The following is a 57,671-nucleotide window of genomic DNA, read 5'->3' on the forward strand; positions in this document are numbered from 1 at the left end:
CGGACCGCAGGAATTTCTTGCCGCCGGGGCCAGTTTCAACCAGATGATCACCGCTCTTGAGCGCATGATGACCACGCAGCAGCGGCTGCTGTCGGATATCTCGCACGAACTGCGTACGCCGCTCACGCGGCTCCAACTGGGCACCGCACTGCTGCGTCGCCGCAGCGGTGAGAGCAAAGAGCTGGAACGTATCGAAACCGAAGCCCAGCGTCTGGACAGCATGATCAACGATCTGCTGGTGATGTCGCGCAATCAGCAGAAAAACGCGCTGGTGAGCGAAACGGTGAAAGCTAATCAGCTGTGGCATGAAGTGTTAGACAACGCGGCGTTCGAAGCGGAACAGATGGGTAAATCGTTCACCGTCAACTTCCCGCCGGGGCCATGGCCGCTATACGGTAACCCCAACACGCTGGAGAGCGCGCTGGAGAATATCGTGCGTAACGCCCTGCGCTACTCGCATACGAAGATTGAGGTGGCCTTCTCGGTGGATAAAGACGGTATCACCATCATTGTGGATGACGATGGTCCAGGCGTAAGCCCGGAAGATCGCGAGCAGATTTTCCGTCCGTTCTACCGCACCGACGAGGCGCGGGACCGTGAATCTGGCGGTACCGGGCTGGGTCTGGCGATTGTTGAAACCGCTATGCAGCAGCATCGCGGCTGGGTGAAAGCCGACGACAGTCCGTTGGGCGGGCTGCGGTTAACGCTGTGGCTGCCGTTGTATAAGCGCGCGTAATCCCCTCACCCTAACCCTCTCCCCAAAGGGGAGAGGGGACTGCTCGGTGCGGTTTTTTCACCCTCGCCCCTTTGGGGAGAGGGCCGGGGTGAGGGGCACTATTTCCCCCACAATCTCCGCGAATTATCCTCAATCTGCCGACTAGTGCGGCGTTTCTGCATCGTTCTTGTCCAGCTGGTGGATAACCCTGCCGCCGACAACAGCCGATGATATTGCTCGTCATCAAACGGCATATGCCAGGCAATGGCACAAGCGTCATACACCGACACATCGCTCAGGCGCGACACCAGCTCCAGCGGCGCATCCGCAGACACCTGCCCCGCCAGCACCACCCGGTACAACCAGCCGGTTTTACCCGCACTCTGCAGCCGTGCGGACATGTCGTTAATGCCGAAATGGAAGTTAAGCTTGAAGCATGGCGAGCGCGGTTGCGTTACCTGAATCAGGGCATCACCCCAGCGGAAAATATCACCAATGAAGACGTTCTTCTCCGTCAGCCCTTCGGTGGAGAGATTCTCACCGAACGCGGGGGCGACGAACAGGTCCGCCTGTTCAGGGAATTCGGTTATCCAGTATTGATAATGCTCGCGCGGATAGTGGCACAGCGCGCGTTCGGGCCCGCCGTGGATTTTCTTCTCGGCCTGCTCGTCGCCCGCAAGCCCGAGCTCGGTTAACGTCAGCTCTCCGTCGACCTGCACTTTGGCGATGGCGCTCGGGCGGCTGCCGTCGTATTCCCTTACCTTGCCTGTAAACACATTCACCGGGTAATGCATCTCTACTCCTTCAGATACAAAAAAAGCGAGTCAACAGACTCGCTTCTCACAGGCGTCAATGCAACCTTATTTTTTCGCGGCGAAACGCGCTGCAGCTTCGTCCCAGTTCACCACATCCCAGAAGGCTTTGATGTAGTCCGGGCGACGGTTCTGGAACTTCAGGTAGTAAGCGTGTTCCCACACGTCCAGACCCAGAATTGGGAAACCAGATGCGCCAGAGATCGCTTCACCCATCAGCGGGGAGTCCTGGTTTGCGGTAGAAACGACCGCCAGTTTGTCACCTTTCAGAACCAGCCACGCCCAGCCGGAGCCGAAACGGGTTGCAGCCGCTTTTTCGAATTCCGCTTTGAAGTTATCAACAGAACCGAAGTCGCGCTCGATAGCCGCTTTCAGGTCGCCCTGCAGGGTGGTACCGGTTTTCAGGCCTTTCCAGAACAGGCTGTGGTTTGCGTGGCCGCCCGCGTTGTTACGCAGTACGGTTTTCTTGTCCGCTGGCAGCTGGTCCAGTTTAGTGATCAGCTCTTCAACAGGCAGGTTAGCGAACTCTGGCAGGCTTTCCAGCGCAGCATTCGCGTTGTTCACATAGGTCTGGTGGTGTTTAGTGTGATGGATTTCCATCGTCTGCTTGTCGAAATGCGGTTCCAGTGCGTCATAGGCATACGGCAGGGATGGCAGTGTATAACTCATAATCCTCTCCATTAGTGTCGGGCGGCACAGCTGTTAATGCCGCGTAAGCAGTTGGTTCATTATAGTTAATTAAATGATATTGAAAATGATTATCAATGCCGTAGTTTTTATAAGGTTATTCGGGTTTTGCCAAATGACAAAATTGTGAGTCTGCTCACCCGGTTAACGTGCTGATTGCCATCCAGAACCAAAGTGCGGCAACCTTCTGAAGGTTCCTGAACCGCCTAATTTTTACACTCATCAAGTCGGGGGGAAGCCACCGGCTATAAAAACGATGAGGACGTAAAAATGAATCATGCGATTACGATGGGTATCTTCTGGCATTTGATAGGCGCAGCCAGTGCAGCCTGTTTCTATGCCCCGTTCAAAAAGGTGAAAGGGTGGTCGTGGGAAACCATGTGGTCGGTTGGCGGTACCGTCTCCTGGCTGATTTTGCCGTGGACCATTAGCGCCATGCTGCTCCCGGATTTTTGGGGCTACTTCACCTCCTTCAGTGCCTCCACCCTGCTGCCGGTGTTTCTGTTCGGTGCGATGTGGGGCATCGGCAACATCAACTATGGCCTGACCATGCGCTACCTCGGGATGTCGATGGGTATCGGCATCGCAATTGGCATTACCCTGATCGTCGGCACGCTGATGACGCCCATTCTTAACGGCAATGTCGATGTGTTGCTCAACACCAAAGGCGGGCAGATGACGCTGCTGGGCGTGCTTGTCGCGGTGATCGGCGTGGGTATCGTCACCCGTGCGGGTCAGCTGAAAGAGCGCAAGATGGGCATCAAAGCCGAGGACTTTAACCTGAAGAAAGGGCTGCTGCTGGCAGTGATGTGTGGCATCTTCTCGGCGGGCATGTCGTTCGCCATGAACGCCGCAAAACCTATGCACGAAGCGGCCGCTGCGCTGGGCGTCGACCCGCTGTACGTGGCGCTGCCAAGCTACGTGGTGATCATGGGCGGCGGCGCGCTGGTAAACCTCGGCTTCTGCTTCATTCGTCTGGCAAAAGTGAAGGATCTGTCGGTAAAAGCCGATTTCTCACTGGCAAAATCCTTAATCCTCACCAATGTGCTGCTGTCGATGCTGGGTGGCCTCATGTGGTATCTGCAGTTCTTTTTCTACGCCTGGGGTCACGCCAGCATTCCACCGCAGTACGACTACATAAGCTGGATGCTGCACATGAGCTTCTACGTACTGTGCGGCGGACTGGTTGGGCTGGTACTGAAGGAGTGGAATAACGCCGGGCGTCGTCCGGTGGGCGTCCTGAGCCTGGGCTGCGTGGTGATCATCATTGCCGCTAACATTGTCGGCCTCGGCATGGCGAACTGACTACGCTGCCTTTCGACTGCGATGACGCCACTGAACCGGCGTCATCCCCACCTCGCGGTTAAACACCACCGAAAAGTAATTACTGTCCTCAAACCCGCAGCGCATCGCCACCTCACTGACCATCAGCTCCGTATGCTGCAACAGATACTGGGCGTGGCAGATGCGCAACTGGCGCAGGTAGTGGTTCACCGTCATCCCCGTCTGGGTGCGGAACTGCTGGCGCAGCGCGCGCTCGCTGCACTGCTCCTGCTCGCAGAATTTTTCCAGCACAAAACTTTTGTTCAGGCTGCCCGCAAGCCGGGCGATCAGCTTGTCCAGCAGCGCTTCCTGAACGGTCGCGGAGGGGTTATCGGTAGCGTAACGATGGCGTTTGAGGGTCATGACCAACTGGGCGAACAGCAGTTCCGCCATCGGGTTTGCCACCGGATCGTGCTTCTGGCTCTCCTGCTCCAGCTGGGAGATTGTCTGGCGCACCTGCGCCATACCGCTGCTGCTCAAGCGCCAGTGGGGTTCGCCTCTGGCATTGAGAAAACCGGGGATATGGGCCGCCCAGTCGACGTTCAGTTTGAGCCTGTCCGGGCAGTAGATCACGTTCTGCAACACCAGATCGTTAACCGAGGCGTAGGCGTGTTTGTCTTCGGCGCGGATATAAAACAGATCGCCACGCGTAATGCGGTAGGGCCTGTCATTGAGGATGTGTAAGCCGTTGCCGCGCCACACCAGCACCAGCTCACAAAATTCGTGGGTATGCTCGGCAAAGACATTTTGCGGGTAGCGGTCGGCCACCGCGACGGCCTGACTCGCGGAGGCAAAAAAATCATCTTTGCGAAGAATTAACTGAGCGGCCACACCACAACCTCTACGGTGAATAACCGGACATTATTAGCCTTTTTGCGGCAATAAAACGGTGATTGCCTTCGCGTTACTGGAGTGAAGCATCCTTCCCCTGACGGATATCGCGCGGCGACCAGCTAAACTCGCGGCGAAAAAGGGTCGAAAAGTGATTACTGTCGCCGAAACCGCAGCGATAGGCGATATCCGTGACGCTTTCATCGGTATGACGTAAAAGATGACGCGCTTTAATCAGGCGCAGACGATTGAGGTAGCGCTGGGGCGTCAGCCCGGTGTGTTGCTTGAGCTGACGATGAAGCGTGCGTAACGACAGCGAAAAATCATCCGCCAGCGTTTCCCAGCACACATCCTCGGCGAAATGGTCCTCCAGCCAGGCCATCAGCTGGTTCAGCCGCGCGTCGTTATTTGCCAGCCCTTCCACCAGAGAGCTGCGACGCAGCAGCACCAGCAGCTGCATAAACAGCAGCTCGCGGGTGGCAATGGCATGGGTCTCCTGCCCGTCCTCGCTCTGCTCCAGTTGATTCACCAGCTGGCGCACCTGCTGCAACGTGGACTGATTCACCCGCCAGTGAGACGGGTAGTGCCCATCCTGCTCCTGAGGCAGGAGCTTATTCAACCCCGACAGAAACTGGAACGCGTCCGGCGAACGATAGAGCACGTTGGTCAGACACAGGTTGTCGGTGTGTTCATACAAATGCCTGTCGTGATCGCGCACGAAGCACACCATACCGCCGCTGATGGTGTACGGCTGGCCGTTAAAGACGTGAATGCCTGTCCCATGCTCGACAATCACAATTTCATGAAAATCATGATGATGTTCAGGAAACGCAGCCTGCGGGAGCCGTGGCTCAATCGCGACCGGAGACGTTCCCGACGGGAAAAAATCGACGCTGTGCAGTACGGTCATAACGGCCCCCACCAATGAGAAAAGTTCTCAAAATAGTAATTAAGGCCTTCCGCACTCACCTTAAATTTTTGACAGCAAACGTCGCAAAAGCTGTCCATTTTTCAAGAAACAGACGGAAAAATCGGGAAATGCGGTCAGCGTCACATTGACCGTAAACCCCGCCCTGACTGGAAATTGTGAACTCCCTCACGTTCATCTTTGCTTTCTTGCCAGCGCGAGATTCCGGCTGTCAGTGACGAGAAGGTGGTCTTTTCTTCCCTTTTTTACACTCAGCACCAATGACTTAAGAAGGGACCTGACCATGACTTTTCGCCATTGTGTGGCTGTCGATTTAGGCGCATCCAGCGGCCGCGTAATGCTCGCCACCTGGGACTGCGGCAAGCGCACACTTACGCTTCGCGAAATGCACCGTTTCGCCAACTGCCTGCAAAAACTGGACGGTTTTGATACCTGGGATATTGATGCCCTGGAAGCGGAGATCCGCACCGGGCTGAACAACGTCTGCAACGACGGCATTCGCATCGACAGCATTGGCATTGATACCTGGGGGGTGGACTACGTTCTGCTCGACAGCCACGGCGACCGCGTCGGCCTGCCCGTCTCGTATCGCGACAGCCGCACCGACGGGCTGATGGCACAGGCCATCGCGCAGCTTGGCAAGGACAACATCTATGGCCGCAGCGGCATTCAGTTTCTGCCCTTTAACACGCTGTATCAGCTGCGCGCGCTGGTTGAGCAGCAGCCGGAGCTGGTCAAAAAGGTGGCGCACGCGCTGCTGATCCCGGACTACTTAAGCTACCGGCTGACCGGCAACATGAACTGGGAATACACCAACGCCACCACCACGCAGTTGGTCAACATTAACACCGACAGCTGGGATGAAATCCTGCTGGCCTGGACCGGCGCTTCGCCTTCCTGGTTCGGCACGCCGACCCATCCGGGTAACGTAATCGGTTACTGGATTTGCCCGCAGGGGAATGAAATCCCGGTGGTCGCCGTCGCCAGTCACGACACCGCCAGCGCGGTGATTGCATCTCCGTTGGCCGGTAAAGACGCGGCCTATCTCTCTTCCGGCACCTGGTCGCTGATGGGCTTTGAGAGCAAAACGCCGTACACCAGCGACGCCGCGATGGCAGCAAACATCACTAACGAAGGCGGTGCCGAAGGCCGCTACCGCGTGCTGAAGAACATCATGGGGCTCTGGCTGCTCCAGAGGATGCTGAAAGAGCAACACATTGCCGACCTGCCTGCGCTTATCGCAGAGACCGAAAAGCTGAAGGCCTGTACGTTCCTGATCAACCCGAACGACGACCGCTTTATTAACCCGGTGCATATGAGCGCCGAAATCCAGGCCGCCTGTTTCGAAGCCGGTCAGCCGGTGCCTTCCCGTCCTGCCGAGCTGGCGCGCTGCATTTTTGACAGCCTGGCCCTGCTCTACGCGGATGTTCTGAGCGAGCTGGCGAGCCTTCGCGGCAAACCGTTCAGCCAGCTGCATATCGTGGGCGGCGGCTGCCAGAACCAGCTGCTGAACCAGCTCTGCGCCGATGCCTGCGGCATCACCGTGGTGGCGGGTCCGGTGGAGGCCTCAACGCTCGGCAACATCGGTATTCAACTGATGACTCTGGACGAACTTTCAGACGTCGACGAATTCCGTTCGGTGGTCACCGCGAATACCCGCCTGACCACCTTCACCCCTAATCCCTGCCATGAAATTGCCCGCTACCGGGCGCAGTTTCAGCAAAAACGACTGACTAAGGAGCTTTGCGCATGACCACTCAACTTGAACAAGCCTGGGACCTGGCTAAACAGCGTTTCGCCGCCGTCGGCGTGGATGTCGACGCGGCGCTGCGCCAGCTCGACCGTCTGCCTGTCTCCATGCACTGCTGGCAGGGCGATGACGTCGCCGGCTTCGAGAACCCGGGCGGTTCTCTGACGGGTGGCATTCAGGCGACGGGTAACTACCCGGGCAAAGCGCGCAACGCCACCGAACTGCGTGCGGATCTGGAACTGGCGCTGAGCCTGATCCCGGGGCCAAAACGCCTGAACCTGCACGCGATCTATCTGGAGTCCGACGAGCCGGTGGCGCGTAACGCAATCAAACCGGAGCACTTTAAAAACTGGGTGGAATGGGCCAAAGCCAACAAACTGGGTCTGGACTTTAACCCGTCCTGCTTCTCGCACCCGCTGAGCGCAGAGGGGTTTACCCTTGCGCATGCCAACGACGAGATCCGTCAGTTCTGGATCGACCACGTTAAAGCCTGCCGGCGCGTCTCGGCCTGGTTTGGCGAGCAGCTTGGCACGCCGTCGGTGATGAACATCTGGATCCCGGACGGCATGAAAGACATCACCGTCGACCGTCTCGCCCCGCGCCAGCGCCTGCTGGCCGCGCTGGATGAGGCCATCAGCGAAAAACTCAACCCGGCGCACCACATCGACGCGGTGGAGAGCAAGCTGTTCGGCATTGGCGCGGAGAGCTATACCGTCGGCTCGAACGAGTTCTACATGGGTTACGCCACCAGCCGCCAGACCGCGTTGTGCCTGGACGCCGGTCACTTCCACCCCACAGAAGTGATCTCCGACAAAATCTCCGCCGCCATGCTCTTCGTGCCGCGCCTGCTGCTGCACGTCAGCCGTCCGGTGCGCTGGGACAGCGACCACGTGGTGCTGCTGGATGACGAAACCCAGGCGATTGCCAGCGAAATCATCCGTCATGACCTGTTTGACCGCGTGCACATTGGCCTCGACTTCTTTGACGCCTCTATCAACCGCATCGCGGCATGGGTGATCGGCACCCGCAATATGAAAAAAGCCCTGCTGCGCGCGCTGCTGGAGCCAACCGCAGCGCTGAAACAGCTGGAAGCAAACGGCGACTACACCGCGCGCCTGGCGCTGCTGGAAGAGCAGAAATCCCTGCCGTGGCAGGCCGTGTGGGAGATGTACTGCCAGCGTAACGACACGCCGGCAGGCAGCCAGTGGCTGGAAAACGTGCGGGCGTATGAGAAAGACGTGTTAAGTCAGCGCGGGTAATTTTGCCCTCACCCTAACCCTCTCCCAAAGGGAGAGGGAACTTTTACCCCCTCTCCCTGTGGGAGAGGGCTGGGGTGAGGGATTTCACCTCACCGCGATAACTGGAAAAATAACTATGCAGACCATCACCACCTCCTGGTTCGTCCAGGGCATGATCAAAGCCACCTCCGATGCCTGGCTGAAGGGCTGGGACGAGCGTAACGGCGGCAACCTGACGCTGCGCCTGGACGACGCGGATATCGAACCCTACACCGCCGATTTCCACCAGAAGCCGCGCTATATTGCCCTGAGCCAGCCCATGCCGCTGCTCGCCAATACGCCGTTTATCGTCACTGGATCCGGCAAGTTCTTCCGTAACGTCCAGCTCGATCCAGAGGCCAACCTTGGCGTGGTGAAAGTGGACAGCGACGGCGCGGGCTACCACATCCTGTGGGGCCTGACCGATGAGGCGGTACCCACGTCTGAACTGCCGGCACACTTCCTCTCCCACTGCGAGCGCATCAGGGCGACTGACGGCAAAGACCGCGTGATCATGCACTGCCACGCCACCAACCTGATCGCCCTGACCTATGTGCTGGAAAACAACCCGGATTTCATCACCCGCAAGCTGTGGGAAGGCAGCACCGAGTGTCTGGTGGTCTTCCCGGACGGGGTCGGCATTCTGCCGTGGATGGTACCGGGCACCGACGAAATCGGCCAGGCGACCGCCAGAGATATGCAAAAACATTCGCTGGTGCTGTGGCCGTTCCACGGCGTCTTCGGCAGCGGCCCTACGCTTGATGAAACCTTCGGCCTGATCGACACCGCCGAGAAATCCGCTGAAGTGCTGGTAAAGGTTTATTCCATGGGCGGTATGAAGCAAACCATTACCCGCGAAGAACTTATTGCGCTCGGCAAGCGCTTCGGCGTAACCCCGCTCCGTTCAGCGCTGGAAATATATGCATAAACCCTCGCTGACCGGACAGTCCGGGCGATAGTTAAGGAGAATTATCATGAGCTTTATGTTGGCACTTCCAAAAATCAGCCTGCACGGCGCGGGCGCTATTGGCGACATGGTCAAGCTGGTGGCGAACAAACGGTGGGGCAAAGCGCTGATTGTCACCGACGGCCAGCTGGTGAAGCTGGGCCTGCTGGACAGTCTGTTTACCGCGCTGGATGCGCACCAGATGTCATATCAGCTGTTTGACGGAGTCTTTCCCAACCCGACGGAGGCGCTGGTGCAAAAAGGCTATGCAGCATACCGGGACGCGGAATGTGATTATCTTATCGCCTTCGGCGGCGGCAGCCCGATTGATACCGCCAAAGCGATTAAAATCCTCACCGCCAATCCGGGTCCGTCCACCGATTATTCCGGCGTCGGCAAGGTGAAAAACCCGGGTGTGCCGCTGGTGGCGATCAACACCACCGCAGGCACGGCGGCGGAGATGACCAGCAACGCGGTGATTATTGACTCCGCGCGTCAGGTGAAAGAGGTGATCATCGACCCGAACATCATTCCGGATATTGCCGTGGATGATGCCAGCGTGATGCTGGATATTCCTGCGTCCGTCACTGCCGCAACGGGAATGGATGCGTTAACGCACGCCATTGAAGCCTATGTGTCCGTTGGCGCGCACCCGCTGACCGATGCCAACGCGCTGGAGGCGATTCGCCTGATAAACTTCTGGCTGCCCAAAGCGGTCGACGACGGTCATAACCTGGAAGCACGCGAGCAGATGGCGTTTGGTCAGTATCTGGCGGGCATGGCGTTTAACAGTGCTGGCCTCGGCCTCGTGCATGCCCTGGCGCACCAGCCGGGCGCGACGCACAATCTGCCGCACGGCGTGTGTAACGCCATCCTGCTGCCGATCATCGAAAACTTTAACCGCCCGAACGCCGTAGCACGGTTTGCTCGCGTGGCGCAGGCGATGGGCGTCGACACGCGCGGCATGAGCGACGAGGCGGCCAGTCTGTCAGCGATTCAGGCGATTCGCGACCTGAGCGCCCGCGTCGGCATTCCGTCCGGCTTCAGCCAGCTTGGTGTCACCAAAGCCGATATCGAAGGCTGGCTGGATAAAGCCCTCGCCGACCCGTGCGCGCCATGCAACCCGCGCACCGCCAGTCGCGACGAGGTGCGCGAGCTGTATCTGGAGGCATTATGATCCGCAAAGCCTTTGTGATGCAGGTAAACCCGGACGCGCACGAGGAGTACGCGCGTCGCCACAACCCCATCTGGCCCGAGCTGGAAGCGGTGCTGAAGGACCACGGCGCGCACCACTACGCCATTTATCTCGACCGGGAACGTAACCTGCTGTTTGCCACCGTAGAGATTGAATCGGAGGAGCGCTGGAACGCGGTCGCGAATACCGACGTCTGCCAGCGCTGGTGGAAACACATGCGTGATGTAATGCCGTCGAACCCGGACAACAGCCCGGTGAGTACCGGGCTGGAAGAGGTGTTTTATCTGGACTGACTGGTTAACGCTGCCGCGCCCGCGGCAGCGGCTATCTCCTGCCTGCTGCTCAGCGTAAACGCCGACACCACCGTAATTGCCAGCACGAAGCAGCCCAGCATCAGATACGTCTCCTGGAAGCCGATCCGGTCATACATATTTCCGGCAAAGGCGGAGAGGAAAATGGCCGCTGACTGTTTGGCAAACTGAAAGCCAATCAGATAGATAGTGGCCGAGAGTCGCGTATCAAACACGCCGGTGATGTACTTGAAGGCTCCCACCAGCAGGAACGGGACCTCCAGCGCGTGCAGCATTTTCAGGGCGATGACCTCCACGGCGGTGGTGGCAAACGACGAGCCGATGATGCGCGTCGCCATAATCAACCCGGCGATCAGCAGCGTATTTTTCGCCCCAATGCGGTTAATGATCCACGGCGAGCAGAACATGATGATGGCGTTACAGACCTCCCCCGCCGTCGTCGCGAAACCAAAGGCGCGAGTGCCCTCCTGCGGCGTGGCGAAGAAGGTTTTGAAGAAGGTGGCGAACTGCTGATCAAAAACGTCATAGACGCAGGCTACGCCAATCACGTACAGAATAAACATCCACATTCTGCGCTGACGGAACAGGTTAAAGACCGTTTTCGCGGTGATCTGCGGCTGGTTGGCCCCCAGGGCATTCATCACCTGTGCCGTCTGATTGGGCTTCGGCTTTGCGACCACCAGCAGCAGCATCAGCAACAGCGCCGCCGCCGATCCCATCCAGAAAACGTATGACGGATCGATACCAAACAGGATGCCCCCCGTTGAGGCGCACAGCCCCCAGCCAAGGCAGCCGAACATGCGCGCCTTGCCGTATTCAAAGGCGCTGTTGCGGCTCACGCGTTCGATATAGGCCTCAATCGCCCCGGACCCGGCCGAGAAAACAAAGCCGATATACAGCCCGCCGCTCAGTGCGCCCAGCCAGATGTTGGTTTTCAGCAGCGGCGCGAATACGTACAGGAAGAAAGGCGCGAACAGAAACAGCAATACAGAGATAATCCACAGCAGATGCTTTTTCAGCCCCAGCTTGTCCGAAATCACCCCCAGCACCGGCTGGAAGGCGATAGCCGACAGCGAAATGCAGGAGAAAACAATGCCGGTATGGGTTTTGTTCAGGCCGATGATGTCCGACAGCCAGATAGGCAGGAACGGAAAGCAGGTGGCCATGATGAAGAAGTAGAGAAAGAAGAACAGCCCGAAGATCCAGAAGTTAGGGTTGTCTTTGTGGGTACAGGTTGTTGTGTTCATTATTTTTATCCTCAACGGAGGGCCAGTTTCCCGGCCCGTCACCCTTACACGCGTTCCACACCAATCAAAATGGCGGTTTCCGGATCGAGAATCGGCAGCGCAATACCCGCCTGCATCAGCCACTCACCGTTCACCGTTTGCGGTGTCTCCATCCATGCCGGCAGCTTGCGCATGGTGTGCCCGCCCTCTCCCGTAATCTGAATATTCGGGTGATCGAGCAGCGAGATACGGTACTGCGCGCTGGCCTCCAGCCCCGGCATGCGCAGCGGCATCATCAGGGTATAATCCGGCATCGCGAGCTGGCTGACGATAAACAGTCCCTGCGACTTGTCTTCGCTCACGATCCCCTGCGCCAGCGTGGTGGCGTCCGGCATATCCACGCGCCACTGGGTGCCGTGGTGGATCACCTCGCGCCACTGCTTGTGCAGCGCAGCGTAATGGCGATAGCCTTCGCGCTCTTTCTCATCGACGGTGAGCGGATCCAGCTCCAGCCCCATATGGCCAAACAGCGCCGTCAGGCCGCGGAAGGCAATGCTGTGCTGGCGGAACGTCGCGTGGCATTTATGATGACCGATATGCGCGCCCATCACCTCCGGCGGGAAAAAGTAGCTCATGCCGCGCTGAATAGCGTTGCGCTCCAGCGCGTCGTTGTTGTCGGACGCCCAGAAGCGATGGCAGCGGGTCAGCACCTCGTAATCGATTCGTCCGCCACCTGAGGAGCAGGATTCAAATTCAATATGCGGGAAACGCTCGCCCAGCACATCTAAAAGTCGATAAAACTGGCGGGTCTGCGCGTCGGCGGCGGCTCTGCCGTTATGGCCAGGCTGCACCAGCTCGCGGTTCATATCCCATTTCACATAATCAACCGCATGCTCACCCAGCAGCCAGCTCATGCGCTCCACCAGGTAATCAAACGCTTGCGGAATGTTCAGGTTGAGCACCAGCTGGTGTCGTCCGGTCGCCTGCGCGTATCCCGGCAGCGCCAGAACCCAGTCAGGATGCGCGCGGTAGAGATCGGAATCCGGGTTGATCATCTCCGGTTCAATCCAGATGCCGAACTCCATCCCGAGGTTTTTGACATGGTCGATCACTGGCCGCAGGCCGTTCGGGTATTTTTTCTCATCCAGATACCAGTCGCCCAGCGCAGCATGGTCGTCATTGCGCCCTTTAAACCAGCCGTCGTCGATGATAAAGCGTTCCACACCCAGCGCGGCCGCCTCGTCAGCCATACGCATGATGTAGTTCGGATCATGGTTGAAGTAGATCCCCTCCCAGGTGTTGAGGTGGACCGGACGCGGTTTGTTTTCCGGGAAACGGATGATGTTGTCGCGCAGGTAGCGGTGAAACTGCTGGCTCATGCCGTTGAGCCCGTGCGCGGAGTAGCTCGCATAAAGGCGTGGCGTCCAGAGCGTTTGTCCCTCTTCCAGCGTCATCTCCCCTGGCAGGTAGAGCGCTTCCGCTTGCAGATAGCGACGGCCATCGGTTTTGGCTTCAGCGCGAAGGCGATGGTTGCCGCTCCAGCCCAGATGCACACCCCAGACATCGCCGTGCATTTCGCTGAACGACGGCGTGCCTGAAATGAGCGCCGGGAAGTGTTCGTGAGACGTTCTACCCCGGCGGTTCTCAATCACAAAGCTGTCATGCTCCAGCATGACGCGGTGCGGCTGGAATTCACGGATCCAGCGGCCATGAAACGCCATCACCTCCCGGGCGCGCTCCGCCACGGGCAGCGTGACGGCAAAACGGTCCACCTGCCACGCCTGCGATTTCAGGTTGGTTACGCCGTGCCGCACGACCAGCACGCCGCTGGCGTCCAGCGCCAGCTCGCTGGTCAGGCGCAGGCCCGCGTGTTCATCTTCTGCCGTTATCGTCAGGGTTTGTCCCTGCTGCTGCACGTCGGTGGTGCTGAAAACCGGGGAACCATCCAGCCCCTGCCGGTGCCCCTCAATGCCGGGTGAACCAAACAGGCCGTGTCCAGGTTCAGCCATCAGCGTAACCGGGGAATCCACATCGAGCCTGCCGTTAGCCACCGGGCGTTCGAGCGTAGCGGCATCCTGCGGTGAAAAGTGCTGAAGGTGCGGCCCCCAGTAGAGAATTTCGGCAAACGGGTGCGTTTTTATCACCACGTCCACCGTGTTGCTTACGAGTCGAAAAACGTAATCTTGCATCAGACATCTCCAGTCATCGGGATGTCCTGAGTGTTGATCCGAAACGTTTCGGATACAAACCAAAACGTTTCGGATCTGTGATCGGCTTTGGAATTTTGCGTGGTTTACGCCGTCTGGCCTGGGGAGAATTCCGGCTGCCAGAGCACCTGAAGAGTGTCGATGTCGTCACCGTTAATCAGCTGGCGCACCATATCGGCAATCTGTTTCCCGACGCCCTGACGGGTAGACTGGATCACCGCCGCCACGTCGATATCGACGATGCTGTCCTGGGGCAAACCGTCGTAGACCACCAGCGATACGGCATTTTCGCCGGTTAGACGGCCAAGCTGTGCCAGCGCCATTGCCGCGCCGTCGCCGTGGGTGTTGCAGTCGGTGATGATGGCCGTGGGGGGTTGCGGCAGAGAGAGCAGCTCTTTTGTTGTGGCGTAGCCGACCCGGCGGGAGGGGGGCATGGCGCGCAGCCACTCGCTGGACAGCCCGGCTTCACGCAGCGCATCCAGATACCCCTGGCGACGCTGGGTGATGAACGCCTGGTTGTTACTTTCGCCGAGCAAAGCAATACGCTGATGGCCTTTTTCGATCAGCCAGCGGGTGGCCTGATACGTACCGGCGTAGTTGTCAAAATCAAACCACGCGTAGGGCTGCGGCAGCTGACTGCGTCCGAGAGCCAGAAAGGGGAATCCGGCAGCCTGAAGCTGCTCCAGGCGCGGATCGTGATCCAGCGTGTGCGCCACAATCAGCGCATCCACGCGACGGCTTTGCACCATGCGCATATAGCTGTGTTTATCGGCCAGATCGTCATCGGCAATCAGCAGGAGATCGATTTCATGTCGCGCCAGTTCGTGGCTAATTTCGCCGACCATGTCCATAAATACGCTGTTATTGAGCGGAACAGGATGTACCGGGAAAACCAGCCCCACCGCGTCGATCTTGCCCATCTTCAGACGACGGGCAAAGGTATTGGGCCGATAGCCGCGTCGCTGGGCTTCCGCTTCCACGCGGGCGCGCGTCTCGCTGGAGACGTCGTCATATCCGTTGAGGGCACGACTGACGGTGGTAACCGAAAGCCCCAGTTCTTTGGCGATAGCTTTAAGCGACATGCGTTTCCGTTTCCTGGTTAATTTTGTTCCGCCACCAGTAGCGCGTAGGTGTCTGGCTCCAGGGCCTTGAAGATATGCGGCTCGTCGGCGGGATAGCAAATGTAATCCCCTGCCTCCAGCACCTCCGCGGCATCAAGCAGACCGACCAGCGCCCGGCCCTGGGTCACAATAATATGCTCAACCGACCCCGGTGAATGGGGCTGGGAAATACGATCGGCACCTGGCTGGGTGATGAGCAGGTAGACATCGCGCCGTGCGCCCGGGGGGCATGCCGCCAGCAGAATGGCTTCGTAATTGGCCTGCCCGGCGACCACTTTTGTGCCTTCACCGCGGCGGATCACCTGCGTGGTCGGCTGCTGCGGCTCCAGCAACCGTGCAAAGGGAATATCCAGCGCCACACATAGCGACCACAGCGTCTCAAGGCTGGGATTGCCATTGCCGGACTCCAGCTGCGAAAGTGTGGATTTGGCGATACCGGCACGGCGGGCAATTTCCGCCAGTGAAAGTCCGGTTCGCAGGCGTTCTCGCACCAGACTTTTGGCGATCACGCTGATTGGCTGCGTCATAAACGGCCTCTTGTTCTATAAATCGAACGATTCGTTCATCTTGTAAACCGAATCTGATCCGTTCATTATAATGGATACACGTTCGATATGGCTAAAATTGTATGAAACGTTCTCTCTCTTGCCTGAAAGGCGACACCATCAAAGCAATTATCCTCGTTTGCCTCGCCGTTGGCGTGGTGGGGATGTCATACGGCTCGCTGGCGATGGCCTACGGTTTCCCGCTATGGGTACCGTTTGTACTGTCTATTACCGTGCTGGCGGGGGCCTCGGAGTTTATGTTTATCGGTATCGTGGCGAGCGGGGGTAACCCACTGGCGGCGGCCGCGGCCGGGCTGCTGGTGAACGCCCGCCATGTGCCGTTTGGCGTTACGGTGCGCGAGCTGGTGGGTAAACGCGGTTTAAGCTTTTTGGGCTGCCACATCATGAACGACGAAAGCGTGGTGTTTGGGCTGTCGCAAAAAACCCCGGAGCAGCGCAAAACGGCCTACTGGCTGTGCGGCCTGGGCGTTGCCATTCTCTGGCCGCTGGGTACCCTGCTGGGTGCCATGGTCGGAAAACTGTTGCCGGCCCCGGAAACCATCGGGCTGGACGTGGTATTTCCGGCCATTTTGCTGGCCTTAGTGGTTCCGGCGTTTAAAAACCGCACCACGCTTATCCGCGCCTGCAGCGGCGCCGCCCTGTCGCTGGTCGCCGTACCGTTCGCTCCGGTGGGCTTACCGGTACTGCTCTCTTTACTCGGTCTCGCCGCGAGGAAAAAATAATGGAAAACATGACCCTCTTTATCCTCGGTATCGCCATTCTGTCAGCAGGGACCTATCTGATGCGTCTTGGCGGGGCGAAACTGGGTAGCCGACTGGCGCTGTCCGAGCGATCTCAGGCACTGCTGTCGGATGCGGCAACGGTGTTGCTGTTTTCCGTTGCGCTGGCGACCACCTTCTATGAAGGGGAACACTTCGCCGGGATGGCGCGGGTGCTGGGCGTGGCGTTTGCGGTGTTTCTGGCCTGGCGAAAAATGCCGTTAATTGTGGTGATCGTGGCGGCGGCGGTCGTTACGGCGCTGCTGCGTCTGGCGGGCATGGCATAAAAAAGCCCGACAGCACGCGTCCGTCGGGCAAGGCGGCGTTTACTGCGCCGCGAGGGTAACGTAATTCACCGTCAGCATTTCTTCGAGTTCCGCCGTGTTGCCGGTCCTGAACGCGTTATCGTTGAGATAAGTGACCACCGAGAGCGTAACAACCAGCTGTTTGCCCGCCACCTCGCTGCCGTTCACCGCCACAAGCGACGTATCCGGCGGCAGCGTAACCTCCGCTGCACCCGCGGTGACCTGCGCCGCGCCGCGCGGCACGGCCGCCAGCTGCACGGCACCATTATCCATGCGGGCCTCTTTCGCCGTGATTTTCAGCACCCCGTTGTCGCTAAAGCGATACGCTTTATTTCCACGGGCCGGGCCGTCCACCTGCAGACGGATCTTGCGCGCGTCCGGGCAGATCACCGACACCTGGATCTCACGCTCTGACGAGGCATAACCCCGGTACGTTTTTCCGGCAATATCCGTGCTGACCTCGCGCATCGCCTCCCGACGCAGCAGACCATTATTGATACTCTTTACTGACGAAACCACCTGACACTCTTCTTCTGCCAGGACGAAGGGAGCATGGCTGAGGGCGACGCAGGCCAGCAGCAGTAAACACGTGCGATGAATAATCAGAGACATTTTCCGTTTATCTCCTCGTAGAATTGAGTGGGATCCGCTTCCGGCAGGGTGAAACTCAGCGTGCAACGGCCAGCATCCTGCTTCGCATACAGCGTCTGGCTGGCGGAAATATCATTCAGGAAAATGATGCCGTCTTCCGGTGCAGAGGTGATGTACTCCCCTTTCCCGTTCACGACAGAGACGCCTTTCGGTAACGGCGTGCCGTCCGCGCGCGTAATGTTCAGCAGCACGCGGCGCTGGCTCAGCGTGGTGAACTTCCAGTGAGCAAATGCTCCGTGGGAGGCCTTCAGCGACGCATGACCGTTGCTGACGTCAACATTGCCCGGCAGGCTTTGGGTATCTATTTCAACCGTACTTTCGCTGAACGGTGTCAGGGCGGGCACAACCGCTCTGCCCCATTTGTCCGTCCAGACGTTACCGCGCGGGGTACCTATCGCCACCCCGGCAACGGGCTTGTCCAGCGCCACTACCGCATAGGTATCTGTTACCGGATAAGGTGAGAAGGTGACGCCATCACCGTGCGCGACAATGCCGCCGCTCAGTGCGATCGAGGAGTTACGGTTACTTTCATTGTCACCGCCAATACCCAACGCGAGCGTGGTGTAGTGCAGGTTGCTGTTCAGCGAACCATCCCAGTTGGTTACGCTGTCATCGTGATCCTGAGAGACGCCCACCGTGTAGGTGTTTTCATCGTTAAATGACCCCATGGCGCGGGTCCCGTAAGAGGCTTTGCCCTCGTTTTCACGGTACCAGCTGTTGGTGGAAACGCCGGTGCGGCCCAGCGGCACAGAGACGTTCACATAAAACATATCGCTGTCGCTGGTGTACTTATCACCGTGGCTGATGTCTGATTCCCAGTTTACGCTGACGTTAAAATAGCGGAACGACCGCGACCATGACGAAATGATGCGGCGGCTGTCGTATTCGCTGTTCCAGGTCTGGTTGTTGTAATAGCTCAGAGAGAAACGGCCCAGCGTCGGGTTCGACCAGCTCACGCCAACGTTGGTGTCGTATTTTGTGGTCGAGTAGTCATCGTCATCGCTGTATAACTCCTGCATTTCACGATACTTCGGCGTACCGTAGCTCCCGCCAAGGGACAGGCCGAGCCCCCACGGTAAGGCGTAGCCGAGATCCAGCGTGGTTTTATTACCGTCGGTTTGCGAGAGGTTATCAATGGAGCCGAGAAAACCCAGCGAGGCATACATATGCTGCATCGGCACGGTGTCAATGTTGGCGGAGAAACCGTAATAGTGGTTATCTGCCATCACCATGCCGGCGAGAAAGTTCATCCGGTTGTTAATGGACCAGCCGTTTGATGCGGCGACAATCCACGGCTGCGTAAAGTTTGTCTCCATGTCCTCTGCACGCCCAACGGCCAGTGAAAACCCCGGCGCGCGGCCCACGTGGTTGCTACGGAAGGTGCTGGCGGAAACCGTAAAATGGCTTTCGCTGCCGTCGGTTTCTGTCACCGTGACCTTTAAATCCGTGTTCAGGTTAGCAACCGGCACATCGCTTAAGGTGAACGGCCCGGCAGGCACCAGCGTGGAGAAGATCAGCTGTCCACCCTGGCGAATGTCCACGCGCGCCTGGGCGTTGCGGGCAATACCGCTTACCTCAATACCGCTGCTGTAGCCCGGCAGGAGAGCGTTATCCGGCATCATCTGTACGCCATAGATCCCGGGGATACTGAAGCGGCTGTTGGCGATGTTAATTTGCCCGCCCTGCACCATCACGCCGTAGTCGGTAAAGGTGCGTTGTGCGTAGGTGTAGAGCGATTCGCTCTCGAACGACATGTCGCTGCCGTCGCTGATAAACTGCGAACTGCGCACAATCCAGTCGCCTGCGTTAAAGCCAAATTCAAACGAAGACTGAAAACGATCGGACTTATCATCGTCAAAGTCGTAATGGGTGCCAAACATGGAGTAGTTCAGCATAGCCGCGCGTCCGCCACGCACGTCAGCCACCTGGCGGCCACTTTCCGGGTTAATGGCCTCCGGCGGAACAACCAGTGAAATTTCGTCTACGTCTGGAGATGTGACGACCGTTGCGTTTTTCCAGTACTGGTGAATTGAAGGGCACGTTTCACGCTTGAGTTTTTTATATAACCCGGCGGCGTCCAGAAATTCCCCATCAATACACGGAAGACCTTCATCATTAAATTTCACGGGCATAATGCCGCGCTTTTTGCCGTTAATAAGCACGGTGACATTATGGTAACCCGGCATGAATCGCGGGGCGACGGCATAATAGTCAGCAATAGCCGGATCGAGGCCATTCTCTTTTAACGCCTGGGTATCGAAAAACGCTCTTGCCAGCTCCATAGTGGGCGCTGCCGTTGGCAGAATCTCTGCACGAATTCCGAATGCCACCGCGCTCAGGCAAAATGCCAGCACGCCTGTTTTACAGGGGGAAATTTTCATGGCCACTCCGTCGGGTATTATTATTTTACTTCAGCAACGTAAGAACTGGCTTTATAGCCAAAGCGGGTAGCAGGGTACATTTCTACTTTGTTATTCTGCCCGGATATTTTGTTTTCTGACGTCGCTATCATCGTCTGGCCGGGAAGAATATAGCTTTTATCGAATTTGACCTTAATTCGTGACGGTAATAACGTGGCGTTTTGCTCCATACGCACCACATAAGGTGTATCGTTTACCACCGTCAGGTTGCCGTTTTTAATCTGCCAGCGCAGATCTTTCCACGGCTCCATATTCACGTCGAGACCCGCCGGGTGAATAATGACCGGGAGATTCTGGCTGAACACCATTTTCACTTTATTCTGCTCTCGTTGCGGAATAGTGGAAAAAATGACGCGTTTTAAGTGTTCTGTTTTTAATTTTTCCGCGCTGTCTTTTAAGACAAAGCGGACACGCTGCGTTTTACCGGCATTTACACGTACCACCGGTTGAGTGACAATAACACCGGGTGTGGGATCGTCCGGTAAATCGACAATACGGGTATAAAGAAGCTGGGCGGTATCGTCGCTATTTTTCACATCCATGCTCGCTCCCCGCTCGTCTTCGTTAATCAACAGCAGGGAAGTATCTGGCACCATACCGGCGGCAAATGTCTGCAACGACGAAAGCAGGCAAACGCAGAGCAACGTTTTTTTAGAGAGAATCATAATATTAGTCCGTTAATATTGATGGAAACTGCTCCCCTAATCAGAGGAGCAGTGAATTATCAGCACTGTGATAATCAGAGGTAAACCAGCTCAACGTTGGTTAAACCGTCCAGCGTCACTTCATCCGTGACGTTTAAATCGTTGGTTGGGTTGATTGTGGCGCTCACAGCAACCTTAAAGTTGATCTTGCTTTCTGCAGAAGGCGCGCCACTCGTTTTATCTGAAGCAAAGGCATAAATTTCAGAATTGTCACTGTAAATTTGCATATAGTCGGCGCCTCTAACAACCCAGCCTTTTCCACCATCTATACTCGCCAATGGATAAAGCGGGTCCCCATTACTGTTAGTGTTTGCACCTTGAGTACGGAATAACGCTAATGCATAGGCACCAATTTTTTTATCGTTATACATTCCCAGACCAAACACAGTAGATGGCGAACCGGTAAAGCCATTACCCATTACGACTTTTTCAGTGGGTGAAGAGTCATCACGCGAATCGGTAAACTTCACAGCAACACGCGTGGCTTCTTCACAGGTAATGGCAACAGGAATTTCTTTCATTTCCGTCAGCGGGGTCATGCTGGTCGAGTTGAGTGAGGCAACCTTCATGGTACCAAAGTCAGCCACACCGCCACCGCTTGGGAAGGCTGGAGTGCATGAGGATGGAAGGATTTTACCTGTTACTTTAATATCAATGCTTTGTGCAGCCATAGCTGTATTAACCGACATGGCTAACGCTGTAACCAGCATTCCTTTTTTGATCAATGCGTTCATTCAATTTCCTTATTAAGGTGAAATACAAAAGAAAGCCAAATGCCAACATTTGGCCGAGGGTATCGATAAGCAATATTAATTGCCGGAAAATACCAGCATCAATAACCGCTATCAATTGTCTGACCCATCTTTAGGATTTAGACCTGAGGAATTCCTTAACAATTAAGATCAATTATTTGGAATATGAATGTAAATAGCGCCAGCGGCTTAAAAGCATTGAAGGGAATTATGTTATCGACAGTCTTATCAGACAAATTATTTAAGAGGGTTATTTAACGATGAGCGTTAAACAGGAATAACAATTGAGAAGAGGGGGGAAGTATCGCCTTTGCAAGCGAGAAGCGGGATGAGTTTTTACACCTGTCCCCGCTCCGAAGAGCAAGGGACAGTGGCAACACAACTTATTTGTTCAGTTCCGCGGTCATATGTACGCGGTTACCAGAGAATGCCTGAGTAATTTTGTAAGAGGACGCGCCCGCTTCCTGAGCCTGAGCGGCGATTTTCGCTTCTGCGCCATCCAGCGTGGAGGCAGAGGCGGTAACAGTTTGTGCAGCAAAAGAACCGAATGAAGCAGCCAGAGCGATTACAGCGACAAAAGTTTTGATGCTTTTCATGATATAAATCCTTTCGTTAAGTTGTTTAGGTAAGGCACCGTGCCTTGATGAGATAAATACTAGACCTCATAGCCGACAACGAAAAGCGGAAGGATTTGCTATTATCATTCAAAATTACTGATCAACAATTAATCGCTGCGGATGGGTATAAATTGTCGCCCTTCCCGGCTTGCAGAACCCGACCAGCGTCAGGTTACAACGCTCTGCCACCTCTACCGCCAGCGTCGTCGCCGCCGAGACCGCAAACAGGATTTCGACACCGCACATTGCAGATTTTTGCACCATCTCGTAGCTGGCGCGGCTGGAAACCAGCGCTGCGCCCTGCTGCCAGAGATCGCTCTCCCGCGCCCGACGCCCCATCAGTTTATCCAGTGCCACGTGACGTCCCACGTCTTCATGCCCACCGGCGATCTCGCCTGATGGCAGAACCCATGCCGCCGCATGCGTACAGCCGCTCAACTGGCCGATGGGCTGCACGTCGTTGAGGTGGGCAAGCGCGTGGTCGAGGTTGGCCAGATTGAAGGTCTGCGTAAATGGCAGCGGCGCGACAGGTTTGCCGATATCGTTCAGTTGCTCAACGCCACAGACGCCGCACCCTGTTCGCCCGGCCAACGCGCGACGACGCTCCTTCAGCCCCATAAAGCGACGACTGGAGAGTTCGATCTGCACTTCCAGACCGTTGCAGGCCTGAACCACATCCATGCCGTAAATGTCCTGCGGATGCGCAATGATGCCTTCCGAGAGCGAAAACCCGATGGCGAACAGTTCAAGATCTTTTGGCGACGCCATCATCACAACGTGCGAGATGCCGTTGTACACCAGAGCGACGGGGACTTCTTCCGCCAGAAAATCGGGCGTGGCGTGGGTAATGTGAGGGGGTCGATGTACCGACAGCTCCACAATGCCTGCTGGCAGCGGTGACGAGTGGGTAGCACGGTTTTGTTTAGACACAACGGTTTTCCTGAACAACCACGGAGGTGAGCCTGCTATTGCAGCATAAACCACAGGCCTTACGCATAGTATGGATCAACTTTTCAGCACCCAACCGCCTCAAGTTTACCTACTCATTCTGGAGAGGTGCAACCGGCGCCATGCTACACCCCTGTAACATGCGGGGTTAATAGTGTGATTGATATCACACTTTATAATCAACACAGTGATAATACGTTCACTTTGTATTAACGCCATTGGAACAGGCGTACCGACATTGTGGTATTCTGGTGATATCCCCCGGAGAAATGAGGGATTAACGCAAATTTTTCTCCTTTGCGGTCATTATTCAACCGCGAAGTCAAAACTACATATGTAAGCAATGTCGAAACAAGGAGTGACCCATGCAGGTCAGCAGAAGGCAGTTCTTTAAGATCTGCGCTGGCGGTATGGCAGGCACCACGGCAGCGGCACTGGGCTTTGCGCCTGGCGTAGCGCTGGCGGAAACGCGGCAGTATAAACTGCTGCGCACCCGTGAAACCCGTAATACCTGTACGTACTGCTCTGTCGGTTGCGGGCTGTTAATGTATAGCCTCGGCGACGGTGCTAAAAACGCCAAAGCGTCTATCTTCCACATCGAAGGCGACCCGGACCACCCGGTCAACCGCGGCGCGCTGTGCCCGAAAGGGGCCGGTCTGGTGGACTTTATCCACTCCGAAAGCCGTCTGAAATTCCCGGAATATCGCGCGCCTGGCTCTGATAAATGGCAGCAAATCAGCTGGGAAGAAGCATTTGACCGCATCGCTAAACTGATTAAAGAAGACCGCGATGCCAACTTTATTGCGAAGAACGCCGACGGCGTGACGGTCAACCGCTGGCTCTCCACCGGGATGCTCTGTGCATCGGCTTCCAGTAACGAAACCGGCTATTTAACCCAGAAATTCACGCGCGCACTCGGTATGCTCGCGGTCGACAACCAGGCGCGTGTCTGACACGGACCAACGGTAGCAAGTCTTGCTCCAACATTTGGTCGCGGTGCGATGACCAACCACTGGGTCGACATCAAGAACGCCAACCTCATTGTGGTGATGGGCGGTAACGCCGCTGAAGCGCACCCTGTCGGGTTCCGCTGGGCGATGGAAGCCAAAATCCACAACGGTGCGAAACTGATTGTGATCGATCCCCGCTTTACGCGTACAGCGTCAGTGGCGGATTTCTACACCCCTATTCGTTCAGGTACTGACATCACTTTCCTGTCAGGCGTATTGCTGTACCTGATGACTAACGAAAAATACAACCGCGAATACACCGAAGCCTATACCAACGCCAGCCTGATCGTGCGTGAGGATTACCACTTCGAAGATGGCCTGTTCAGCGGTTACGACGCCGAAAAACGCAAGTACGACAAAACCAGCTGGAACTACGAGCTGGACGAGAACGGCTTTGCGAAGCGCGACACCACCCTGCAACACCCGCGCTGCGTGTGGAACCTGCTGAAAGAGCACGTTTCTCGCTATACGCCGGATGTTGTTGAGAACATCTGTGGTACGCCAAAGGCTGACTTCCTGAAGGTCTGCGAGCTTATCGCCGAAACCAGCGCGAAAGACAAAACCGCGTCGTTCCTGTATGCCCTCGGCTGGACGCAACACTCCATTGGTGCGCAGAACATCCGTACCATGGCGATGGTTCAGCTGCTGCTCGGCAACATGGGGATGGCAGGCGGTGGCGTGAACGCCCTGCGCGGTCACTCCAACATTCAGGGTCTGACCGACCTCGGCCTGCTGTCACAAAGCCTGACAGGTTATATGAACCTGCCAAGCGAGAAACAACCGGACCTGCAAACCTACCTTACAGCCAGCACGCCAAAACCGCTGCTTGAAGGCCAGGTGAACTACTGGGGCAACTATCCGAAGTTCTTCGTCTCGCTGATGAAAGCCTTCTACGGCGACAAAGCGACGGCGGAAAATAGCTGGGGCTTTGACTGGCTGCCGAAGTGGGACAAAGGTTACGACGTGCTGCAGTACTTCGAGATGATGCACCAGGGTCAGGTCAACGGCTATATTTGCCAGGGCTTTAACCCGGTCGCCTCGTTCCCGAACAAGAACAAGGTTGTCGAGTCGCTGTCGAAACTGAAGTTCCTGATTACCATCGACCCGCTCAACACCGAGACCTCGACCTTCTGGCAGAACCACGGTGAATCGAACGACGTCGATCCGTCAAAAATTCAGACCGAAGTGTTCCGTCTGCCATCAACCTGCTTCGCGGAAGAGAACGGTTCTATCGTCAACTCTGGCCGCTGGCTGCAGTGGCACTGGAAAGGTGCGGACGCCCCGGGCATCGCCATGAACGACGGCGAGATCCTGGCCGGTATCTTCTTACGCCTGCGTAAGATGTACGCGGCAGAAGGCGGCGCGAACCCGGAACCGGTTCTGAACATGACCTGGAACTACTCGACGCCGGAGAATCCATCCCCGGAAGAAGTGGCGATGGAGAGCAACGGTAAGGCGCTGGCGGACGTTATCGACCCGGCCACCGGTACCGTGCTGGCGAAGAAAGGCGATCAGCTCAGCACCTTCGCGCACCTGCGTGATGACGGCACCACCTCAAGCGGTTGCTGGATCTTTACCGGTAGCTGGACGCCGAAAGGCAACCAGATGGCCAACCGCGATAACGCTGACCCATCGGGCCTTGGCAATACGCTGGGCTGGGCTTGGGCATGGCCGCTGAACCGCCGCATTCTCTATAACCGTGCCTCCGCTGACCCGCAGGGCAACCCGTGGGATCCGAAGCGTCAGCTTCTGAAATGGGACGGCGCGAAATGGGGCGGCGTGGATATTCCGGACTACAGCACTGCCGCACCGGGCAGCGATGTCGGGCCGTTTATCATGCAGCCTGAAGGGATGGGACGCCTGTTTGCCATTGATAAAATGGCGGAAGGGCCGTTCCCGGAACACTACGAGCCGTTTGAAACGCCGCTGGGTACTAACCCGCTGCACCCGAACGTGGTCTCTAACCCGGCTGCCCGTATCTTTAAGGGCGACTTTGAAGCGCTGGGTAAAAAAGACAAGTTCCCGTATGTGGGCACCACTTACCGTCTGACCGAGCACTTCCACTACTGGACCAAGCACGCGCTGCTTAACGCCATCGCGCAGCCGGAACAGTTTGTGGAGATCGGCGAGAAGCTGGCGAACAAGCTCGGCATTGCCCATGGCGATACCGTGAAGGTCTCCTCCAACCGTGGCTATATCAAGGCCAAGGCGGTAGTGACCAAGCGTATTCGCACGCTGAACGTACACGGTCAGCAGGTGGATACCATCGGTATTCCGATTCACTGGGGTTATGAGGGCGTGGCGAAGAAAGGGTTCATTGCGAACACCCTGACGCCATTCGTCGGTGATGCGAACACGCAGACGCCGGAGTTTAAGGCCTTCCTCGTGAACGTGGAAAAGGTGTAACGGAGACGACTTATGGCTTATCAATCTCAGGACATTATTCGTCGTTCCGCGACTAACGGTTTCACGCCCGCGCCTCAGGCGCGGGACCACCAGCAGGAAGTGGCGAAGCTTATCGACGTTACCACCTGTATCGGCTGTAAAGCCTGTCAGGTGGCCTGTTCAGAGTGGAACGACCTCCGTGACGAAGTGGGTCATAACGTCGGGGTGTACGACAACCCGGCCGACCTGACCGCCAAGTCCTGGACGGTAATGCGTTTCTCTGAAGTGGAGCAGAACGACAAACTGGAATGGCTTATCCGCAAAGATGGCTGTATGCACTGTGCGGATCCGGGCTGCCTGAAGGCGTGTCCGTCAGAAGGGGCTATCATTCAGTATGCCAACGGCATTGTCGACTTCCAGTCCGAGCAGTGCATCGGCTGCGGCTACTGCATCGCGGGCTGCCCGTTTGACGTGCCGCGACTGAACCCGGAAGACAACCGCGTCTACAAATGTACGCTGTGCGTTGACCGCGTGAACGTTGGCCAGGAGCCAGCCTGCGTGAAAACCTGTCCAACCGGCGCCATCCACTTTGGCTCCAAAGAGGATATGAAAACGCTGGCGGCCGAACGCGTGGGTGAACTGAAAACCCGTGGTTACGATAACGCTGGCCTGTACGATCCGGCCGGTGTGGGCGGTACGCACGTGATGTACGTGTTGCACCATGCCGACAAGCCGAATCTGTATCACGGCCTGCCGGAGAACCCGGAAATCAGCGCCACCGTGAAGTTCTGGAAAGGCATCTGGAAACCGCTGGCAGCGGTAGGCTTTGCTGCCACCTTCGCAGCGAGCATCTTCCACTACGTCGGCGTCGGTCCGAACCGCGCGGAAGAGGAAGACGATAACCTGCATGAAGAGAAAGACGAGGTGCGCAAATGAAAAAACGTGACACCATCGTGCGCTACACCGCGCCGGAACGCATCAACCACTGGGTCACCGCCTTCTGCTTCATGCTGGCGGCGATAAGCGGGCTGGGGTTCTTCTTCCCGTCCTTCAACTGGCTGATGCAGATACTGGGTACGCCACAGCTGGCGCGCATCCTTCACCCGTTCGTGGGTGTGGTGATGTTTGCCTCGTTTATCATCATGTTTTTCCGTTACTGGCACCATAACCTAATCAATCGGGATGATATCTTTTGGGCGAAGAATATTCGTAAGATCGTCGTCAACGAGGAAGTGGGTGACACCGGGCGTTATAACTTCGGCCAGAAGTGCGTATTCTGGGCGGCGATTATCTTTCTGGTCCTGTTGCTGGTGAGCGGCGTGATCATCTGGCGTCCGTACTTTGCGCCTGCTTTCTCAATCCCGGTGATCCGATTCGCGCTGATGCTGCATTCATTTGCCGCAGTGGCGTTAATTGTGGTTATCATGGTGCATATTTACGCCGCCCTCTGGGTGAAAGGCACCATTACCGCGATGGTGGAAGGATGGGTAACCAAAACGTGGGCAAAGAAACATCACCCGCGTTGGTACCGTGAAGTCCGCCAGAAACAGGAAAAGTCATCTGAATGAGTATTCGCATAATCCCGCAAGATGAGCTGGGGTCGAGCGAGAAACGCACGGCGGAATATATTCCGCCGTTGTTATTCCCCAGACTCAAGAACCTCTACAACCGCCGTGCAGAGCGCCTGCGCGAGCTGGCAGAGAACAACCCGCTGGGCGATTTTCTGCGTTTTGCCGCGCTGGTTGCCCATGCGCAGGAAGTGGTGCTGTACGACCACCCGCTGCAAATGGATCTGACTGCGCGCATCAAAGAAGCCAGTGAGCAGGGCAAGCCGCCGCTGGATATTCACGTCCTGCCGCGTGACAAGCACTGGCATAAGCTGCTGCATTCTCTGATTGCCGAGCTGAAGCCCGAGATGAGCGGCACCGCGCTGGCGGTCATTGAGAACCTGGAAAAAGCCTCCGATCAGGAGCTGGAAGAGATGGCGAGCGCGCTGTTTGCCTCTGACTTCTCGCTGGTCAGCAGCGATAAAGCGCCGTTTATCTGGGCTGCGCTGTCGCTCTACTGGGCACAAATGGCCAGTCTGATCCCCGGTAAAGCGCGCGCCGAATACGGCGAAGCGCGCCAGTTCTGTCCGGTGTGTGGCTCAATGCCAGTCTCCAGCATGGTACAGATCGGCACCACCCAGGGGCTGCGCTACCTGCATTGCAACCTGTGTGAAACCGAGTGGCATGTGGTGCGCGTGAAGTGTAGCAACTGCGAGCAGACCCGCGATCTGAACTACTGGTCGCTGGAAAATGAAGACGCGGCGGTAAAAGCCGAAAGTTGCGGCGATTGCGGAACGTATCTGAAGATTCTGTATCAGGAAAAAGACCCGAAAGTTGAAGCGGTGGCCGACGATCTCGCCTCGCTGATTCTGGACGCCAAAATGGAGCAGGAGGGCTTTGCCCGTAGCTCTATCAACCCGTTCCTGTTCCCGGGTGAAGGGGAGTAATCTCCCTCATTAGCCCGGCAAGCTACTTTGCTGTCGGGCTAATTAATCTGATAAAGCCGAAATAACGTGCTGTGGATCATTCGCAATTGCACGCAACAATGCCTTTGCGGGACCGGTAGGCGAACGCCGTCCTTGTTCCCAGTTACGCAACGTATCAACGCTGACTGAGATTAAGTTCGCGAATTTACTTTGGGACAACCCAGACGCCTGACGAATTTCTTTGATTTTCATCGCATCGATTTGAAAGGTGCGCGACGGCTCGCGTTTCCCCCCGACAATGTCATCCATCTGAGCTATGCTTTGTGTTAATCGCTCAAACAGTGCCTTATCCATTTACCACCTCTCAATCATCTTTTTCAGAATGGCTTTTTCTCTCGCGGACAGGTCATCTTTGATCCCTTTGCGATAGATGAGCAGCAATCTGATTTCAAACTCGTGGGTACGATGAAAATAAATAACCCTTACTCCACCGCGCTTTCCCCTGCCTCCTGAAAGCCAACGAATCTTTCGCAGCCCCCCGGTATTCTGGATCAGATCGCCATAATCAGGTTGTGTTGCCAGGAACACCTGGAGCTTATGGTATTCGTCGTCATCCAGTAACGTTTTGACGTCTTCTGTGAAGATATCCGTTTCAATGAATAGCATAAATTATACGCCATTGGCTTAGAGTAACACATCTCCAATGTACGTCAATGACGTACCCCTATGTGAGGTACGTTATTGATTTTTCAGTAACATATCCATTTATTTCATTAAGTGAAGTTGGTTTCTGCGAGCCTTTTTCCAAATCTCTGGTTCTACTTAATTTGATTGTTTTCATCTGCTTTCATACAGGTTATAAGACTGTGCATACATACAGCAAAAGGACATCACCATGGCACTGGAAAAGGGTATTGATAGGCTTGTGCAGGATTTTATCGCTGCAGGCCGACCTGGCGCGCGTAAGCAGAGTATTGATGACCGGAGAGCCGGATATGTAGCCAGCACTGTACTTGCCGGCGAAACCGAAACCCGCGTGCAGGTTGAAACGCTTGTCATTGATGGCCTTACCCTTCGGGTATTCTCGCCTCTCAATGTCGCTGAAACGTTACCTTGTGCCCTCTACTACCATGGCGGTTGTTTTGTCAGCGGTGGGTTTGCAACCCATGACAATCAGCTCCGCCAGCTGGCGTTTTACGGTCAGTGTCGGGTGATTGCGGTTCAGTACAGGCTGGCACCGGAGCATACCTTCCCCGCTGCGCATGATGATGCAGAGAGAGCGGCGGAGCTTGTCTGGCAACATGCAGAAAAAGTCGGCGTGGATAAAAACCGCATTACGCTTTGTGGTGACAGTGCAGGCGGCCATCTGGCGCTGGTCACCGCGCTGCGGCTCAAGGCTAAAACACAGTGGAATCCGGCCCAGCTTATCCTTATTTACCCTATGCTCGACGCCACAGCCAGCTTTGCAAGCTACACCCATAATGGGCAGGACTACGTTATCACGCGCGATACGCTGCTGAGTGGTTATGACATGTACCTGGCAGAGACAGACCGCCGGGACCCTGAAGCCAGCCCACTCTGGCGGGATGATTTCAACGGCCTGCCGCCGGTACACATTATTACCGCCGAGTACGATCCGCTATGCGACGAGGGTCAGGCGCTTTATCAACATATGACAGAACAAGGGGTTATTTGCACAGCGCAGCATTGGCTGGGTGTCATCCACGGCTTCTTCCAGCTTGGCGGCGTCAGTCCATCAGCGCGAGATGTTCTTCGGGACATCGCCTGGCGGATCAACTCCGCCCGGCGATAACAACGGGGAACCTTACTCCTCCTCGTTCCCGCCCTCTTCATACGCGCCAAACGGCTTCGCAGGCAGAACGATATAGGTGCCTTCAAACACCGCCCCTGGGGTTTCATCGCCAAAGAGTTCAACCTGCATCTGTACACGGGCTTTGCGACCGCGCGCCAGGCGGTCGAGATCGCCCCCCAAAGAGCCGAGATCGGCCACGGCGCTCGGTTTGCCGCTTATGGGGGCGCTGTAGCGAATATGGGCATCAGCCAGAATGATCGTGCCGCCAAGGTGGCGTTCACGCAGCATCAGCCAGATAAGCCCCCAGCCGGTGAGCGTGGCGAGCGAAAACAGGCTGCCGGCAAATAGCGTGTGGTGCGGGTTCTGGTTGCCGGTTTCCGGCATGGTGGTAATGAATTTTTGCCCGGTGTACTGCTGAATACGCACCCCCATCTTTTCACTCAGAGGGATGTGCTGATACCAGGCCTGCTGAAGCTGTCCGCACCAGTCCGCGCGGTGGAGAATATCATCCAGCGTGGCGATGGGTTTAATCATCAAAAAGTGGCGAATCGGCGTGGTTTGCGGGGTCGTAATTTCCCCCTGATTAACAAAACCGAGTTTGGCGAAGAACTCAACGGCATCTTCGCGGGCGCTACAGGTCACGCGCTTAACGCCTTCCTGACGGGCCACTGACTCCAGGGTCATGGCCATCAACGTACCTAACCCTTTGTCCTGCACGGAGGGATGGACCGCCATAAAACGAATAGAGGCTTCGTTATCGGCATTAATATACAGACGCCCGACGGCAACGAGGTTACCCTCTTCGTCCATCACCATCTGATGATGTGCCATGGCGTCCCAGGCGTCGCGTTCAGACCCTTTAGGCTGATGTAATGGCTTGCGCAGCATTTCCCAGCGGAACTGGTAATAGGCTTCTAACTCTTCTTCCGTTTGCGGTACTCGAAGGTGATACATAGCTGTACTCTCTCTTGTTACCCGCGGCCACGCCGCCAGTTGGCTCATACCTGGAGCCAGAATGTGACGGGGCCATCGTTCACCAGCGATACCTGCATATCTGCAGCAAATCGTCCGGTTTGCGTATTCATTTCCTGTTGGCGACAACGCTCAACAAAGTACTCGTAAAGCGCTTCTGCCCGATCCGGGGCCGCACCTTTTGAGAAACTCGGGCGCATGCCGCGTTCGGTATCGGCGGCCAGCGTAAACTGGGAAACCACCAGCACACTTCCGCCCGATTGCTGGACGTTAAGGTTCATCTTGCCTTCCGCATCACTAAAGATACGGTAGCCCAGCACGCGTTCACATAAGCGGTTGGCTTTTTGTTCGTCGTCATCCTTTTCGACACCTAACAACACTAAAAGTCCTGGGCCAATTTCACCCGTCACCTCTCCCTCCACGGTGACGCTGGCACGGGTTACGCGCTGTATCAATGCAATCATGGTTGGTCTGCTTCTTGTTGTTTTTCAGCTTCTGCTGCTTTTTTAAGTTCGCGGTATACGCCGAGAGTGACAGTTATTTCCGCACCAAGCAAGACGATACACCAGGTCCAGTAAACCCAGACAAACAAAATGGGGATCACCGCCAGTACGCCGTAAATGAGCTGATAGGAGGGGAACATGGTGATGTAAAGGGCAAACCCCTTTTTGCCCAGTTCGAAGAGCACCGCTGCCACCAGTGCACCAACAACCGCATCACGGTTCGGCACGCGCGTGGTCGGCACCACACTGTAGAGCAGCCAGAAAGAGAGCCACGATAAAATCAGCGGGAAGATACGCAACACGTTATCAATGGCACCGTTGAGATCGCTGGCCCAGCGCAGGGAGAGCAGATAGGAGCTAATCGCCAGGCTCGCCCCCGCCAGCAACGGGCCGAGAGTTAAAATCATCCAGTAAACAGCAAAGGAGTAGACCTTCGGGCGGACTTTTTTACTCCGCCAGATCGTATTAAGCGCACTGTCGATGGAGTACATCAGCAGAAGCGCGGTGACGATAAGCCCGCACGCCCCCACTGCCGTCATCTTGCTGGAGTTTGCGACAAACTGTTCAATGTAGTTCTGGATCACATCGCCAGTGGCAGGAATAAAATTCGCAAAGACGAAGTGACGCAGTTGCAGGCTGACCTCTGCAAACATGGGAAAAGCGGAAAAAAGGGCAAAAATAACCGCCACCAGCGGTACCAGGGAGAGCAACGACACGTAGGCGAGGTTACCCGCCAGCGTGGTCATGTTGTCCTCATCAATACGGTGCCAGAGGAGTTTTAGCCAGGCCCTGAGCGGGCGAGTATGGTGCGTGGCTTTTTGATGAACGGTTTTTAGCATAACTGCTTCGCAAAGTAGTTCGGTATCGTCTCTTTTCCGGTCACCAGAATTGACGTAATACCCAACTGGTTAGCTCCCTCTATATTATCGGCATTGTCATCGAAAAAGACCGCATCGGACGCGGAGAATCCTTCCGCTTGCAGTACCGCCTGATAAATCCGCGCTTCGGGTTTACGCATCCCCATCTCCTGCGAGAGGTAGATTTTATCTGCTGCAGCCTTAACTTCTGGGTATTCCTCTGGCCAGAACGTGGTGTGCAGGCGGTTGGTGTTCGACAGCACGACGACCCGGTGACCCTGCTCGCGAAGTTTATGCATGATGTCGATAACCTCAGGGCGGATAGCGACAAATACAGCCTGCCAGCCGTGGGAGAACTGTTCGTAGCTTAACGGCAGATCCATTTCATGGCACAGACGTTCAGCAAACACTTCGTCGCTGATCTCACCCCGTTCATGCTGATGGAATGTCTCGCCCATGGCGAAACTCTGTTTTAACGTCGCCAGCGGGACACGGCTAAAATCGCTCCATGCGCCCAGCACCCGATTGAAATCGATATCGACGATTACATTTCCTAAGTCAAAGATATAAAGCATGTTTATCTCCTGCTCGCCGTGGAAAAGTAACTGTAGCGGGAAAGATAAGGTTTGGCTATGCGCCAGATTCAGCTTAAAGAAAGGAACGGCCCGAAGGGATTTTCGGGCCGTCAGAGAGGTTATCCAGCCTGCTGCTCGTCGCCTGTGCTGACTTCGACAACTTCTACCTTGCTGAATTTGAGATGATTATGTAGCGCTGAGCCGGGCAGTTCATCGGTAAAGAGCGCCGTTGCCTGCGCCACGTTGCCAATTTCCACGGCGGCAGAGGCGGTGTATTTCGTATGATCGGCCGCCAGTAAAATATGTCTGGCATGAGCCATCATCGTTTTCACCACGCTGGCTTCATTAACGTCAAACTCCATCATCGCGCCGTCGTGTTCAATCGCCCCCACGCTGGTCACCAGATAATCCGCCCGAAAGCCAGACACGAACGCCGTCGCCGCCGGACCGATAATGCCGCCGTTATGTGGACGCAGCGTACCGCCGGGCACCATCACCTCAAAACGCGGATTTTTATAGAGGATGTGTGCCACCCGCAGACTGTTAGTAATGATACGCAGATGGTTATGGTTGAGCAGCGCACGGGCCACGTGCTCCACGGTCGTGCCAATGGTGATGAAAATAGTCGAACCATCAGGAATATAGTCGGCAATTGCTTCGGCAATTGCCCGCTTCTCTTCAGTCAGCGACACTTCGCGCTGCTCAAAGGCCGTGTTCACCACGCTGGATGCCCTGCCCGCACCGCCATGATGTCGCGTAATCAGTCCCTGTTCGCTCAGCTTGCGGATATCCCGGCGCACGGTTTGCGTCGAGACGTCCAGCAACTGCGCCAGTTCATCAATGTTCATATATCCGCGATCGGCTATCAGCGTCAGCAGCTGATCGTGACGCGGGTTGCCGGTCAGTTCGGTAAGGCTCATGGGCTGTCCTCTGAAAACCATCACGCCCCGCATTTTATACAAAAAGTGACAAAAAAGAGCGGGTTTGATCACAGTCGGGTATACCTGCGCGACCGCCGGGCTGAGTACATTTCAGCGCGGCGACGGCGCTGGCGAAACGCACGGCTTGCGCTGGAGATAACCGTTGCGCCAGGCTGACCGCCAGGGCACCGTGGAAAACATCCCCCGCCCCGGTGGTATCAACCACCTCGACCTCAAAACCCGGCTGATGGCACAGGGCATCGTTCTCCAGCCAAAAGCAGCCGTCCCGGCCCTGCGTGACATAGACATGTCCATTTGTGAGCGTTTGTGCTTTTTTAAGCGCACCTTCCGTTTCCTCAAGATGGCTTACCCGACGCAGCCCCGGCGCGGAAAAGGCAGCATGATCGCTGAGGGCGATAAGTTCCGCGATGTCCTGAGGGGTTGTGTCCGCATCGAGCAACGTGGGGACGCCTTGCTGGCGGGCAAGGGTAAACGCCTGCTTCGCCCCTTCATGCCAGCGCACATCGGCTAAAACAATGTCCCATTGCGAGAAGTCGATGCCCTGCAGCCAGTCTGCCGCAGCGGGAAGATCGGGGCTGGGATAGTTCGCGATAATGCGTTCCCCGCTGCCGTCCACCAGCACTGCCGATTGTGACGAGCGGGCATCTTTCACTATACGCGTGTAGCGGGTGTTCACCCCCAGGGATTCCAGCTCCGCAAGCAGCCTTCTGCCGGTATCGTCGTCACCCACCCGGCCAATAAAATCCACGGATGCCCCCAGTTTTGCCGCCGCCACCGCCGCAGTTGCCGCCGGGCCGCCGCCCACTTCCGTATAGTCTTTTGCGACATATTTCCCACCTTCTTTTGGTAAATCATCGAGATACCAGATGCGATCCAGCACGGTTATGCCGACACAAACGATGCGAGTCATGGTGCTTCCTTCTGCAATTTCTGATGCCTTCATTTTAATTTCATCAAATGTTTAAAAAGTGACCCCTGTCAATTTTTTGACCATAAATTACAAATACGATCAAAAACAGACAACATAAACGCGCAAAAATTGACACGATATGACAGGAGAGAGGCATGTCAGCAATCGCATTTATCGGTTTAGGGCAGATGGGCGCGCCAATGGCGAAGAATCTGTTGAAGCAAGGTCACCAGCTTCAGGTCTTTGATGTGAACCCGCAGGCGGTTCAGATCCTGGTGGAGAGCGGCGCGAAGGCGGCGGCAACGCCCGCGCAGGCCGCAACGGATGCCGAGTTCGTCATTACCATGCTGCCCAACGGCGACCTGGTGCGCAGCGTGTTGTTTGGCGAACACGGCGTTTGCGAAGGCTTATCTCGCAACGCGCTGGTGATCGATATGTCGACCATTCATCCCCTGCAAACCGACGCGTTGATCCACGACATGGCCGGGCGTGGCTTCAGCCTGATGGACGTACCTGTCGGGCGCACCTCAGACCATGCCATCGCCGGCACGCTGCTCCTGCTGGCAGGCGGCACGGCGGAGCAGGTTGAGCGCGCCACCCCCGTCTTAATGGCGATGGGCAATGAGCTGATTAACGCCGGCGGGCCGGGCATGGGCATCCGCGTGAAGCTTATCAATAACTACATGAGCATTGCGCTAAACGCCCTGTCCGCCGAGGCGGCCGTGCTGTGTGAAGCGCTCGGTCTCTCCTTTGAGGTGGCGCTCAAGGTCATGAGCGGCACGCCTGCAGGTAAAGGCCATTTCACCACCTCCTGGCCGAACAAGGTGCTGAAAGGGGATCTTTCACCCGCCTTCATGATCGACCTTGCACATAAAGATCTGGGGATCGCCCTGGACGTGGCCAACCAGCTCCACGTTCCGATGCCGCTGGGCGCGGCTTCCCGCGAAGTTTACAACCAGGCACGCGCCGCCGGGCGCGGGCGCGAAGACTGGACAGCCATTCTTGAACAGGTTCGCGCATCTGCCGGGCTGAAAAAATCACACTGATACGAAAGGACTGAGGAATGACGATGTACACCCTGAAAGATATCACCCGACCTTCCGGCGGTTTTGCGATGCTGGCCGTCGATCAGCGCGAAGCGATGCGCCTGATGTTTGCCGCAGCAGGTGCGCCGGTGCCGGTCACGGACCAGCATCTGACGGATTTTAAGGTCAACGCAGCGAAAATTCTGTCGCCGTACGCCTCTGCCATTCTCGTCGACCAGCAGTTCTGTTATCGCCAGATTGTGGAGCAGCAGGCCGTAGCTAAAAGCTGCGCGCTGATTGTGGCGGCCGACGAGTTTATTCCAGGGAACGGTATTCCCGTCGACAGCGTGACGATCGACAAGAACGTCGATGCGCAGGCGGTCAAACGCGATGGCGGCAAGGCGCTGAAATTACTGGTGCTATGGCGTAGCGATGAAGACGCGCAGCAGCGTCTTGAGATGGTGAAGGCATTTAACTCCCTGTGCCACGACAACGGCCTGCTGAGCATTATCGAGCCGGTGGTGCGTCCACCGCGTCGCGGCGCCGGGTTTAACCGCGAACAGGCGATTATCGATGCGGCCAAAGAGCTGGGTGACAGCGGTGCGGACCTCTACAAAGTGGAGATGCCGCTGTTGGGTAAAGGCACGCAGCAGGAACTGCTGGCGGCCTCGCAGAAGCTGAACGAGCACATCGCCATGCCGTGGGTGATCCTCTCCTCCGGCGTGGACGAAAAATTATTCCCGCGCGCCGTGAGCGTTGCCATGCAGGCGGGGGCATCAGGCTTTTTAGCCGGTCGCGCCGTCTGGTCATCGGTGATTGGCCTGCCGGACACCGGGCTGATGCTTCGCGATATTTCCGTACCTAAACTGCAGCGCCTGGGTGAGATCGTCGACGAAATGATGGCTCGCCGTTAAGAAAGGACCCGAACATGAAATGGTTTAACACCCTGAGCCATAACCGCTGGCTCGAACAAGAGACCGACCGCATTCTTGATTTCGGTAAAAACGCCGCCGTACCCACCGGCTTCGGCTGGCTGGGCAATAACGGGCAGGTTCGCAGCGATATGGGCACGCATCTGTGGATCACCGCCCGTATGCTGCACGTTTACGCGGTGGCGGCGAACATGGGTCGTCCCGGTGCGTATGCCCTGGTTGAGCACGGCATCAATGCCCTGAACGGCCCGCTGCGCGACAAACAGTACGGCGGCTGGTACGCCTGTGTTACCGATGAAGGCGTGGTGGATGCCTCCAAGCAGGGCTATCAGCACTTCTTCGTACTGCTGGGCGCGGCGAGCGCCGTCACCACCGGACATCCTCAGGCACGCAGGCTGCTGGACGACGCCATTGAGGTGATTGAGCGCTACTTCTGGAGCGAACAGGAACAGATGTGCCTGGAATCCTGGGATGAAGCGTTCAGCAAAACGGAAGATTACCGCGGCGGTAACGCCAACATGCACGCCGTGGAAGCCTTCCTCATCGTTTATGACGTAACCCACGATCGTAAATGGCTCGACCGCGCCCTGCGCATCGCCTCGGTGATTATTCACGACGTGGCGCGCAAAGGTGAGTATCGCGTTAATGAGCATTTCGATACCAACTGGAACCCGATCCGCGACTACAACATCGATAATCCCGCCCACCGTTTTCGCGCCTACGGCGGCACACCAGGGCACTGGATTGAGTGGGGCCGCCTGATGCTGCACCTGCGTGCCGCGCTGGAAGCCCGCTTCGAAACCCCACCGGCGTGGCTGCTGGAAGACGCAAAAGGACTGTTCCACGCCACCATCCGCGATGCCTGGGCGCCAGACGGAGCCGATGGGTTCGTCTACTCCGTTGGCTGGGACGGCAAGCCTATCGTGCGCGAACGCGTGCGCTGGCCGATCGTCGAGGCGATGGGCACAGCGTATGCGCTCTACACCGTAACCGGCGAGGCGCAGTACGAAGCCTGGTATCAGAAATGGTGGGATTACTGCATCAAATACCTGATGGATTACGAGAACGGATCCTGGTGGCAGGAGCTGGACACCAACAACGAAGTGACCACCAAAGTCTGGGACGGCAAGCAGGATATTTACCATCTGCTGCACTGCCTGGTGATCCCCCGCCTGCCGCTGGCCCCGGGCTTAGCCCCTGCCGTAGCCGCCGGATTACTGGATAGCCAGGCCAAATAATAAAGACGGAGTTTTCTATGCGTACCCTACACAATATTGATCTGAAAAATAACGAACATGGCTTCACCCTGCGCTGGCAGGACCGTCTGATTTTATCCCACTCCACCGATGAACCTTGCCTGTGGATCGGCGCGGGCGTTGCCGATATCGATATGTTTCGCGGCAACTTCAGCATCAAAGACAAGCTCAACGAAAAAATCGCCCTGACGGACGCGACCGTTACACAGCAAAGCGCAGGCTGGGCGATCCGCTTTACCCGTGGCGATGCGGTGAGCGCGACGCTGCTGGTGGGTGTGGATGCAGAAGGCCGTCTGGAACTGAAGCTGAAAAATGATGCCACCTGTCACAACCGCATCTGGCTGCGGCTGGCGGCCCAGCCTGAAGATCATATCTACGGCTGCGGCGAGCAGTTCTCGTACTTTGATCTGCGCGGAAAACCGTTCCCGCTGTGGACCAGCGAACAGGGGGTGGGCCGCAATAAGCAGACCTACGTGACCTGGCAGGCCGACTGCAAAGAGAACGCGGGCGGCGATTATTACTGGACCTTCTTCCCCCAGCCTACCTTCGTGAGCACCCAGAAGTACTACTGCCACGTGGATAACAGCTGCTACATGAACTTCGACTTCAGCGCGCCGGATTTCCACGAACTGGCGTTCTGGGAAGATAACGCCACGCTGCGCTTTGAATGTGCAGAAACCTACGTCGATCTGCTGGAAAAACTCACCGGCCTGTTGGGGCGACAGCCGGAGCTGCCGGACTGGGTTTACGACGGCGTGACGCTGGGCATTCAGGGCGGCACCGGGGTGTGTCAGCACAAGCTCGACGTCATGCGCCAGGGCGGGGTGAAGGTGAACGGCATCTGGGCGCAGGACTGGTCCGGCATCCGCATGACCTCCTTTGGCAAACGCGTGATGTGGAACTGGAAGTGGAACAGCGAGCTGTATCCGCAGCTTAATGAGCGTATTGCACAGTGGAAACAGGAAGGCGTGCAGTTCCTCTCCTATATCAACCCGTACGTCGCCAGCGACAAAGATCTCTGTGAAGAGGCGGCAAAACGCGGCTATCTGACCAAAAATGCCGACGGCAAGGACTACCACGTCGAGTTTGGCGAGTTCTACGCGGGCGTTATCGACCTGACCAACCCGGAAGCCTACGGCTGGTACAAAGAGGTGATCAAAAAGAACCTGATCGAACTGGGTTGCGGCGGCTGGATGGCCGATTTTGGCGAATATCTGCCAACCGATACCTTCCTGCATAACGGCGTCAGCGCGGAGATCATGCATAACGCCTGGCCTGCCCTGTGGGCCAAATGTAACTACGAGGCGCTGGAAGAGACCGGCAAGCTCGGCGAGATCCTGTTCTTCATGCGCGCAGGTTATACCGGCAGCCAGAAGCACTCGGTGATGATGTGGGCGGGAGATCAGAACGTCGACTGGAGCCTGGACGACGGTCTGGCGTCCGTCGTACCTGCTGCGCTGTCTCTGGCGATGACCGGTCACGGGCTGCACCACAGCGACATCGGCGGCTATACCACCCTGTTCGAGATGAAACGCACCAAAGAGCTGTTGCTGCGCTGGTGCGACTTCAGCGCCTTTACGCCGATGATGCGTACCCACGAAGGTAACCGCCCGGGTGACAACTGGCAGTTCGACGGCGACGCCGAAACCATCGCGCACTTTGCACGTATGACCACCGTGTTCACCACCCTGAAGCCGTACATCAAAGCTGCGGTTGCGCAGAACGCGAAAAGTGGCCTGCCGGTGATGCGACCGTTGTTCCTGCATTATGAAGACGACGCGCGCGCCTACACGCTGAAATACCAGTACCTGTTTGGCCGCGATCTGCTGGTGGCACCGGTTCATGAAGAGGGCCGCCACGACTGGACGCTCTATCTGCCGCAGGACAACTGGGTGAATGTGTGGACGGGTGAAACCTGCCAGGGCGGTGAGGTGACCGTTGCTGCCCCGCTCGGCAAACCACCGGTCTTCTATCGCCAGCAAAGCGAATGGGCAGATCTGTTTAATACCTTACGTCATATCTGATAAGGCTCGCCCGCGGGGAAACCTGCGGGCAGACGGAGAACAATAATGAGTCAACATACTTCTGATCCGGCAACCCTACGCCTGCCGTTTAAAGAAAAACTCGCCTACGGGATGGGCGATCTCGGCTCTAACATCCTGCTGGATATCGGCACGCTGTATCTGCTGAAGTTTTATACCGACGTGCTGGGCCTGCCGGGTACCTACGGCGGGATCATCTTCCTGATTGCCAAATTCTTTACCGCCTTCACCGATATGGGTACCGGGATCATGCTCGACTCCCGGCGCAACATCGGCCCGAAAGGGAAATTCCGCCCGTTCGTGCTGTATGCCGCCTTCCCGGTGACCTTGCTGGCGATTGCCAACTTCGTCGGTACGCCGTTTGAAATCACCGGTAAAACGGTGATGGCAACGGTGCTGTTCATGCTGTACGGCCTGTTCTTCAGCATGATGAACTGCTCTTACGGCGCGATGGTGCCCGCCATCACCAAAAACCCGGACGAGCGCGCCTCGCTGGCCGCCTGGCGTCAGGGCGGCGCCACGCTTGGCCTGCTGCTCTGTACCGTCGGTTTTGTCCCGGTAATGAACCTGATTGAGGGCAACGATCAGCTTGGCTATATCTTTGCCGCCACGCTTTTCTCGCTGTTCGGGCTGTTCTTTATGTGGTGGTGCTACAAGGGCGTGACCGAGCGTTACGTCGAGACGCAGCCTGCTCATCCGGCGCAAAAACCGGGGCTGTTGCAGTCGTTTCGCGCCATTGCCGGAAACCGTCCGCTGTTTATCCTGTGCATCGCCAACCTCTGCACGCTGGGTGCCTTTAACGTCAAACTCGCCATCCAGGTTTACTACACGCAGTACGTGCTGAACGACCCGATCCTGCTGTCTTACATGGGTTTCTTCAGCATGGGCTGTATTTTTATCGGCGTCTTTATGATGCCCGGCGCGGTGCGGCGCTTCGGCAAGAAAAAAGTCTATATCGGCGGGCTGATGGTTTGGGTGGCGGGCGATCTGCTCAACTACTTCTTCGGCGGCGGCTCGGTGAGCTTTGTGGCGTTCTCCTGCCTGGCCTTCTTCGGCTCCGCGTTCGTGAACAGCCTGAACTGGGCGTTGGTATCCGATACCGTGGAATACGGCGAGTGGCGCACCGGCGTGCGATCTGAAGGGACGGTTTACACCGGCTTTACCTTCTTCAGAAAGGTATCTCAGGCACTGGCGGGCTTCTTCCCGGGGATCATGCTCACGCAAATTGGCTATGTGCCCAACGTGGTGCAATCCGCCGGAACGGTTGAAGGACTGCGGCAGCTGATTTTTATCTATCCGAGCCTGCTGGCGGTCATCACCATTGTGGCGATGGGCTGTTTCTACAATCTCAACGAGAAGATGTATGTGCGCATCGTGGAAGAGATCGAATTGCGTAAACGTACGGCATAAATGACGAGAGAGAGCGCCCTGCGGGCGCTCTGAGGATCGACCATGACACATAACACTGATCCGTTAACCCTGAAATTGAGCCTGCGAGAGAAGTGCGCCTACGGGATGGGCGATTTTGGCTCGAATCTGATGCTGTGTATTGGCACGCTGTATCTGCTGAAGTTTTACACCGACGAACTGGGCATGCCCGCCTTCTATGGCGGCATTATTTTCCTGGTAGCGAAGTTTTTTACCGCGTTCACCGACATGCTGACCGGCGTGCTGCTGGACTCCCGGCGTAACATCGGCGCGAAGGGAAAGTTCCGGCCATTCATTCTTTATGCCTCCGTCCCGGTGGCGCTGGTCGCGACGGCGCAGTTTATGGCCAACGACTTTAGCCTGACGGTGAAAACAGCGCTCGCCACCGTGCTCTTCATGATGTTTGGCCTCTGCTATAGCCTGATGAATTGCGCCTACGGTGCGATGGTCCCGGCCATCACCAAAAACCCGAACGAGCGCGCGCAGCTTGCGGCGTGGCGTCAGGGCGGCGCAACCGTGGGGCTGTTGCTCTGCACCGTCGGCTTTATGCCCATTCAGGCGCTGTTCGTCAGCCAGCCCTCCCTCGGCTATCTGGTGGCGGCGCTGGTGTTCGTCACCGGTGGCCTGGTCTGCATGTGGTGGTGCTACAGCGGCGTGAAAGAGCGCTACGTGGAGCTTACGCCCGATCACCATAAGCCCGGCATTCTGCAATCATTCTGCGCGATTTTCCGCAATCCGCCGCTACTGGTGCTGTGTATCGCCAACCTGTGTACCCTTGCCGCGTTTAACATCAAGCTGGCGATTCAGGTCTATTACACCCAGTACGTGCTAAACGATCTGCATTTGCTGTCGTGGATGGGCTTTTTCAGCATGGGCTGCATTCTGATTGGCGTGTTTCTGGTGCCCGGCGCGGTGAAGCGCTTTGGCAAAAAACCGGTTTATCTGGGTGGGCTGGCGCTGTGGGCGGTGGGCGACGTGCTGAACTTCTTCTGGGGGACCAGTTCCCTGCTGTTCGTGCTGTTTTCCTGCATGGCGTTTTTCGGCACGGCGTTTGTGAACAGCCTGAACTGGGCGCTGGTACCGGATACCGTTGATTACGGCGAGTGGAAAACGGGCATTCGTGCTGAAGGGTCGGTTTATACCGGCTATACCTTCTCACGCAAAATCTCTGCCGCCCTCGCCGGTTTTCTGCCTGGCATCATGCTGACCCAGATTGGCTACGTTCCCCATGCGGTGCAGAGCGCAGGCACACTACTTGGTCTGCGTCAGCTTATTTTCCTCTGGCCGTGCGGCCTGGCCGTCGTTGCCGCCGTGACCATGGGGCTGTTTTATAAACTCAACGAAGCGCGCTTCGCCTTTATTATCGAGGAGATTGGAAAACGGAAAAAACAAACCGCGAATACCCCTGAGATAACCACCAACAATAAAGCGTCAGCAGTCACTTTATAACAATAAAACCGGCCACTATGTCCTTCCTGTTCATCAGGAGGGAGGCCTTTCTGTACCTGATACATGGACAAATTATGAAAAGAATCATTACTGTACTGATCGTGTCGTCTGTGTCCTGCCCGGTATTTGCCGGGGCTTATGTCGAAACCCGCGAAGCATACAATACGGCCTCTGAGCTCCACGAGGTGATCCTGCGTGCAGGCTATAACTTCGATATGGGCGCGGGGCTGATGTTCACCAATGCCTATAACGTGGGGAAATGGGATGAGCTTAAGCACAGCTATAACGAAATAGAGGGGTGGTATCCGCTCTTAAAACCCACCGACAAGCTCACCTTCCAGCCCGGCGGATTGATTAACGACAGCAGCGCAGGATCAGGTGGTGCGGTCTATTTAGATACCAATTATAAATTTACGGACGGGTTCAACCTGACGTTCCGCTATCGCTATAACCATAACAATTACGATACGCCGGACTATAACGGGCAGATGGATAAGAACGATACGCACGAGTTTGCTAACTACTGGAATTTCAAAGTGACGGATGCGTTTTTTTATACCTTTGAACCGCACTTTTTCCAGCGGGTGAATGATTACCACAGCAAAAATGGCAAAGATCATCACTGGGAAATTACCAATAAATTCAGCTACAAGATCGACAAAAACTGGCTGCCATATCTTGAACTGCAGTGGCTGGACAGATGGAATGATTACAACCGGGAGCAGTACCGGATTCGCCTGGGATTGCGGTATTCGTTCTAATAAAAAAGCCGCTGAGCAATCAGCGGCTTTTTACTGCCGGGCGGCGCATGCGCTTACCCGGCTAACGGATTGACCGTATTACTCTTCTTTCGCACCGCGCATTGCACGTTTACGATCGTTCTCGGTCAGGTGACGTTTACGGATACGGATAGACAGTGGAGTCACTTCTACCAGTTCGTCGTCATCGATGAATTCCAGAGCCTGCTCCAACGTCATCTTGATCGGTGGAACCAGAACCGTTGCTTCGTCAGTACCGGACGCACGCATGTTGGTCAGTTTCTTACCGGTCAGGCAGTTTACAGTCAGGTCGTTAGAACGACTGTGAATACCGATGATCTGGCCTTCATACACTTCAGCACCGTGACCCAGGAACAGCTTACCGCGATCCTGCAGACCGAACAGCGCAAACGCAACCGCTTTACCCTGACCGTTAGAGATCAGCACACCGTTGTTACGCTGGCCCACTTCACCCGGACGTACGTCGTCGTAGTGGCTGAAGGTGGAGTACAGCAGACCGGTACCGGAAGTCATGGTCATGAACTCAGAACGGAAGCCGATCAGGCCACGGCTTGGGATCACGTAGTCGAGACGTACGCGGCCTTTGCCATCTGGATTCATGTTTTTCAGGTCGCCTTTACGCTCACCCAGAGCCTGCATCACAGAACCCTGGTGCTGCTCTTCAACGTCCAGCGTTACGTTTTCGAACGGCTCTTGTTTACGGCCGTCGATTTCGCGGAAGATAACTTTCGGACGGGAAACCGCCATCTCGAAACCTTCACGACGCATGTTTTCGATCAGAACAGACAGGTGCAGTTCACCACGACCGGATACGCGGAAGGCATCAGCGTCTTCCGTTTCTTCAACGCGCAGCGCAACGTTGTGCACCAGCTCTTTGTTCAGGCGGTCAAGGATCTGACGAGAGGTAACGAATTTACCTTCTTTACCACAGAACGGAGAGGTGTTGACGTTGAAGAACATGGTTACCGTTGGTTCATCAACAGACAGGGCTGGCAGCGCTTCCACGTTCTGCGGGTCGCAGATGGTGTCAGAGATGTTCAGCTCGCCCAGACCGGTGATCGCGATGATATCGCCCGCTTCAGCCAGATCGCTGTCGATACGCTCCAGACCCAGGTGAGTCAGCACTTTGCCCACTTTACCGTTACGGGTTTTGCCTTCGCTATCGATGATAGTAACCTGCTGGTTCGGCTTCACTTTACCGCGTTTGATGCGGCCGATACCGATAACGCCAACGTAGTTGTTGTAGTCCAGCTGGGAGATCTGCATCTGCAGAGGACCATCAAGATCAACATCCGGAGCCGGTACGTGATCGACAATCGCCTGATACAGCGGGGTCATGTCTTCCGCCATATCTTCGTGATCCAGACCCGCAATACCATTCAGCGCCGAAGCGTAGATGATAGGGAAGTCCAGCTGCTCGTCGGTCGCGTCAAGGTTAACGAACAGGTCGAACACCTGATCAACAACCCAGTCAGGACGTGCGCCAGGACGGTCAACCTTGTTGATAACAACAATAGGCTTCAGGCCATGGGCAAATGCTTTTTTGGTCACGAAACGCGTTTGCGGCATTGGGCCGTCAAAGGCGTCAACCACCAGCAGCACGGAATCCACCATGGACATCACGCGCTCAACTTCACCACCGAAGTCGGCGTGCCCTGGGGTATCAACGATGTTGATACGGTAGTCATTCCATTTGATAGCGGTGTTTTTCGCGAGGATGGTAATCCCACGCTCTTTCTCCAAATCGTTGGAGTCCATCACACGCTCTTGAGTTTCGGCACGTGCATCAAACGTACCGGATTGCTGCAGCAGCTTATCAACCAGGGTAGTTTTACCATGGTCAACGTGCGCGATGATGGCGATGTTACGCAAATTTTCGATCACAACTTTGCCTCAGGCATTAGAAATAGCGCGTTATTGTACACGGATTAATCGCACTACAAAACAGGATCACAAACATCCCCCGCAAACAAGTATTGCAGAGATGCTTTGTGATCGCTTTCACGGAGCGTAAAAAGGGCACTTTAACGAAAATTGCACCAATATGGTGCTCAGTGTTCACACTGAAGCACTATACTGGTGCAACATAACCATTGTGGTGCAGCACTTTTGCACTATGGTGCGCATGATAACGCCTTTTTGGGGTGTTTTAAAAGTTGGCACAGATTTCGCTTTATAAAAATACGGCAAAAAGATGGCTTCATAGCCACCTTGATAGAAGTTGAAGACCTCGTTACCACGACGACAATGACCAATCTGGAGAGTTAAGTATGTCCGCTGAACACGTTTTGACGATGCTGAACGAACATGAAGTGAAGTTTGTTGATCTGCGCTTCACCGATACTAAAGGTAAAGAACAGCACGTCACTATTCCTGCTCATCAGGTAAACGCCGAATTCTTTGAAGAAGGCAAAATGTTTGACGGCTCCTCCATTGGTGGCTGGAAAGGCATTAACGAATCTGACATGGTTCTGATGCCAGACGCGACCACGGCGGTCATTGATCCGTTCTTCGAAGAGCCAACCCTGATCATCCGTTGCGATATCCTCGAGCCAGGCACGCTGCAGGGCTACGACCGTGACCCACGCTCCATCGCTAAACGTGCAGAAGAGTACCTGCGTTCTACCGGCATCGCAGACACCGTTCTGTTCGGGCCAGAGCCAGAATTCTTCCTGTTCGATGACATTCGTTTCGGTGCCTCTATCTCTGGCTCCCACGTGGCTATCGACGACATCGAAGGTGCATGGAACTCCTCCACCAAATACGAAGGTGGTAACAAAGGTCACCGTCCTGGCGTGAAAGGCGGTTACTTCCCGGTTCCTCCGGTCGATTCTTCACAGGACATCCGTTCCACCATGTGTCTGGTGATGGAAGAGATGGGCCTGGTAGTTGAAGCTCACCACCACGAAGTGGCGACTGCTGGTCAGAACGAAGTGGCAACCCGCTTCAATACCATGACCAAAAAAGCGGACGAAATTCAGATCTACAAATACGTTGTGCACAACGTTGCACACCGTTTCGGTAAAACCGCGACCTTCATGCCAAAACCAATGTTTGGCGACAACGGTTCCGGTATGCACTGCCACATGTCCCTGTCCAAGAACGGTACCAACCTGTTCTCTGGTGACAAATATGCAGGTCTGTCTGAGCAGGCGCTGTACTACATTGGCGGCGTAATCAAACACGCTAAAGCGATCAACGCCCTGGCGAACCCAACCACCAACTCTTACAAGCGTCTGGTCCCAGGCTACGAAGCACCTGTTATGCTGGCTTACTCAGCGCGTAACCGTTCTGCTTCTATCCGTATCCCGGTGGTGGCTTCTCCTAAAGCGCGTCGTATCGAAGTGCGCTTCCCGGATCCAGCAGCTAACCCATACCTGTGCTTCGCAGCACTGCTGATGGCCGGTCTGGACGGTATCAAGAACAAGATCCACCCAGGCGAAGCGATGGACAAAAACCTGTATGACCTGCCGCCAGAAGAAGCGAAAGAGATCCCACAGGTTGCAGGCTCTCTGGAAGAAGCCCTGCAGGCACTGGACGCAGACCGCGAATTCCTGACTGCGGGTGGCGTGTTCACTGATGACGCTATCGATGCTTACATCGCCCTGCGTACTGAAGAGAACGACCGCGTGCGCATGACTCCGCATCCGGTTGAATTCGAACTGTACTACAGCGTTTAAGTTACAACGGGTTTCGCGCCACCCTTCAGGCGCGGCCCCGAAAGCTTTTTTTTGTTGCCGTGGAAACTTTCAGCCCATCTCCGGATGGGCTTTTTTCTCCACCAACAACCTGATCTCACGCGCTTTTTACGACGAAAAAGCTATACTGCACTAAATTAGTGCAACCAACTCCAGGAGACTGCTGAATGGCAACTGGCACGCTGCCCGATGCTGGGCAGATCCTCAATTCGTTAATTAACAGCATTTTGCTGGTCGACGACGAGCTGGCTGTTCATTACGCCAACCCGGCGGCGCAGCAACTGCTCGCCCAAAGCGCACGCAAACTGTTTGGCACTCCGCTGCCAGAATTATTGAGCTATTTTTCGCTGAACATTGGCCTGATGCAGGAAAGTCTGCAGGCCGGTCAGGGGTTCACCGATAACGAAGTGACGCTGGTGATCGACGGGCGCTCGCATATTTTGTCGCTTACCGCGCAACGTCTTCCTGAAGGGCTGATCCTGCTCGAAATGGCGCCGATGGACAATCAGCGCCGACTGAGCCAGGAGCAACTTCAGCATGCGCAGCAAATTGCTGCCCGCGATCTGGTGCGGGGCCTGGCGCATGAAATCAAAAACCCACTGGGCGGATTACGCGGGGCGGCGCAGCTGTTAACCAAAGCGCTGCCGGACCCTGCGCTGGCGGAGTATACCAACGTCATCATTGAGCAGGCCGATCGTCTGCGTAACCTGGTTGACCGCCTGCTCGGGCCGCAACAGCCGGGTATGCATGTCACCGAAAGCATTCATAAAGTGGCTGAACGGGTGGTGAAGCTCGTCTCAATGGAGCTGCCGGAGAACGTTACGCTGGTGCGTGATTATGACCCCAGCCTGCCGGAACTGGCGCACGATCCGGACCAAATTGAGCAGGTCCTGCTGAATATTGTGCGTAATGCGCTGCAGGCTCTGGGACCGGAAGGCGGCGAAATCATTTTGCGTACCCGAACCGCATTCCAGCTCACCTTGCATGGCGTGCGCTATCGGCTGGCGGCACGCATCGACGTTGAGGACAACGGGCCGGGGATCCCATCTCATCTGCAGGACACCCTGTTCTACCCGATGGTCAGCGGTCGCGAAGGCGGTACCGGGCTGGGATTATCCATTGCCCGCAGTTTGATCGATCAACACTCTGGAAAAATTGAATTTACCAGTTGGCCGGGACATACCGAGTTTTCGGTTTTCCTGCCGATTAAAAAATAAAGGTGACGTTTATGCAACGAGGGATAGTCTGGGTAGTCGATGACGATAGCTCCATCCGTTGGGTGCTTGAACGCGCGCTCACAGGGGCGGGATTAAGCTGCACGACGTTTGAGAGCGGCAGCGAAGTGCTCGACGCACTCACCACCAAAACGCCGGATGTTCTGCTGTCGGATATTCGTATGCCGGGTATGGACGGGCTGGCGCTTTTAAAGCAGATCAAACAACGCCACCCTATGCTTCCGGTCATCATAATGACGGCACACTCCGATCTGGATGCCGCCGTTAGCGCCTATCAGCAAGGGGCATTCGACTACCTGCCCAAGCCATTTGATATCGACGAAGCGGTCGCGCTGGTTGAGCGCGCCATTAGCCATTACCAGGAGCAGCAACAGCCGCGTAATGCGCCCGATTTCGGCCCTACCACGGACATCATTGGCGAAGCACCGGCGATGCAGGATGTGTTTCGCATTATTGGCCGTCTGTCGCGTTCGTCCATCAGCGTACTGATTAATGGCGAATCGGGCACCGGTAAAGAGCTGGTCGCGCACGCCTTACATCGCCATAGCCCGCGGGCAAAAGCGCCGTTTATCGCCCTGAATATGGCGGCTATCCCGAAAGATTTGATTGAATCCGAACTGTTCGGCCATGAAAAAGGCGCCTTTACCGGGGCGAATACCATTCGTCAGGGCCGCTTCGAACAGGCTGACGGGGGGACGTTATTCCTGGATGAAATTGGCGATATGCCGCTGGATGTTCAGACCCGTCTTCTGCGCGTGCTGGCTGACGGACAGTTTTATCGCGTAGGCGGTTATGCGCCGGTGAAAGTGGATGTACGCATTATTGCCGCGACGCACCAGAACCTGGAGCAACGCGTGCAGGAGGGAAAATTCCGTGAGGATTTATTCCATCGCCTGAACGTCATCCGCGTCCATCTACCGCCGCTACGTGAACGTCGCGAAGATATCCCTCGCCTGGCGCGTCACTTCCTGCAGGTCGCCGCGCGTGAACTGGGCGTAGAAGCCAAACAGCTTCACCCGGAAACCGATGCCGCCCTCACCCGCCTGGCCTGGCCGGGTAACGTGCGTCAGCTGGAAAATACCTGTCGCTGGCTCACCGTCATGGCCGCCGGACAGGAGGTCTTGATTCAGGATCTGCCGGCCGAGCTGTTTGAAGCAACTGCCCCTGAAAGCAGTACGGGCCATGCGCTGCCGGACAGCTGGGCGACGCTGCTGGCGCAGTGGGCCGATCGCGCGCTGCGTTCCGGTCATCAAAATTTGCTCTCTGAGGCGCAGCCGGAGATGGAACGCACGCTGTTAACCACCGCGCTTCGTCATACGCAGGGCCATAAACAGGAAGCAGCCCGCCTGCTGGGATGGGGACGTAATACCCTGACGCGTAAGCTTAAAGAGCTGGGAATGGAGTAATCTGCACCGCTGTGTAAAGATTACTAATTGAGCGCAAATTGCCGTTATTTTGCGCTTTACTGTGTCGATGAGTTTTGTATGATCGTGCCCGGAAATTGGGGTGAACATCATGCTGGAAACATTAGTACATATGCTATCTAGCGGAGCCGCAGAAAGCCACACGCCGCAAACCGCAGTTGCTGCAGTGTTGTGTGCGGCGCTGGTTGGTCTGTTTAGCTAGCGGGTAAAAATGTAAAAGCCGGGTGGCGGCTTCGCCTTACCCGGCCTACGTTTCATGCTTTTGCGGCTTAAATCACCCGCGAGAACTGCTGCATACGCGCTTTCTGCCGAAGGTAAGCGTCAAAGCACATGCAGATATTACGAATCAATAAACGTCCTTTCGGCGTGACCTCAATCGCATTCTCCGACACATCCACCAGCCCGTCCTTCGCAAGCGGCGCCAGCAGCTTCAGGTCTTCTGCAAAATAATCGCTAAAGTGCAGATCCCACTGCGACTCAACGTCGCTGAAATCGAGACGGAAGTTGCAGATAAGCGCCTTAATCACATCACGACGAATGCAGTCGTCACGTGTTAACGCGATGCCGCGCCACAGCGCGTTGCCCTTTTCATCCACCTGCTGATAGTAGAGCTTCAACTCTTTCTGGTTTTGCGCGTAGCAATCGCCAATCATGCTGATGGCGGAAACGCCCATCCCCAGCAAATCGGTATCGCCCTGGGTGGTATAGCCCTGGAAATTACGGTGCAGTACCCCTTCGCGCTGAGCAACAGCCAGCTCGTCATCCGGACGGGCAAAGTGATCCATACCGATAAACTGATATCCGGTCTCGGTCAGCGAGGTAATGGTTTCCTGGAGAATATCCAGTTTCTGTTGAGCAGAAGGCAGATCGGCATCTTTGATTTTGCGCTGCGCGGCAAAGAGCGTCGGCAGATGCGCATAGTTAAACACGCTCAGGCGGTCCGGGTTAAGTTCAGCCACGCGTTTCAGCGTAAAGGCAAAGCTCTCCGGCGTCTGCTTTGGCAGGCCGTAAATCAGATCGATATTGGTTGAGGTGAAACCAATTTCACGCGCATGGTTGAGTAAGGCAAAGATAAATTCTTCGTCCTGCTCGCGGTTCACCAGACGCTGAACCTCTTTATTGAAGTCCTGAACGCCCATACTCAGGCGATTGAAGCCTTCGGCACGTAAATGATTCAGCACATCCAGCTCAATTTCACGCGGATCGACTTCGATCGAGATTTCGGCGTCGTCATTAAAATGGAAATTGCCGCGAAGAAGCGCCATCAAACGGCTGATCTGCGCTTTATTCAGATAGGTTGGCGTACCGCCGCCCCAGTGAAGCTGGCTGACGTGACGGCCAGTAAACAACGGCGCGCGGTGCAAAATTTCCTGCTCCAGCGCATCCAGATACTGATCGGCTTTATGCTGCTGACGGGTGACAATTTTATTGCAGCCGCAGAAGTAGCAGAGCTTATGGCAGAACGGAATATGGACGTAGAGCGACAGCGGGCGTTCTGGATAGCGCGCGACGGCCTGCTGAAAATCACCCTCGCCGAAGGCATCGGAGAACTCCAGCGCGGTGGGGTATGAGGTGTAACGCGGCCCGGAATAGTTATATTTCTGGATCAGGGCCAAATCCCAGTCGATAGATGGTACAGACATGCTCACTCCTTCCGTTGGTGTCGCGTTCGTATACGGCGGCCCGTTCTGGCCCCGTTGCGGACCATCATTCGGGTGCGCAGCCACTTCTGTCGCCGCGACAACCGCCGTAGTTTAACGAATAACCACACCAGATAACATATAACCGGAAGGGTTATAAGCAGGACTATCGTTCCTGCCGGGTGCAAATGTTAGTTTCCACCCTTCAGAAGACGCATCATATCTTCCTGCTTTTCGTCTTCTTCTTCATCTTCGTCATCGTCGTATGACAGGCCCAGCTTCTGCATCAGTTCGTCGATGCGATCCAGTTTGGCATCCACCCAGGACTGCTCTTCAGCGGTCAGGGTTTCACCCTCTTCAAGACGTTCCAGCAGCGCGTCCAGGCGCTCATCGTTCTCCAGCAAATCCAGCTCAGCCTGCGGTGAAAGCATAGGTTTCTCGCTCTTTGGTTTGTGCTGCTTAGTGACCGGGGTGTCTGTCACGCCCAGTGGAATGGGAGTTTTACTGCCGATACGTGGATCTTTCTGCGGCTTATTTTTAGCAGAAGCGCCAGATGCACCGCCACCGTTTGCACGGCTACCCGCAGCATGACCGCGATGTTTTTTTTCGCGTTTGCGATCGCGCGCTTCCTGGTTCAGTTCTTCGCGCGTTTTGCGGCGTGCTTTGGCAGGGCGTTTCGCGCCCGCTGCGGAGGTCGGTTTTTTCATGATGTTTTATCTTTAAGTCGTTTTCTTCAGTATAGAATTGCGGCGAAATCTAGCAGAAAGCAAGCAAAGAAAAAAGGCGACAGAGCAATCTGTCGCCTTTTTTCCTGACTCATAACCCTTAACGGGTCAGACATTCCGTGTTTGCCTACAACAAACCCTGTTTATCCGTTGGCTGATACCGTCCGTGATACGGTTCCTTTTCCTGTTAAAACGCCTCCAGGCGCTGGTCCTCCTGACAATCCTGCGTCTTCGCCTCCTGGCGCTCCTGACCCTTATCCCTAAGTCATTATCCTGTTGGCATCCCCGCCTTGACGCACACTTTACCTTGTTCATTTAAACTAACAAGCAACGAAAGGGTACAAAAACGGATTTTCAGATAATCACTCAATATTAATCTTATGATTTAAAACAGTTTGTATTTTTTTACACCTGCGATTTCTCTGAAATTTCTCATAACATCTATAGCCGATGTCTCACATCGGCCAGGGCTTAAGCCTACAGACCAGGTGCAATCAAAAAAGCCTTTTGCCTGCATTCAGGTATAATCCCTCGCAGATTACGATTTTTGGAGACGACCACGTGACTACCTGGAACTACCAACAGACGCATTTTGTCACCAGTGCGCCCGATATTCGCCACCTGCCCTCTGATACCGGCATCGAAGTGGCCTTTGCTGGCCGCTCGAATGCGGGGAAATCCAGCGCACTGAATACGCTGACCAATCAGAAGAACCTGGCGCGTACCTCAAAAACACCTGGCCGTACCCAGCTGATTAACCTGTTTGAAGTGGCCGAAGGCAAACGCCTGGTCGATTTACCGGGGTACGGTTACGCGCAGGTACCGGAAGAGATGAAGATCAAGTGGCAGCGCGCGCTGGGTGAATATCTGGAAAAGCGCATGTGCCTGAAAGGCCTGGTGGTGCTGATGGATATTCGCCACCCGCTGAAAGACCTTGATCAGCAAATGATCGACTGGGCTGTGGCAAGCGATATTGCCGTTCTGGTGCTGCTGACAAAAGCGGATAAGCTGGCGAGCGGCGCGCGTAAAGCGCAGGTGAATATGGTTCGTGAAGCGGTACTGGCATTCAACGGAGATGTGCAGGTTGAAGCGTTCTCCTCGCTGAAAAAGCAGGGTGTGGATAAGCTGCGTCAGAAGCTCGACAGCTGGTTCAGTGAGCTGGAGCCCGCAACAGAAGCGGAAGAAGAGTAATACCGGGCGCGGCCATGGCCGCGCTTTTTTTGTCCGAAATTTTCTTTGCCGCAATAAAAAACGCCCCAGTCATTACTGACTGGGGCGGCTAAAATATTCAGCCAAATCCGATTACGTGAAGTAAAAGGTCTGAAAGATAGAACATCTTACCTCTGTACCCTACGCCGCTAACTCTACCCCTTTTTTTGCTGCAGAAAAAGCACTTTTTGTAGTTTTTTTTCATTCTTTACATAGGGAATTCTAATGATCGTCACAAAACGCACGTCGTTATGTTGCTAACTTACATAAAAAGCGCGTTATTCGCCGAACCATTAGTGAGCCTGATCCCAGTTTTCACCACTTCCCACTTCCACCAGCAACGGCACATCAAGTTTCATGCTGTTTTCCATCAGTTCGTGGATCGTCTTCGACACGCTATCGAGATCGTCTTTGTGCACTTCGAACACCAGTTCATCGTGTACCTGCATGATCATTTTCACGCGCGGTTTCTCTTTTTCCAGCCAGGCATCCACGGCGATCATCGCGCGCTTGATGATGTCAGCTGCGGTTCCCTGCATCGGGGCGTTGATTGCAGCACGTTCTGCCCCGGCACGGCGCGCCGCGTTGCTGGATTTAATGTCGGGTAAGTAGAGACGACGACCGTCCAGGGTTTCAACGTAGCCTTTTTCCTTCGCCTGCGCGCGGGTGCGTTCCATATATTCCAGTACGCCCGGATATCGCTCGAAGTAGAGATCCATATACTTCTGCGACTCTTTACGCGGAATATTAAGCTGGCGTGAAAGACCGAAGGCGCTCATGCCGTAAATCAGGCCGAAGTTGATTGCTTTCGCGCTGCGGCGTTGCTCGTTTGTCACGCTGTCCAGCGGCAGACCAAAGACTTCCGCAGCGGTTGCCCGGTGGATGTCCTTCCCTTCGGCAAAGGCCGTCAACAGGCCCTTATCACGCGAGAGGTGCGCCATAATGCGCAGCTCGATTTGCGAGTAGTCAGCAGAAACAATCAGATAGTCATCAGGTGCAATAAACGCCTGACGAATGCGACGCCCTTCTTCATTTCGTACCGGAATGTTCTGCAGGTTTGGATCGGTCGAGGAGAGACGTCCGGTGGCCGCCACAGCCTGATGGTATGAAGTATGCACACGACCCGTTTTCGGGTTGATCATCAGCGGCAGCTTATCGGTGTAAGTCGATTTCAGCTTTGCCAGACCACGGTACTCCAGAATGACTTTGGGCAGTGGATAATCCAGCGCCAGCTCCTCCAGCACCTCTTCAGAGGTGGACGGTGCGCCGCCAGGGGTTTTCTTCAGCGGTTTGATCCCCTGCTTTTCAAACAGGATGGTTTGCAGCTGTTTTGGCGATGAGAGGTTAAACGGCTCACCGGCAAGCTCATGCGCCTTTTGCTCCAGTTCGGTCAGACGCTGGGCGAGTTCGCCCGAGTGGTTATGCAGTACCGTCGGATCGATTTTTACGCCGTTGCGCTCGATGCGTGAAAGAACAGGTACCAGCGGCATCTCAATGTTCTGAAACACATTCAGCGGCCCTTCGTGCTTCTGCAGTTTTGGCCACATCTTCAGGTGCAGCTGCAACGTGACGTCGGCATCTTCTGCCGCATAGCGTCCCGCCTCTTCCAGCGCAATCTGGTTAAAGGTGAGCTGATTTTTGCCCTTACCGGCAATCTCTTCAAACGTGATGGTTTTATGTTTTAACCAGCGGTCAGACAGGGAGTCCATATCATGACGGCCTGCTACGCTGTCCAGAATGTAGGATTCCAGCATGGTATCAAACGCGATACCGCGCAGCTCAATACCGTAGTTTTGCAGAATACCGCGGTCGTATTTGAGGTTTTGCCCCACCTTCAACGCGTTGTCGTCTTCCAGAATCGGCTTCAGCAGTTCCAGCACGCGTTCGCGAGAGAGTTGCTCCGGTGCGTCCAGGTAATCGTGCGCGACGGGAACATAGGCAGCGATACCCGGCTCTGTCGCAAAGGACAGGCCCACCATATTGGCGGTAATGTTATCCAGACTGTCGGTTTCCGTGTCGAAAGCAAACACCGGTGCTTTTTTCAGTTTCTCGATCCAGGCAACCAGCTGTGACTCTTCAAGAATGGTTTCGTAGTGCTCAAAAGAGAGCGCTGCGGCTTCTTCTTCAGCCTGATCGTCGGCATCAATGACAATCGTCTCTTTTGGCTTCGCAGCCGGTTTGGCGCCTTTTGCCTGCAGCCATTTACCGGCTTCCACGTCGGTGGTCCAGCGCTTAAATTCGTATTTCTTAAACAGACTCAGCAGGTCATCCGCTGACGGTTGCTGTACCTCAAGCTGCTCACATCCCAGTTCCAGCTCAACATCGGTTTTAATCGTCGCCAGCTTATAGGAGAGATAAGCCACCTCTTTATTCTCTTCCAGCTTCCCGGCCATGGTTTTTGCGCCACGGAAGGAGAGCCCGGCGATTTTGTCAGACTCCGTATACAGCGTATCTAGCCCGCCCAGTCCCTGAAGGAGTGCCTGTGCCGTTTTTTCGCCAACGCCTGGCACGCCTGGGATGTTATCCGATGAGTCGCCCATCAACGCGAGGAAATCGATAATCAACTCTGGCGGCACGCCATATTTTGCGACCACCTCTTCAGGGCCGAGGATGGTGTTGGTCATGGTGTTAATCAGGGTGATCCCTGGCGTCACCAGCTGCGCCATATCTTTATCACCAGTACTGATGAGAACCGGACGGCCCATTTTTTCGGCTTCACGCGCCAGGGTGCCAATGACGTCATCCGCTTCCACACCAGAAACCGCCAGCAGTGGTAACCCCATCGCTTTCACCATCGCGTGCAGCGGCTCAATCTGCGCACGCAGATCGTCAGGCATTGGCGGACGGTGAGATTTGTAATGCTCAAACAACTCGTCGCGGAAAGTTTTGCCTTTCGCGTCAAAAACGACTGCCGCGTGGGTTGGCTGATACTGAAGGATCAGGCTACGCAGCATGTTAAGTACACCGTACATCGCGCCGGTGGGTTCCCCTGCGCTATTGGTCAGAGGAGGAAACGCATGATACGCCCGATACAGGTAAGAAGAGCCGTCGACGAGAATAAGAGGGTTTTCTGGGATCTGAACCATAATGTCCGTGCCTTTAATCAATTTATGACTAAAGGATGCCACAGAAGGATGAAAACATCAGTTATTAGCGCCTGATACAGGAAAAGATTTTACGATCGTGAGGATCGCTCGCAAAATTTAAACTGTGGATAAGTTTGTGAATACTTTCACTTCATATGACTAACAAAGGCAAAAAAAGCGTAAAGACACATAATTATCATCTATTTATCAATTAGTTATATGAGAATAATGAATTATATTGCTAGCTAATGAGA

Annotated in this window: 52 protein-coding genes (1 of these 52 only partly in view); 26 read left to right on the forward strand and 26 right to left on the reverse strand. The window is 55.7% G+C overall.

Features of this window, described 5'->3' with window-relative positions:
* Positions 1 to 736 carry the 3' portion of an envelope stress sensor histidine kinase CpxA gene (gene cpxA / locus EQV24_RS22350; protein ID WP_013099331.1) on the forward strand. 638 nt of this gene lie to the left of the window's left edge, so only the last 736 of its 1,374 coding nucleotides appear in the window; the start codon falls outside the window, past its left edge; its stop codon occupies positions 734 to 736.
* A gap of 98 nt (positions 737 to 834) precedes the next feature.
* On the opposite strand, the gene yiiM is transcribed toward cpxA, so the two are convergent.
* Positions 835 to 1,509 (reverse strand): 6-hydroxyaminopurine reductase, encoded by a 675-nt coding sequence (gene yiiM, locus EQV24_RS22355; RefSeq protein WP_013099332.1) that lies wholly within the window; start codon positions 1,507 to 1,509, stop codon positions 835 to 837.
* Positions 1,510 to 1,575: 66 nt separating this feature from the next.
* A complete protein-coding gene (sodA, locus tag EQV24_RS22360; RefSeq protein WP_003861999.1) occupies positions 1,576 to 2,196 on the reverse strand; it encodes a superoxide dismutase [Mn] in 621 nt (206 codons plus the stop codon).
* Between the two features lie 288 nt (positions 2,197 to 2,484).
* On the opposite strand from sodA, the gene rhaT reads away from it, so the two are divergent.
* Complete coding sequence (gene rhaT, locus EQV24_RS22365) at positions 2,485 to 3,519, forward strand: L-rhamnose/proton symporter RhaT (RefSeq protein ID WP_095908395.1); 1,035 nt, start codon at positions 2,485 to 2,487, stop codon at positions 3,517 to 3,519.
* Here rhaT and rhaR read toward each other — a convergent pair whose 3' ends face one another.
* Positions 3,520 to 4,368 carry an HTH-type transcriptional activator RhaR gene (gene rhaR, locus EQV24_RS22370; protein ID WP_013099334.1) on the reverse strand — a complete coding sequence of 283 codons (849 nt, stop codon included), beginning with the start codon at positions 4,366 to 4,368 and terminating at the stop codon, positions 3,520 to 3,522.
* A 73-nt stretch (positions 4,369 to 4,441) separates the two neighbouring features.
* Positions 4,442 to 5,278 carry an HTH-type transcriptional activator RhaS gene (rhaS, locus tag EQV24_RS22375; RefSeq protein ID WP_013099335.1) on the reverse strand — a complete coding sequence of 279 codons (837 nt, stop codon included), beginning with the start codon at positions 5,276 to 5,278 and terminating at the stop codon, positions 4,442 to 4,444.
* A gap of 301 nt (positions 5,279 to 5,579) precedes the next feature.
* On the opposite strand from rhaS, the gene rhaB reads away from it, so the two are divergent.
* The 5 genes from rhaB (at position 5,580) to rhaM (ending at position 10,757) form a co-directional block, all read left to right on the forward strand.
* The gene (rhaB, locus tag EQV24_RS22380) at positions 5,580 to 7,049 is read left to right on the forward strand and encodes a rhamnulokinase (protein WP_130627073.1); all 1,470 of its coding nucleotides are present in this window, start codon (positions 5,580 to 5,582) and stop codon (positions 7,047 to 7,049) included.
* Positions 7,046 to 8,305, forward strand: coding sequence for an L-rhamnose isomerase (gene rhaA, locus EQV24_RS22385; protein ID WP_094916571.1), 1,260 nt, complete (start codon positions 7,046 to 7,048; stop codon positions 8,303 to 8,305). Before rhaB ends, rhaA begins: the two co-directional genes overlap by 4 nt.
* 115 nt (positions 8,306 to 8,420) lie before the next feature.
* On the forward strand, positions 8,421 to 9,251 hold the full coding sequence (rhaD, locus tag EQV24_RS22390; protein ID WP_048972174.1) for a rhamnulose-1-phosphate aldolase: 831 nt from the start codon (positions 8,421 to 8,423) through the stop codon (positions 9,249 to 9,251).
* A gap of 46 nt (positions 9,252 to 9,297) precedes the next feature.
* Positions 9,298 to 10,446, forward strand: coding sequence for a lactaldehyde reductase (fucO, locus tag EQV24_RS22395; protein ID WP_058651850.1), 1,149 nt, complete (start codon positions 9,298 to 9,300; stop codon positions 10,444 to 10,446).
* Complete coding sequence (rhaM, locus tag EQV24_RS22400; protein WP_013099341.1) at positions 10,443 to 10,757, forward strand: L-rhamnose mutarotase; 315 nt, start codon at positions 10,443 to 10,445, stop codon at positions 10,755 to 10,757. Before fucO ends, rhaM begins: the two co-directional genes overlap by 4 nt.
* Here the strand turns inward: rhaM and EQV24_RS22405 are convergent.
* The 4 genes from EQV24_RS22405 to EQV24_RS22420 form a co-directional block, all read right to left on the reverse strand.
* Positions 10,745 to 12,022, reverse strand: a complete 1,278-nt coding sequence (locus EQV24_RS22405) for an MFS transporter (protein WP_130627074.1) — start codon at positions 12,020 to 12,022, stop codon at positions 10,745 to 10,747. The two genes, rhaM and EQV24_RS22405, sit on opposite strands and share 13 nt — an antisense overlap.
* A 44-nt stretch (positions 12,023 to 12,066) precedes the next feature.
* Positions 12,067 to 14,190 (reverse strand): alpha-galactosidase, encoded by a 2,124-nt coding sequence (locus EQV24_RS22410; RefSeq protein WP_130627075.1) that lies wholly within the window; start codon positions 14,188 to 14,190, stop codon positions 12,067 to 12,069.
* Positions 14,191 to 14,294: 104 nt separating this feature from the next.
* A complete protein-coding gene (locus EQV24_RS22415; protein ID WP_257625402.1) occupies positions 14,295 to 15,389 on the reverse strand; it encodes a LacI family DNA-binding transcriptional regulator in 1,095 nt (364 codons plus the stop codon).
* Positions 15,308 to 15,856 carry an XRE family transcriptional regulator gene (locus tag EQV24_RS22420; protein ID WP_013099345.1) on the reverse strand — a complete coding sequence of 183 codons (549 nt, stop codon included), beginning with the start codon at positions 15,854 to 15,856 and terminating at the stop codon, positions 15,308 to 15,310. Before EQV24_RS22420 ends, EQV24_RS22415 begins: the two co-directional genes overlap by 82 nt.
* 101 nt (positions 15,857 to 15,957) lie before the next feature.
* On the opposite strand from EQV24_RS22420, the gene EQV24_RS22425 reads away from it, so the two are divergent.
* Positions 15,958 to 16,617, forward strand: a complete 660-nt coding sequence (locus EQV24_RS22425; RefSeq protein ID WP_130627076.1) for an AzlC family ABC transporter permease — start codon at positions 15,958 to 15,960, stop codon at positions 16,615 to 16,617.
* Entirely contained in the window at positions 16,617 to 16,940 is a 324-nt protein-coding gene (locus tag EQV24_RS22430) for an AzlD domain-containing protein (RefSeq protein WP_020686891.1), read from the forward strand. The genes EQV24_RS22425 and EQV24_RS22430 overlap by 1 nt, the downstream gene beginning before the upstream one ends.
* A gap of 39 nt (positions 16,941 to 16,979) precedes the next feature.
* Here EQV24_RS22430 and EQV24_RS22435 read toward each other — a convergent pair whose 3' ends face one another.
* The 6 genes from EQV24_RS22435 to fdhD form a co-directional block, all read right to left on the reverse strand.
* A complete protein-coding gene (locus EQV24_RS22435) occupies positions 16,980 to 17,570 on the reverse strand; it encodes a hypothetical protein (RefSeq protein ID WP_045901596.1) in 591 nt (196 codons plus the stop codon).
* The gene (locus tag EQV24_RS22440; protein ID WP_045901593.1) at positions 17,561 to 19,990 is read right to left on the reverse strand and encodes a fimbrial biogenesis outer membrane usher protein; all 2,430 of its coding nucleotides are present in this window, start codon (positions 19,988 to 19,990) and stop codon (positions 17,561 to 17,563) included. The genes EQV24_RS22435 and EQV24_RS22440 overlap by 10 nt, the downstream gene beginning before the upstream one ends.
* A 20-nt stretch (positions 19,991 to 20,010) precedes the next feature.
* Positions 20,011 to 20,694 (reverse strand): fimbria/pilus chaperone family protein, encoded by a 684-nt coding sequence (locus tag EQV24_RS22445; RefSeq protein ID WP_013099350.1) that lies wholly within the window; start codon positions 20,692 to 20,694, stop codon positions 20,011 to 20,013.
* Between the two features lie 74 nt (positions 20,695 to 20,768).
* A complete protein-coding gene (locus EQV24_RS22450) occupies positions 20,769 to 21,467 on the reverse strand; it encodes a DUF1120 domain-containing protein (RefSeq protein WP_013099351.1) in 699 nt (232 codons plus the stop codon).
* A 401-nt stretch (positions 21,468 to 21,868) separates the two neighbouring features.
* A complete protein-coding gene (locus EQV24_RS22455; protein WP_013099352.1) occupies positions 21,869 to 22,081 on the reverse strand; it encodes a DUF1471 domain-containing protein in 213 nt (70 codons plus the stop codon).
* 114 nt (positions 22,082 to 22,195) lie between these two features.
* Positions 22,196 to 23,032, reverse strand: coding sequence for a formate dehydrogenase accessory sulfurtransferase FdhD (fdhD, locus tag EQV24_RS22460; RefSeq protein ID WP_045294655.1), 837 nt, complete (start codon positions 23,030 to 23,032; stop codon positions 22,196 to 22,198).
* Positions 23,033 to 23,415: 383 nt separating this feature from the next.
* Here fdhD and fdnG point away from each other — a divergent pair, with 383 nt between their 5' ends.
* The 4 genes from fdnG to fdhE are packed head-to-tail and all read left to right on the forward strand — an operon-like array spanning position 23,416 to position 28,939.
* Positions 23,416 to 26,466 (forward strand): formate dehydrogenase-N subunit alpha, encoded by a 3,051-nt coding sequence (fdnG, locus tag EQV24_RS22470; RefSeq protein WP_086527976.1) that lies wholly within the window; start codon positions 23,416 to 23,418, stop codon positions 26,464 to 26,466.
* Positions 26,467 to 26,478: 12 nt separating this feature from the next.
* The gene (gene fdxH / locus EQV24_RS22475; RefSeq protein WP_014833793.1) at positions 26,479 to 27,381 is read left to right on the forward strand and encodes a formate dehydrogenase subunit beta; all 903 of its coding nucleotides are present in this window, start codon (positions 26,479 to 26,481) and stop codon (positions 27,379 to 27,381) included.
* Complete coding sequence (fdoI, locus tag EQV24_RS22480) at positions 27,378 to 28,013, forward strand: formate dehydrogenase cytochrome b556 subunit (protein WP_013099357.1); 636 nt, start codon at positions 27,378 to 27,380, stop codon at positions 28,011 to 28,013. Before fdxH ends, fdoI begins: the two co-directional genes overlap by 4 nt.
* Entirely contained in the window at positions 28,010 to 28,939 is a 930-nt protein-coding gene (fdhE, locus tag EQV24_RS22485) for a formate dehydrogenase accessory protein FdhE (protein ID WP_029882351.1), read from the forward strand. Before fdoI ends, fdhE begins: the two co-directional genes overlap by 4 nt.
* 42 nt (positions 28,940 to 28,981) lie before the next feature.
* Here fdhE and EQV24_RS22490 read toward each other — a convergent pair whose 3' ends face one another.
* The gene (locus tag EQV24_RS22490) at positions 28,982 to 29,272 is read right to left on the reverse strand and encodes a helix-turn-helix domain-containing protein (RefSeq protein WP_013099359.1); all 291 of its coding nucleotides are present in this window, start codon (positions 29,270 to 29,272) and stop codon (positions 28,982 to 28,984) included.
* On the reverse strand, positions 29,273 to 29,584 hold the full coding sequence (locus EQV24_RS22495) for a hypothetical protein (RefSeq protein WP_013099360.1): 312 nt from the start codon (positions 29,582 to 29,584) through the stop codon (positions 29,273 to 29,275).
* 229 nt (positions 29,585 to 29,813) lie between these two features.
* Here EQV24_RS22495 and EQV24_RS22500 point away from each other — a divergent pair, with 229 nt between their 5' ends.
* Complete coding sequence (locus tag EQV24_RS22500) at positions 29,814 to 30,731, forward strand: alpha/beta hydrolase (RefSeq protein ID WP_130627077.1); 918 nt, start codon at positions 29,814 to 29,816, stop codon at positions 30,729 to 30,731.
* A 12-nt stretch (positions 30,732 to 30,743) separates the two neighbouring features.
* Here EQV24_RS22500 and fabY read toward each other — a convergent pair whose 3' ends face one another.
* The 6 genes from fabY to EQV24_RS22530 all read right to left on the reverse strand — a co-directional run bounded on the left by fabY (position 30,744) and on the right by EQV24_RS22530 (position 35,489).
* Positions 30,744 to 31,685 carry a fatty acid biosynthesis protein FabY gene (gene fabY, locus EQV24_RS22505; RefSeq protein WP_013099362.1) on the reverse strand — a complete coding sequence of 314 codons (942 nt, stop codon included), beginning with the start codon at positions 31,683 to 31,685 and terminating at the stop codon, positions 30,744 to 30,746.
* 44 nt (positions 31,686 to 31,729) lie between these two features.
* Positions 31,730 to 32,167 (reverse strand): D-aminoacyl-tRNA deacylase, encoded by a 438-nt coding sequence (dtd, locus tag EQV24_RS22510; protein ID WP_013099363.1) that lies wholly within the window; start codon positions 32,165 to 32,167, stop codon positions 31,730 to 31,732.
* Positions 32,164 to 33,045, reverse strand: coding sequence for a virulence factor BrkB family protein (locus EQV24_RS22515; RefSeq protein ID WP_013099364.1), 882 nt, complete (start codon positions 33,043 to 33,045; stop codon positions 32,164 to 32,166). The genes dtd and EQV24_RS22515 overlap by 4 nt, the downstream gene beginning before the upstream one ends.
* Positions 33,039 to 33,638 (reverse strand): glucose-1-phosphatase, encoded by a 600-nt coding sequence (gene yihX / locus EQV24_RS22520; protein ID WP_013099365.1) that lies wholly within the window; start codon positions 33,636 to 33,638, stop codon positions 33,039 to 33,041. Before yihX ends, EQV24_RS22515 begins: the two co-directional genes overlap by 7 nt.
* A gap of 119 nt (positions 33,639 to 33,757) precedes the next feature.
* Positions 33,758 to 34,558, reverse strand: a complete 801-nt coding sequence (locus EQV24_RS22525; protein WP_020686879.1) for a DeoR/GlpR family DNA-binding transcription regulator — start codon at positions 34,556 to 34,558, stop codon at positions 33,758 to 33,760.
* Positions 34,559 to 34,592: 34 nt separating this feature from the next.
* The gene (locus EQV24_RS22530) at positions 34,593 to 35,489 is read right to left on the reverse strand and encodes a sugar kinase (protein ID WP_058651831.1); all 897 of its coding nucleotides are present in this window, start codon (positions 35,487 to 35,489) and stop codon (positions 34,593 to 34,595) included.
* 155 nt (positions 35,490 to 35,644) lie between these two features.
* Here EQV24_RS22530 and yihU point away from each other — a divergent pair, with 155 nt between their 5' ends.
* The 7 genes from yihU (at position 35,645) to ompL (ending at position 44,382) form a co-directional block, all read left to right on the forward strand.
* Positions 35,645 to 36,535, forward strand: coding sequence for a sulfolactaldehyde 3-reductase (yihU, locus tag EQV24_RS22535; protein WP_058651830.1), 891 nt, complete (start codon positions 35,645 to 35,647; stop codon positions 36,533 to 36,535).
* Between the two features lie 17 nt (positions 36,536 to 36,552).
* A complete protein-coding gene (gene yihT / locus EQV24_RS22540) occupies positions 36,553 to 37,428 on the forward strand; it encodes a sulfofructosephosphate aldolase (RefSeq protein WP_058651828.1) in 876 nt (291 codons plus the stop codon).
* Positions 37,429 to 37,442: 14 nt separating this feature from the next.
* Positions 37,443 to 38,684: a sulfoquinovose isomerase gene (gene yihS, locus EQV24_RS22545; protein WP_097535138.1), complete on the forward strand. Its 1,242-nt coding sequence runs from the start codon at positions 37,443 to 37,445 to the stop codon at positions 38,682 to 38,684.
* Between the two features lie 17 nt (positions 38,685 to 38,701).
* Positions 38,702 to 40,726: an alpha-glucosidase gene (locus tag EQV24_RS22550; protein WP_048970971.1), complete on the forward strand. Its 2,025-nt coding sequence runs from the start codon at positions 38,702 to 38,704 to the stop codon at positions 40,724 to 40,726.
* 45 nt (positions 40,727 to 40,771) lie between these two features.
* Entirely contained in the window at positions 40,772 to 42,154 is a 1,383-nt protein-coding gene (locus tag EQV24_RS22555) for an MFS transporter (protein ID WP_013099372.1), read from the forward strand.
* Positions 42,155 to 42,196: 42 nt separating this feature from the next.
* Positions 42,197 to 43,621, forward strand: a complete 1,425-nt coding sequence (locus EQV24_RS22560) for an MFS transporter (RefSeq protein ID WP_040020359.1) — start codon at positions 42,197 to 42,199, stop codon at positions 43,619 to 43,621.
* A gap of 74 nt (positions 43,622 to 43,695) precedes the next feature.
* Entirely contained in the window at positions 43,696 to 44,382 is a 687-nt protein-coding gene (ompL, locus tag EQV24_RS22565) for a porin OmpL (protein WP_040020361.1), read from the forward strand.
* A 78-nt stretch (positions 44,383 to 44,460) separates the two neighbouring features.
* Here the strand turns inward: ompL and typA are convergent, their stop codons facing one another.
* Positions 44,461 to 46,284: a ribosome-dependent GTPase TypA gene (typA, locus tag EQV24_RS22570; protein ID WP_008501854.1), complete on the reverse strand. Its 1,824-nt coding sequence runs from the start codon at positions 46,282 to 46,284 to the stop codon at positions 44,461 to 44,463.
* A 386-nt stretch (positions 46,285 to 46,670) separates the two neighbouring features.
* On the opposite strand from typA, the gene glnA reads away from it, so the two are divergent.
* The 4 genes from glnA to EQV24_RS23690 all read left to right on the forward strand — a co-directional run bounded on the left by glnA (position 46,671) and on the right by EQV24_RS23690 (position 50,959).
* Positions 46,671 to 48,080 carry a glutamate--ammonia ligase gene (glnA, locus tag EQV24_RS22575; protein ID WP_013099376.1) on the forward strand — a complete coding sequence of 470 codons (1,410 nt, stop codon included), beginning with the start codon at positions 46,671 to 46,673 and terminating at the stop codon, positions 48,078 to 48,080.
* 185 nt (positions 48,081 to 48,265) lie between these two features.
* Positions 48,266 to 49,315 (forward strand): nitrogen regulation protein NR(II), encoded by a 1,050-nt coding sequence (gene glnL / locus EQV24_RS22585; protein WP_008501857.1) that lies wholly within the window; start codon positions 48,266 to 48,268, stop codon positions 49,313 to 49,315.
* Positions 49,316 to 49,326: 11 nt separating this feature from the next.
* Entirely contained in the window at positions 49,327 to 50,739 is a 1,413-nt protein-coding gene (gene glnG / locus EQV24_RS22590; RefSeq protein WP_013099377.1) for a nitrogen regulation protein NR(I), read from the forward strand.
* A 109-nt stretch (positions 50,740 to 50,848) separates the two neighbouring features.
* Positions 50,849 to 50,959, forward strand: a complete 111-nt coding sequence (locus tag EQV24_RS23690; RefSeq protein ID WP_032618432.1) for a YshB family small membrane protein — start codon at positions 50,849 to 50,851, stop codon at positions 50,957 to 50,959.
* Positions 50,960 to 51,026: 67 nt separating this feature from the next.
* Here EQV24_RS23690 and hemN read toward each other — a convergent pair whose 3' ends face one another.
* Together hemN and yihI are read right to left on the reverse strand one after the other, a co-directional pair.
* Positions 51,027 to 52,400, reverse strand: coding sequence for an oxygen-independent coproporphyrinogen III oxidase (gene hemN, locus EQV24_RS22595; protein WP_130627078.1), 1,374 nt, complete (start codon positions 52,398 to 52,400; stop codon positions 51,027 to 51,029).
* Between the two features lie 188 nt (positions 52,401 to 52,588).
* Positions 52,589 to 53,104 carry a Der GTPase-activating protein YihI gene (gene yihI / locus EQV24_RS22600; protein WP_013099380.1) on the reverse strand — a complete coding sequence of 172 codons (516 nt, stop codon included), beginning with the start codon at positions 53,102 to 53,104 and terminating at the stop codon, positions 52,589 to 52,591.
* 579 nt (positions 53,105 to 53,683) lie between these two features.
* Between yihI and yihA the strand changes: the two genes are divergently transcribed.
* A complete protein-coding gene (gene yihA / locus EQV24_RS22605) occupies positions 53,684 to 54,313 on the forward strand; it encodes a ribosome biogenesis GTP-binding protein YihA/YsxC (protein WP_020686870.1) in 630 nt (209 codons plus the stop codon).
* A gap of 311 nt (positions 54,314 to 54,624) precedes the next feature.
* Here yihA and polA read toward each other — a convergent pair whose 3' ends face one another.
* Positions 54,625 to 57,417, reverse strand: a complete 2,793-nt coding sequence (gene polA / locus EQV24_RS22610) for a DNA polymerase I (RefSeq protein ID WP_095455589.1) — start codon at positions 57,415 to 57,417, stop codon at positions 54,625 to 54,627.
* Positions 57,418 to 57,671 lie beyond the last annotated feature (254 nt).

It is taken from the genome of Enterobacter sp. A8, from assembly GCF_004296595.1.
Lineage (GTDB): Bacteria > Pseudomonadota > Gammaproteobacteria > Enterobacterales > Enterobacteriaceae > Enterobacter > Enterobacter cloacae.

What these genes read in the sequence shown, in the direction of transcription:
- yiiM (WP_013099332.1), bottom strand. Translation starts at nt 1,509, where the DNA reads ATGCATTACCCGGTGAATGTGTTTACAGGCAAGGTAAGGGAATACGAC.
- sodA (WP_003861999.1), bottom strand. Translation starts at nt 2,196, where the DNA reads ATGAGTTATACACTGCCATCCCTGCCGTATGCCTATGACGCACTGGAA.
- rhaT (WP_095908395.1), top strand. Translation starts at nt 2,485, where the DNA reads ATGAATCATGCGATTACGATGGGTATCTTCTGGCATTTGATAGGCGCA.
- rhaS (WP_013099335.1), bottom strand. Translation starts at nt 5,278, where the DNA reads ATGACCGTACTGCACAGCGTCGATTTTTTCCCGTCGGGAACGTCTCCG.
- rhaB (WP_130627073.1), top strand. Translation starts at nt 5,580, where the DNA reads ATGACTTTTCGCCATTGTGTGGCTGTCGATTTAGGCGCATCCAGCGGC.
- rhaA (WP_094916571.1), top strand. Translation starts at nt 7,046, where the DNA reads ATGACCACTCAACTTGAACAAGCCTGGGACCTGGCTAAACAGCGTTTC.
- rhaD (WP_048972174.1), top strand. Translation starts at nt 8,421, where the DNA reads ATGCAGACCATCACCACCTCCTGGTTCGTCCAGGGCATGATCAAAGCC.
- fucO (WP_058651850.1), top strand. Translation starts at nt 9,298, where the DNA reads ATGAGCTTTATGTTGGCACTTCCAAAAATCAGCCTGCACGGCGCGGGC.
- rhaM (WP_013099341.1), top strand. Translation starts at nt 10,443, where the DNA reads ATGATCCGCAAAGCCTTTGTGATGCAGGTAAACCCGGACGCGCACGAG.
- EQV24_RS22405 (WP_130627074.1), bottom strand. Translation starts at nt 12,022, where the DNA reads ATGAACACAACAACCTGTACCCACAAAGACAACCCTAACTTCTGGATC.
- EQV24_RS22410 (WP_130627075.1), bottom strand. Translation starts at nt 14,190, where the DNA reads ATGCAAGATTACGTTTTTCGACTCGTAAGCAACACGGTGGACGTGGTG.
- EQV24_RS22420 (WP_013099345.1), bottom strand. Translation starts at nt 15,856, where the DNA reads ATGACGCAGCCAATCAGCGTGATCGCCAAAAGTCTGGTGCGAGAACGC.
- EQV24_RS22425 (WP_130627076.1), top strand. Translation starts at nt 15,958, where the DNA reads ATGAAACGTTCTCTCTCTTGCCTGAAAGGCGACACCATCAAAGCAATT.
- EQV24_RS22430 (WP_020686891.1), top strand. Translation starts at nt 16,617, where the DNA reads ATGGAAAACATGACCCTCTTTATCCTCGGTATCGCCATTCTGTCAGCA.
- EQV24_RS22435 (WP_045901596.1), bottom strand. Translation starts at nt 17,570, where the DNA reads ATGTCTCTGATTATTCATCGCACGTGTTTACTGCTGCTGGCCTGCGTC.
- EQV24_RS22440 (WP_045901593.1), bottom strand. Translation starts at nt 19,990, where the DNA reads ATGAAAATTTCCCCCTGTAAAACAGGCGTGCTGGCATTTTGCCTGAGC.
- EQV24_RS22445 (WP_013099350.1), bottom strand. Translation starts at nt 20,694, where the DNA reads ATGATTCTCTCTAAAAAAACGTTGCTCTGCGTTTGCCTGCTTTCGTCG.
- EQV24_RS22450 (WP_013099351.1), bottom strand. Translation starts at nt 21,467, where the DNA reads ATGAACGCATTGATCAAAAAAGGAATGCTGGTTACAGCGTTAGCCATG.
- EQV24_RS22455 (WP_013099352.1), bottom strand. Translation starts at nt 22,081, where the DNA reads ATGAAAAGCATCAAAACTTTTGTCGCTGTAATCGCTCTGGCTGCTTCA.
- fdxH (WP_014833793.1), top strand. Translation starts at nt 26,479, where the DNA reads ATGGCTTATCAATCTCAGGACATTATTCGTCGTTCCGCGACTAACGGT.
- fdoI (WP_013099357.1), top strand. Translation starts at nt 27,378, where the DNA reads ATGAAAAAACGTGACACCATCGTGCGCTACACCGCGCCGGAACGCATC.
- fdhE (WP_029882351.1), top strand. Translation starts at nt 28,010, where the DNA reads ATGAGTATTCGCATAATCCCGCAAGATGAGCTGGGGTCGAGCGAGAAA.
- EQV24_RS22490 (WP_013099359.1), bottom strand. Translation starts at nt 29,272, where the DNA reads ATGGATAAGGCACTGTTTGAGCGATTAACACAAAGCATAGCTCAGATG.
- EQV24_RS22495 (WP_013099360.1), bottom strand. Translation starts at nt 29,584, where the DNA reads ATGCTATTCATTGAAACGGATATCTTCACAGAAGACGTCAAAACGTTA.
- EQV24_RS22500 (WP_130627077.1), top strand. Translation starts at nt 29,814, where the DNA reads ATGGCACTGGAAAAGGGTATTGATAGGCTTGTGCAGGATTTTATCGCT.
- fabY (WP_013099362.1), bottom strand. Translation starts at nt 31,685, where the DNA reads ATGTATCACCTTCGAGTACCGCAAACGGAAGAAGAGTTAGAAGCCTAT.
- dtd (WP_013099363.1), bottom strand. Translation starts at nt 32,167, where the DNA reads ATGATTGCATTGATACAGCGCGTAACCCGTGCCAGCGTCACCGTGGAG.
- EQV24_RS22515 (WP_013099364.1), bottom strand. Translation starts at nt 33,045, where the DNA reads ATGCTAAAAACCGTTCATCAAAAAGCCACGCACCATACTCGCCCGCTC.
- yihX (WP_013099365.1), bottom strand. Translation starts at nt 33,638, where the DNA reads ATGCTTTATATCTTTGACTTAGGAAATGTAATCGTCGATATCGATTTC.
- EQV24_RS22525 (WP_020686879.1), bottom strand. Translation starts at nt 34,558, where the DNA reads ATGAGCCTTACCGAACTGACCGGCAACCCGCGTCACGATCAGCTGCTG.
- EQV24_RS22530 (WP_058651831.1), bottom strand. Translation starts at nt 35,489, where the DNA reads ATGACTCGCATCGTTTGTGTCGGCATAACCGTGCTGGATCGCATCTGG.
- yihU (WP_058651830.1), top strand. Translation starts at nt 35,645, where the DNA reads ATGTCAGCAATCGCATTTATCGGTTTAGGGCAGATGGGCGCGCCAATG.
- yihT (WP_058651828.1), top strand. Translation starts at nt 36,553, where the DNA reads ATGACGATGTACACCCTGAAAGATATCACCCGACCTTCCGGCGGTTTT.
- yihS (WP_097535138.1), top strand. Translation starts at nt 37,443, where the DNA reads ATGAAATGGTTTAACACCCTGAGCCATAACCGCTGGCTCGAACAAGAG.
- EQV24_RS22550 (WP_048970971.1), top strand. Translation starts at nt 38,702, where the DNA reads ATGCGTACCCTACACAATATTGATCTGAAAAATAACGAACATGGCTTC.
- EQV24_RS22555 (WP_013099372.1), top strand. Translation starts at nt 40,772, where the DNA reads ATGAGTCAACATACTTCTGATCCGGCAACCCTACGCCTGCCGTTTAAA.
- EQV24_RS22560 (WP_040020359.1), top strand. Translation starts at nt 42,197, where the DNA reads ATGACACATAACACTGATCCGTTAACCCTGAAATTGAGCCTGCGAGAG.
- ompL (WP_040020361.1), top strand. Translation starts at nt 43,696, where the DNA reads ATGAAAAGAATCATTACTGTACTGATCGTGTCGTCTGTGTCCTGCCCG.
- glnA (WP_013099376.1), top strand. Translation starts at nt 46,671, where the DNA reads ATGTCCGCTGAACACGTTTTGACGATGCTGAACGAACATGAAGTGAAG.
- glnL (WP_008501857.1), top strand. Translation starts at nt 48,266, where the DNA reads ATGGCAACTGGCACGCTGCCCGATGCTGGGCAGATCCTCAATTCGTTA.
- glnG (WP_013099377.1), top strand. Translation starts at nt 49,327, where the DNA reads ATGCAACGAGGGATAGTCTGGGTAGTCGATGACGATAGCTCCATCCGT.
- EQV24_RS23690 (WP_032618432.1), top strand. Translation starts at nt 50,849, where the DNA reads ATGCTGGAAACATTAGTACATATGCTATCTAGCGGAGCCGCAGAAAGC.
- hemN (WP_130627078.1), bottom strand. Translation starts at nt 52,400, where the DNA reads ATGTCTGTACCATCTATCGACTGGGATTTGGCCCTGATCCAGAAATAT.
- yihI (WP_013099380.1), bottom strand. Translation starts at nt 53,104, where the DNA reads ATGAAAAAACCGACCTCCGCAGCGGGCGCGAAACGCCCTGCCAAAGCA.
- polA (WP_095455589.1), bottom strand. Translation starts at nt 57,417, where the DNA reads ATGGTTCAGATCCCAGAAAACCCTCTTATTCTCGTCGACGGCTCTTCT.